This window comes from Microbulbifer variabilis, assembly GCF_020524905.1.
In the GTDB taxonomy this organism is placed as follows: domain Bacteria; phylum Pseudomonadota; class Gammaproteobacteria; order Pseudomonadales; family Cellvibrionaceae; genus Microbulbifer; species Microbulbifer variabilis_A.
In genome coordinates this window covers 173015-230685 of the sequence record NZ_JAIVKI010000001.1, presented here as the reverse complement: position 1 = coordinate 230685, position 57671 = coordinate 173015, and the positions used below count along the sequence as shown (strand labels likewise).

The 57671-nt window shown below is 50.4% G+C and carries 39 protein-coding genes (1 of these 39 cut by a window edge); 16 read left to right on the top strand and 23 right to left on the bottom strand.

What is annotated here, in order from left to right; genetic code table 11:
- Positions 1–56: 56 nt before the first annotated feature.
- Together LC073_RS00955 and LC073_RS00950 are read left to right on the top strand one after the other, a co-directional pair.
- Positions 57–1523: a protein adenylyltransferase SelO gene (locus tag LC073_RS00955; protein ID WP_226642401.1), complete on the top strand. Its 1467-nt coding sequence runs from the start codon at positions 57–59 to the stop codon at positions 1521–1523.
- A gap of 161 nt (positions 1524–1684) precedes the next feature.
- The gene (locus LC073_RS00950; protein WP_226642399.1) at positions 1685–2107 is read left to right on the top strand and encodes a DUF2147 domain-containing protein; all 423 of its coding nucleotides are present in this window, start codon (positions 1685–1687) and stop codon (positions 2105–2107) included.
- A gap of 146 nt (positions 2108–2253) precedes the next feature.
- Here LC073_RS00950 and LC073_RS00945 read toward each other — a convergent pair whose 3' ends face one another.
- From LC073_RS00945 to parC, 3 genes are all read right to left on the bottom strand, one after another.
- Complete coding sequence (locus tag LC073_RS00945; RefSeq protein WP_226642397.1) at positions 2254–3333, bottom strand: HlyD family secretion protein; 1080 nt, start codon at positions 3331–3333, stop codon at positions 2254–2256.
- Complete coding sequence (locus tag LC073_RS00940; RefSeq protein WP_226642395.1) at positions 3326–3790, bottom strand: MarR family winged helix-turn-helix transcriptional regulator; 465 nt, start codon at positions 3788–3790, stop codon at positions 3326–3328. Before LC073_RS00940 ends, LC073_RS00945 begins: the two co-directional genes overlap by 8 nt.
- A gap of 132 nt (positions 3791–3922) precedes the next feature.
- The gene (gene parC, locus LC073_RS00935) at positions 3923–6172 is read right to left on the bottom strand and encodes a DNA topoisomerase IV subunit A (RefSeq protein WP_226642393.1); all 2250 of its coding nucleotides are present in this window, start codon (positions 6170–6172) and stop codon (positions 3923–3925) included.
- A gap of 390 nt (positions 6173–6562) precedes the next feature.
- Here parC and LC073_RS00930 point away from each other — a divergent pair, with 390 nt between their 5' ends.
- The 3 genes from LC073_RS00930 (at position 6563) to LC073_RS00920 (ending at position 9112) form a co-directional block, all read left to right on the top strand.
- A complete protein-coding gene (locus LC073_RS00930) occupies positions 6563–7168 on the top strand; it encodes an ATP-binding cassette domain-containing protein (protein ID WP_226642391.1) in 606 nt (201 codons plus the stop codon).
- Complete coding sequence (locus LC073_RS00925) at positions 7165–7956, top strand: ABC transporter permease (protein WP_226642389.1); 792 nt, start codon at positions 7165–7167, stop codon at positions 7954–7956. The genes LC073_RS00930 and LC073_RS00925 overlap by 4 nt, the downstream gene beginning before the upstream one ends.
- 388 nt (positions 7957–8344) lie before the next feature.
- A complete protein-coding gene (locus LC073_RS00920) occupies positions 8345–9112 on the top strand; it encodes a hypothetical protein (protein WP_226642387.1) in 768 nt (255 codons plus the stop codon).
- A 458-nt stretch (positions 9113–9570) separates the two neighbouring features.
- Here the strand turns inward: LC073_RS00920 and LC073_RS00915 are convergent, their stop codons facing one another.
- The 7 genes from LC073_RS00915 to LC073_RS00885 all read right to left on the bottom strand — a co-directional run bounded on the left by LC073_RS00915 (position 9571) and on the right by LC073_RS00885 (position 27792).
- Positions 9571–9921: a hypothetical protein gene (locus LC073_RS00915; RefSeq protein WP_226642385.1), complete on the bottom strand. Its 351-nt coding sequence runs from the start codon at positions 9919–9921 to the stop codon at positions 9571–9573.
- Positions 9915–15881, bottom strand: coding sequence for a toxin TcdB middle/N-terminal domain-containing protein (locus LC073_RS00910; RefSeq protein WP_226642383.1), 5967 nt, complete (start codon positions 15879–15881; stop codon positions 9915–9917). Before LC073_RS00910 ends, LC073_RS00915 begins: the two co-directional genes overlap by 7 nt.
- A 246-nt stretch (positions 15882–16127) precedes the next feature.
- Positions 16128–20213 (bottom strand): fibronectin type III domain-containing protein, encoded by a 4086-nt coding sequence (locus tag LC073_RS00905; RefSeq protein ID WP_226642381.1) that lies wholly within the window; start codon positions 20211–20213, stop codon positions 16128–16130.
- Between the two features lie 592 nt (positions 20214–20805).
- On the bottom strand, positions 20806–21111 hold the full coding sequence (locus LC073_RS00900; protein WP_226642379.1) for a hypothetical protein: 306 nt from the start codon (positions 21109–21111) through the stop codon (positions 20806–20808).
- Between the two features lie 260 nt (positions 21112–21371).
- Complete coding sequence (locus tag LC073_RS00895; RefSeq protein WP_226642377.1) at positions 21372–21794, bottom strand: GFA family protein; 423 nt, start codon at positions 21792–21794, stop codon at positions 21372–21374.
- Positions 21795–21858: 64 nt separating this feature from the next.
- Positions 21859–22221 (bottom strand): hypothetical protein, encoded by a 363-nt coding sequence (locus LC073_RS00890; RefSeq protein WP_226642375.1) that lies wholly within the window; start codon positions 22219–22221, stop codon positions 21859–21861.
- A gap of 393 nt (positions 22222–22614) precedes the next feature.
- Positions 22615–27792, bottom strand: coding sequence for a DUF748 domain-containing protein (locus LC073_RS00885; RefSeq protein ID WP_226642374.1), 5178 nt, complete (start codon positions 27790–27792; stop codon positions 22615–22617).
- Between the two features lie 259 nt (positions 27793–28051).
- Between LC073_RS00885 and selD the strand changes: the two genes are divergently transcribed.
- The 3 genes from selD (at position 28052) to cobB (ending at position 32859) form a co-directional block, all read left to right on the top strand.
- Positions 28052–30337, top strand: coding sequence for a selenide, water dikinase SelD (gene selD, locus LC073_RS00880; protein ID WP_226642372.1), 2286 nt, complete (start codon positions 28052–28054; stop codon positions 30335–30337).
- Between the two features lie 308 nt (positions 30338–30645).
- Complete coding sequence (locus tag LC073_RS00875; protein WP_226642370.1) at positions 30646–31953, top strand: NAD(P)/FAD-dependent oxidoreductase; 1308 nt, start codon at positions 30646–30648, stop codon at positions 31951–31953.
- A gap of 201 nt (positions 31954–32154) precedes the next feature.
- A complete protein-coding gene (gene cobB / locus LC073_RS00870; RefSeq protein ID WP_226642368.1) occupies positions 32155–32859 on the top strand; it encodes a Sir2 family NAD+-dependent deacetylase in 705 nt (234 codons plus the stop codon).
- A 19-nt stretch (positions 32860–32878) separates the two neighbouring features.
- On the opposite strand, the gene LC073_RS00865 is transcribed toward cobB, so the two are convergent.
- On the bottom strand, positions 32879–33448 hold the full coding sequence (locus tag LC073_RS00865) for a SixA phosphatase family protein (protein WP_226642366.1): 570 nt from the start codon (positions 33446–33448) through the stop codon (positions 32879–32881).
- A gap of 181 nt (positions 33449–33629) precedes the next feature.
- Positions 33630–34109, bottom strand: coding sequence for a DNA binding protein (locus LC073_RS00860; protein ID WP_226642364.1), 480 nt, complete (start codon positions 34107–34109; stop codon positions 33630–33632).
- A 546-nt stretch (positions 34110–34655) separates the two neighbouring features.
- Between LC073_RS00860 and LC073_RS00855 the strand changes: the two genes are divergently transcribed.
- Positions 34656–35102, top strand: coding sequence for a CBS domain-containing protein (locus tag LC073_RS00855; protein ID WP_226642362.1), 447 nt, complete (start codon positions 34656–34658; stop codon positions 35100–35102).
- A gap of 2 nt (positions 35103–35104) precedes the next feature.
- Here the strand turns inward: LC073_RS00855 and LC073_RS00850 are convergent, their stop codons facing one another.
- Positions 35105–36961, bottom strand: a complete 1857-nt coding sequence (locus LC073_RS00850) for an SLC13 family permease (protein ID WP_226642360.1) — start codon at positions 36959–36961, stop codon at positions 35105–35107.
- A gap of 243 nt (positions 36962–37204) precedes the next feature.
- The gene (locus LC073_RS00845; protein WP_226642358.1) at positions 37205–37801 is read right to left on the bottom strand and encodes a hypothetical protein; all 597 of its coding nucleotides are present in this window, start codon (positions 37799–37801) and stop codon (positions 37205–37207) included.
- Positions 37802–38593: 792 nt separating this feature from the next.
- On the opposite strand from LC073_RS00845, the gene mnmH reads away from it, so the two are divergent.
- Complete coding sequence (gene mnmH, locus LC073_RS00840) at positions 38594–39691, top strand: tRNA 2-selenouridine(34) synthase MnmH (RefSeq protein WP_226642356.1); 1098 nt, start codon at positions 38594–38596, stop codon at positions 39689–39691.
- Between the two features lie 91 nt (positions 39692–39782).
- Here mnmH and LC073_RS00835 read toward each other — a convergent pair whose 3' ends face one another.
- From LC073_RS00835 to LC073_RS00795, 9 genes are all read right to left on the bottom strand, one after another.
- A complete protein-coding gene (locus LC073_RS00835; RefSeq protein ID WP_226642355.1) occupies positions 39783–40712 on the bottom strand; it encodes an SDR family oxidoreductase in 930 nt (309 codons plus the stop codon).
- Positions 40713–40726: 14 nt separating this feature from the next.
- Positions 40727–41110 (bottom strand): VOC family protein, encoded by a 384-nt coding sequence (locus tag LC073_RS00830; RefSeq protein WP_226642353.1) that lies wholly within the window; start codon positions 41108–41110, stop codon positions 40727–40729.
- A 54-nt stretch (positions 41111–41164) separates the two neighbouring features.
- Positions 41165–41620 carry a DUF2750 domain-containing protein gene (locus tag LC073_RS00825; protein ID WP_413231419.1) on the bottom strand — a complete coding sequence of 152 codons (456 nt, stop codon included), beginning with the start codon at positions 41618–41620 and terminating at the stop codon, positions 41165–41167.
- Positions 41621–41692: 72 nt separating this feature from the next.
- Positions 41693–43057, bottom strand: a complete 1365-nt coding sequence (gene rlmD, locus LC073_RS00820) for a 23S rRNA (uracil(1939)-C(5))-methyltransferase RlmD (RefSeq protein ID WP_226642351.1) — start codon at positions 43055–43057, stop codon at positions 41693–41695.
- A 55-nt stretch (positions 43058–43112) separates the two neighbouring features.
- Positions 43113–43820, bottom strand: coding sequence for a M48 family metallopeptidase (locus LC073_RS00815; protein ID WP_226642349.1), 708 nt, complete (start codon positions 43818–43820; stop codon positions 43113–43115).
- 30 nt (positions 43821–43850) lie between these two features.
- Positions 43851–44282, bottom strand: a complete 432-nt coding sequence (locus tag LC073_RS00810; protein WP_226642347.1) for a hotdog fold thioesterase — start codon at positions 44280–44282, stop codon at positions 43851–43853.
- 77 nt (positions 44283–44359) lie between these two features.
- On the bottom strand, positions 44360–44971 hold the full coding sequence (locus LC073_RS00805; protein WP_226642345.1) for a DUF2799 domain-containing protein: 612 nt from the start codon (positions 44969–44971) through the stop codon (positions 44360–44362).
- Between the two features lie 44 nt (positions 44972–45015).
- Positions 45016–45666 (bottom strand): MBL fold metallo-hydrolase, encoded by a 651-nt coding sequence (locus tag LC073_RS00800; RefSeq protein ID WP_319004695.1) that lies wholly within the window; start codon positions 45664–45666, stop codon positions 45016–45018.
- A gap of 43 nt (positions 45667–45709) precedes the next feature.
- Complete coding sequence (locus tag LC073_RS00795; protein WP_226642343.1) at positions 45710–46603, bottom strand: hypothetical protein; 894 nt, start codon at positions 46601–46603, stop codon at positions 45710–45712.
- 511 nt (positions 46604–47114) lie between these two features.
- On the opposite strand from LC073_RS00795, the gene malT reads away from it, so the two are divergent.
- The 6 genes from malT to LC073_RS00760 form a co-directional block, all read left to right on the top strand.
- Positions 47115–49829, top strand: coding sequence for an HTH-type transcriptional regulator MalT (gene malT / locus LC073_RS00790; RefSeq protein ID WP_226642341.1), 2715 nt, complete (start codon positions 47115–47117; stop codon positions 49827–49829).
- Positions 49830–49990: 161 nt separating this feature from the next.
- On the top strand, positions 49991–51628 hold the full coding sequence (locus LC073_RS00785; protein ID WP_226642339.1) for an alpha-glucosidase: 1638 nt from the start codon (positions 49991–49993) through the stop codon (positions 51626–51628).
- A gap of 280 nt (positions 51629–51908) precedes the next feature.
- Positions 51909–52157, top strand: a complete 249-nt coding sequence (locus tag LC073_RS00780) for a cation-transporting P-type ATPase (RefSeq protein ID WP_226642337.1) — start codon at positions 51909–51911, stop codon at positions 52155–52157.
- Positions 52158–52608: 451 nt separating this feature from the next.
- Positions 52609–53169, top strand: a complete 561-nt coding sequence (locus tag LC073_RS00775; RefSeq protein WP_226642334.1) for an MmgE/PrpD family protein — start codon at positions 52609–52611, stop codon at positions 53167–53169.
- Between the two features lie 74 nt (positions 53170–53243).
- Positions 53244–53978, top strand: coding sequence for an MmgE/PrpD family protein (locus tag LC073_RS00770; protein ID WP_226642332.1), 735 nt, complete (start codon positions 53244–53246; stop codon positions 53976–53978).
- Positions 53979–55880: 1902 nt separating this feature from the next.
- On the top strand, positions 55881–57671 hold the 5' portion of the coding sequence (locus tag LC073_RS00760) for a plasma-membrane proton-efflux P-type ATPase (protein ID WP_226642330.1). It continues 747 nt past the right edge of the window; 1791 of the gene's 2538 nt are visible here — the first part of the coding sequence; the start codon lies at positions 55881–55883; the stop codon falls past the right edge of the window.

The following is a 57671-nucleotide window of genomic DNA, read 5'->3' as shown; positions in this document are numbered from 1 at the left end:
TTCACGGGTCCATCTAGAACGGGCCCGCAGCCATTAGCAACCTACACTCAGTACCTATGAAGCTCAGCGAAGTTACCCTCAGCCACCGCTACGCCGATCTGGGCGATGCCTTTGGCCGCCGTATCGACCCCACGCCCTTCAAGCACCCACAGCTCATCGATATCAATCCCACGGTGCTGGAGCTGCTCGGCATTGATGCTTCTGAGGCGACCAATCCCGACTGGGCTAAGCTGGGATGTGGCGCCAAGCTGTTTCACGGCAGCCGCCCCTTCGCCATGAAGTACACCGGCCACCAGTTTGGCGTCTACAACCCGGATCTGGGCGACGGTCGCGCCCTGCTACTGGGAGAGATAGAACACCAGGGCAAAGATTGGGAATTACACCTGAAAGGCGCTGGCCAGACCCCCTACTCCCGCTTTGGCGACGGCCGTGCGGTGTTGCGTTCCACCATTCGAGAATATCTTGCCGGCGAGGCCTTGAGTGGCCTGGGCATTCGCTCCACCCGCGCTCTGTGTATCGTCGGCAGCGACGAGCCAGTGACCCGCGAGCAAATTGAAAGTGGTGCCATGCTGATCCGCGTGGCCGAAAGCCATGTGCGCTTCGGCCACTTCGAATACCTGTTTTACACCAAGCAACTGCAAGCCCAGCAAAAGCTGATCGGAGAAATCTGCCGGCGTTTCGTTCCCAATACCCAAGGGCTCAGCGTTGGCGAGCAGGCCGAAGCCATGCTGCGCTTTACTACCCAGCGCAGTGCCGAACTAGTGGCCAGCTGGCAGGCGGTAGGCTTCGCCCACGGAGTGCTAAATACCGACAATATGTCGATCATTGGTGACACCTTCGACTATGGCCCCTATGCCTTTCTCGATGACTACGATCCCACCTTTATCTGCAACCATTCGGACCATACCGGTCGCTACGCCTTCGAGCAGCAGCCCGGTGTGGTGCTATGGAACCTGAATGCCCTGGCCCATGCTCTATCCGGTTTTGTCAGTGTGGAGGCGCTGCGCGACTGTCTGGAGCAGTTCCAACCCCTGGTGACCCAAGCCTATGCTGAGAGGATGCGCGCCAAGCTGGGACTTACCGCCGAGGAAGATGGCGATCAGGCGCTGTGCGCCGATCTATTGCAGCTTTTACAACAGGGTGAGGCGGACTACACTCGCTTCTTCCGCGCCCTGTCCCACTACCGTGGCGAGCGCCCCGCACGGGGATTACAGGAGTGTCTCGCCAAGGCTCAGCACAGTGCTCTCGAGCAGTGGCTGGAGCACTACGACCGACGTCTGGCGCGCGAGCAGAGTGAATCCTGCGCCCGCAACCGAGCCATGCTCGCGGCAAACCCCAAATACCTATTGCGCAACTATTTGGCGCAGAAGGTTATCGAGGCTGCCGAAGGCGGGGATTACCAGCCCTTGCGCACCCTGCGCCAGCTGCTGCAAAGCCCATTTGACGAGCATCCCCAACACGAAGTCTGGGCCAGTGCCCCACCGGAATCCGGCAAGCGTATCCCGCTGAGCTGTAGCTCTTAATAAAGCTAAAATGGTACAAGTTGCGAACAATTTGCCGGGATTTGCGGTCAAATGTCGTCTGTATGCGGTTATTTTTTTACCCGATGGTGACTTATGCGGTGTCGCTGCAAGTGACTTCCTGTAAGATCTGGGTCACCCACTGAATAGAGGAAAACCTACAAATGATAAGAAACCTGCTTCTGGCCACATTCGGCCTGTTGTTCGCCCTGCAGGCCAATGCCGCAGATGTTGTAGGCAAGTGGCGCACTATTGATGACGAATCCGGCAAGCCCAGATCCATCGTGGAAATCTATGAAAAGGACGGCAAATATTTTGGCAAGATCGTCCAACTGTTGCTGAAACCCAACGATACCATTTGTGAGAACTGCCCCGGTGATCTGAAAGGCAAACCCATCGTGGGAATGAACGTAATTACCAATATGGTGAAAAAAGGTAATAAATACGAAGGCGGGGAAATTATGGACCCGGTGAAAGGCAAGATTTACGACTGCAAGTTCTGGCTTGAAAACGACAACACCCTGAAAGTGCGCGGTTACCTCGGATTTCTCTACCGCACCCAGACCTGGTATAGAGTCGAAGAGTAAAATACAGGGCCCGCAGTGCGGGCCCTTCTTTTTTCTAGTGAATTGTCGCTGGTTAGTACACTTTTAAAAGCTAACCCCGCTTACTTCCGCGTCCGCATACTCCCTCGCTCGGCAACAATCCCAATCTTTGCAGCTTTTCTCTTTAGCTATAGAACCACTCTGCCACTCTCGCCGGTAGAGGCACGCGCGGAAACCACCTTGGCATCTTCACTAGTATCGATACGCACCTTGGCACTCATCCCTGCGCGTAGCGGCGGCGCATCCTTGAGGGGATAAAGGCGCAACCGCACCGGCACCCGCTGCACTACCTTTTGCCATTCGCCACTGGCATTCTGCGGCGGGGTTGGCGAGAACTCACTGCCGCTAGCCGGGCTCATGCTGTCCACCTGGGCCTGCCATTCAAAGTCCGGGTAGGCATCGAGGGTCACCTCCGCCTGCTGACCGGTGCGCACCCTGGCCAGTTCGGTCTCCTTAAGGTTGGCTTCCACCCATAGGCCGCTGGTGCCCACCATATACAGGAGGCTCTCACCGACTGTCGCCATCTCTCCGACTTGTGGCAGGGTATTGGCGATGACACCGTCCATCGGCGCGATAATTCGGGTGCGCGACAGTTGATATTTGGCTTTATCCAACTGCGCCTGAGCCACTTTGAGATCGGCCTGCTCTTCCAGAGCCACACTGGGGTCGCCACCCAACTCGGCACGCAGACTGGAAAGCTTCTCCGCATTGATAGTGATTTGCGCGCGGGCCCGCTCCAACTGCTGGCGGGCGCTGTCCAGCTCCGCCTCAGAGAAGGCTACCTTGCCCAGCTTTTCATTGCGCTCGAGTTGGCGCCGGTAGAAATCCGCGTCTTTGCGCGCCTGCTGCAGGGCGGCATCCGCCTCGGCGTACTCGGCGCGGCGCGCCAGCAAGTCATTGCGCACCTGGGCCAGGCGCGCCTCGGCTTCGGTCACCGCCAGTTCATAGGCGGTGCGATCAATTTGAATCAGTAGCTGGCCTTTAAGAACCGGCTCATTGGCACTCACCAGCACCTTGGTCACCACACCATGGACTTCCGGCGCCAGGGAGACCTTATCCGCCTTTACATAGGCGTTTTGCGTCTCGACGATATCGCCGCCGCCATAGAGGCTCCAGCCGGCAGCCAGGGCGACAAGCGCCAGCCCCAGGGCGCCCCCCAGCTTGCGCATTGCACTCGGCTTTAGCTTCAGGTGCAGCCTTTCAGTCACATTCAATCTCTTCGCCTATTAAATTCTTACGCAGTCGCCCAAGCAGCGCCTGCAGCTGTCCTATTTCCGCCGCCGTAAAGCCATCCAGGGCGTGATTGCGGGTCTCTTCTGCCAGGTCCCCCAGTAGCGCCATCGCCGGCTGTACCTGATCGGTCGGATAAATCTTGAAACAGCGCCGATCCTGCGGATCGGGCCGACGCTCTACCAGCCCTTCGCCCTGCAGCTTGTCGAGCAGGCGCGCCAGGCTGATCGGTGCCATCTCCAGGCGCCCCGCCAGTGCAGTTTGCTTCAGCCCCTGCTCTCGTGTCAGATGCCAGAGCACCTGCCATCGGGCATCGCTGAGGCCATGATCCCGTGCGCGGCGGTCAAAGTTACGCCGCAACAGGCGTGCCGCACTGTGCAGCGCAAAGCTCATCTCGGTTGCGCTGTCTTTTCCAGACTCGCCCATCCCTGACATAGTCTCTCCCTTTTTTGAGGGCGCTCATTATAAGCCTGCTTATTATTTCATCAATGCGCGACTTAACAATAAAAGCTGGCAATAAAAAAGCGGTCGCAAGGACCGCTTTGGTTCTGCCGTATCACTGAGGGCTTATTTTTCCAGCACCTCGATGCTATCGACCTTCTGGAAGCCCCGCGGCAGCTTGTTGCCCCGTCGGCCGCGCTCACCGCGGTAGTGCTCCATTTCCGAGATCTTGATCTTTGTATGGCGCTTGCCGGCATGGACGACCAGCTGGTTCTTACCCTCCAACACAGCGATTCCCACCACCACTTCCTCGCGGCTTGCAGCCCGCGCGGCAGTGATATTGATAATCTTGTTGCCCTTGCCTTTCGACAATTCCGGCAATTCCGTGACAGGGAATACCAGCATACGCCCCTCTGAGGTCACCGCCGCCAGCAGCGCCTCTTCTGGGTTGTCCAGCACCTGTGGCGACAATACCTGCGCGCCTTTGGGCAGGGTCAGCAGGGCCTTGCCCGCCTTGTTGCGCGACTGCAGATCGGCGAGCCTGGCGATAAAGCCATAGCCCGCGTCAGAAGCCAGCAGCACCCGCTGGTCGTCCCCCCCCATCAACAACCCCTCAAAGGTCGCCCCAGAAGGCGGGTTGATACGGCCACTCAGTGGCTCACCCTGCCCCCGTGCCGAAGGTAAAGTATGAGCAGCAATGGAATAACTCCGCCCAGTACTGTCGAGCAGCAGCGCCGGTTGGTTACTCTTGCCGTGCGCAGCGAAGCCGAGGCTGTCACCGGCTTTGTAGCTGAGCGCCGAAGCATCGATATCGTGGCCCTTGGCCGCGCGAATCCAACCTTTCTTGGAAACAACAACCGTGATGGGGTCGGAAGACAGCAACTCCGCTTCACTAAACGCCCTGGCTTCTTCGCGGGCCACAATGGGTGAACGGCGCTCGTCACCGAACTCCTTGGCTGCAGCCAGCAGTTCTTTCTTGATCAGGGTCTTGAGGCGGCGCTCGCTGTCCAGAGTCTTGCTCAGAGTGTCGCGCTCTTTCTCCAGCTCGGCCTGCTCACCACGGATTTTCATTTCTTCCAGGCGCGCCAACTGACGCAGCTTGGTATCCAGAATGTAATCCGCCTGAATATCCGTCAGCTCGAATCGATCCATCAGCTCCTGCTTGGGTTCGTCGCAGGTACGGATAATCTCAATCACTTCATCGATATTGAGGAAGGCAACCAACAAACCTGCCAACAGGTGCAAACGCTTCTCGACCTTGTCCAGGCGGAACTGCAAACGACGGCGGGTGGTGGTGGCACGGAAAGTTAGCCACTCGCGCAGGATCTTATCGAGGGACTTTACCTGTGGGCGGCCGTCGATACCGATCATATTCATATTGACACGGTAATTGCGCTCCAGATCGGTGGTAGCGAACAGGTGATTCATCACCGATTCCATCTCCACTCGGTTGGACTTGGGCACAATCACCAGGCGCGTGGGATTTTCGTGATCCGATTCATCGCGCAGGTCGCTCACCATCGGCAATTTCTTGGCCTGCATCTGCTGCGCGATCTGCTCCAGCACCTTGGCGCCGCTCACCTGATGAGGCAGCGCAGTAATCACGATATCGCCGTCTTCCTTACTCCACAGGGCGCGCATCTTGATAGAGCCGCGACCGCTGGTGTAAATCTTACGAATATCTTCCCGCGGGGTAATAATCTCAGCCTCGGTGGGCATATCCGGACCGAGAATATGCTCGCACAGCTCTTCCACCGTGGCTTTGGGGTTTTCCAGCAGTGCCACCGTCGCGTTGACCACTTCGCGCAAATTGTGCGGCGGAATATCGGTGGCCATACCCACGGCAATACCGGTGGTACCGTTTAACAGGATATTCGGCACCCGCGCCGGCAACACACAGGGTTCGTCCATAGTGCCATCGAAGTTCGGCTGCCAATCCACCGTGCCCTGACCCAATTCCGACAGCAGCACTTCCGAATATTTGCCCATGCGCGACTCGGTGTAACGCATGGCGGCGAAAGACTTGGGATCATCCGGCGAGCCCCAGTTGCCCTGACCGTCAATCAGCGGGTAGCGATAGCTGAACGGCTGTGCCATCAATACCATCGCCTCATACACGGCGCTATCGCCGTGGGGGTGGTACTTACCGATCACATCGCCGACGGTGCGCGCGGACTTCTTATACTTGGCGGTATTCTTCAGGCCCAGCTCGCTCATGGCGTAGACAATACGCCGCTGCACCGGCTTCAGGCCGTCACCGATATTCGGCAGGGCGCGATCCAGGATCACATACATGGAGTAATCCAGGTACGCCTTTTCGGTGTACTCCTTTAACGGCAGGCGCTCTGTGGCCTCATAGACAGAGGTGTCGGTCATACAGCACTCGTTATTCGATTCGGAAGGAGCGGATTATGGCGGACTGGAGCGGGAGGTTCAAAGGGAAGCGGCAGGTTCAAAAAGATGGACTGCATCAATGAAGGTGAACTATGACTATGGTTATCAACTGAATGTCTCCGAGAGCTTCAAATACATCCTTCTATAGTTAGGATGTAGTTAAGCCATCATGAGTCGCAGACTAAGTTATGTTGCGGGATAGTTGAGAACAAAAAAGAAACCCTCACAGGTTCTTAATTTTCATTACCTAACTAATCGAACCAACCTGTCACAGTCATAGTACTTAATTCATACGATAGAGATATCAGTACTTTAGAATACCAGCCAAAACAAAACTATTAACTGCAAGGTTGTTTGCAAGTAACCCATAAAATGCCGCAGCTAAAACTAGAAAAACTAAATATCGGCCCACTTAAAAAAGTACGGTTGGAAATACAACCAGGAGAAATCATTTGTCTTTCAGGTTCTTCTGGTTCAGGTAAGAGCCGACTGCTCAGGGCCATTGCCGATATTGAACCCCATAGTGGTGATATCTCTCTTGACGACATAGATCAGAAGGAAATGCCCGGGCACCAGTGGCGCCGCCAGGTTATGTTGGTACCAGCACAGAGTGCCTGGTGGTACGAGACAGTGGGCGAACACTTTAATCAACCGATGGAGAAAGCATTAAAGACATTGGGGTTTCCCGAGGAGGCAACAGAATGGCAGGTAAGCCGGCTCTCCTCCGGGGAAAAACAGCGCTTAGCGCTTATTCGCGCGCTCTCCTACGCACCGCAGGCACTTTTACTGGATGAACCCACAGCCAATCTGGATCCGGATACTACGAGTAAAGTAGAAGCATGGCTTATGGATGAAATCAGCAAGCACCAGTACCCCGTCATCTGGGTGGCGCATAATAGAGAGCAGATCCAGCGCGTAGCCACCAGGCATTTTGAAATTAAAGGGAGCAGACTAATAGAGAGGGAAATATCACAATGAGTGTGATCGATCTTTCCTGGTGGCAGTTATCACTGGCTGCAGCACTGGTAGTTGCCCTGGCAATTTGCACCCATATCGCCCGATTACAGCTCGGTAAATCGCTGATTATTGCGGCGGTGCGAACGGCGATTCAGCTAACACTTGTCGGTTTGATACTGGAAGCGCTATTCGCCGTTGGGACCCTGTTATGGGTGAGTCTGTTGGGACTAGCGATGTTATTGTTTGCCGGACAACAAGTCGTCTCACGGCAAAAATATCGCCTGCGCGGTGGCTGGAGTTTTGCTATAGGCACCGTCTCCATGCTGGTCTCCGCGTTTAGCGTCACCATATTAAGTTTAGTGGTACTGATTGGCCCCCAGCCCTGGTATCAGCCGCAATACTCCATTCCTCTATTAGGCATGCTACTGGGAAACACCATGACCGGTGTTGCCCTGGGCCTGGACCGGCTAACGGAAAGTTTGCGGCGCTCAAGAGATATTATTGACAATCGCTTAATGCTAGGCGAAACCTGGCGGCAAGCAAGTATCGAATTTCGCAGGGATGCGATGCGCGCAGGCTTAATGCCAACGATCAATTCGATGGCCGCAGCAGGGATTGTATTTTTACCCGGTATGATGACCGGGCAGATACTTGCCGGCACCTCCCCTACCATCGCGGTGAAATATCAGATTTTGATTATGTTTACGATTGCTGCGGGTACGGGGTTTGGTACTTTTGTGGCAGTTGCATTGTGCACGAGACGAATGTTTGATGAGCGCGAGAGGTTATGTGTGGATAGGCTTATTTAGATACGATAATTAGATAAATTTAAAAGCTAAGGAACGTCTGAATAATTCCCAGTCGATCGATATTTCTGGACACCCATCAAACATAAAGTATAAACCGCCAATACCATTGACAAAAGAGCGCGAACCGACAAAATACTGGATATTCATCCATATCAATGCGTGTGTAATTGATGACTCTACCGCGAAGCACCCAGATATCTCTTGACGTAACGTCTTATTACCACTGCGCATCCCGCTGTGTACGGCGAGCATTCCTTTGCGGTCGGGATACTGTATCTGGGAAAGATTACCAGCATCGGCGCGAATGGATTGAAAATCGTATGCATAATTTGACTGAGGTTTTGCCCTGGATCTCGCCGCCTATGCAGTAATTAGCAATCACTACCATGTGGTACTCTACATTGACAAAAAATCTGCTGATAAGTGGTCTCTTTTAGAGGTGATTGATCGCTGGCAAAAAATATTCAAAGCCTCTAGTTTGGCCCAGCGCTATCTAAACGGCGATACTCTTGATCGCTGCGAGCTAAAGGCACTAAAAGAGGTCGCTTCGGTATGGCGAGAGCGCTTAACGGATATCAGCTGGTTTATGCGCTGTTTAAATGAGTCTATCGCTCGCCAAGCTAACGCTGAAGACCAGTGCACAGGTCGCTTCTGGGAAGGCCGTTTTAAATCCCAGGCTTTATTGGATGAAAGGGCCCTTGCCGCCTGTATGGCCTATGTCGACCTAAACCCCATCTGCGCCAATATGGCAAAAACCCCAGAAGATTCTGGTCACACCTCCATTCAACAGCGTATTCGTGCAGCAATCTCAGGTGAGCAACCCAAAAGTTTAATGTCGTTTGTGGGTGACGAGCGTCTAAATATGCCAAAGGGTTTACCCTTTCAGTTAGATCACTATCTAGAGCTAGTCGACTGGAGCGGAAGGCACCTAGCCCCTAGAAAGCGCGGAGCCATTGCCGAAAATACTCCTCCCATACTCGAGCGGCTAGGCATTTCACCTAAACACTGGCTCTATCTCAACCGAAATTTTGAAAGCCGCTTTAAAGGCTTGGTAGGATCTACTGAGGCCGTACGAAATGCTTGCAGGCAATGCAATAAACGCTGGGTACATGGCATAAGCGACTGTCAGCGCTACCTTTCTGCAACACCCTGCTAATTCCCTTCTACTCTCTTGATACTGTTTTCCACGCTCACCCATAACCGAAATTTTTCTAAGGCCAGCGTAGATCTTCAGCGCTTCACCTCAACTTAACTATAAAGCAGAAAGAAATAGTCATTGGAACTAGCGCCAGCAATACCGCTAGCGCTTTTCTCTATTCTATGGGTGTCCAGGATTTGCTCCCTATAAACGCTGGGTACATGGCATAAGCGACTGTCAGCGCTACCTTTCTGCAACACCCTGCTAATTCCCTTCTACTCTCTCGATACTGTTTTCCACCCTCACCCATAACCGCAATTTTTCTAAGGCCAGCGTAGATCTTCAGCGCTTCACCTCAACTTAACTATAAAGCAGAAAGAAATAGCCATTGGAACCAGCGCCAGCAATACTGCTAGCGCCTTTCTCTATTCTATGGGTGTCCAGGATTTGCCACTATTTAACAATACATTAGCTTTTTACTTTTCATATTGCTTTATTAACCTTTCATGCAGCTCCAACCAAGTCTTATCTTGAGATTTTTTCGTAACACTTACAAGAAAATCTAAATTAGAGTACAAATCACAGGAAATCTTTAAATTTGACTGACCTAGTACCTCCACATCCTTCCCATAATATTTAAGGATCATCATAAGATTATCTCGAGTCTCTGTACTTAAATCTTCAGATCCCAGCTCATAAGGGTTCTCCCCAGGTTTTACATTCATAAAAACCGGACGAAACACACACTCAAGATCTTTTGCACACACCCCGACACCAGCCACCAAGAGTGCAAAAGCTATAGTGCTCTTAATAATTGAATTTACCATTCTACATTCTCCGTCCACTCAGAGTGCATATCAAACTCCTTAGCTCTTCCACTTTCTACTAATTTATTTCCGGAGTCATCGCCGACTCTACCAAAAATTGGAACCGTTACACTCAAACCATCATGCCAATCATAACGATCATACCAAACATGTCGTATAGCACCAGTAATGGTTACTGTCCCATCATCTGCAGCTTCAAGATCAAAATACCCATATGATGTGAGGGTCGAAGTTCCACTAGCATAATAAAACTCTGAAAATAATTCAGCCTTGACTTGTTTATCCCAATAATCAACATGCCAAGCTGACTCTCCGGATTTTAATAAATCGGCTTTTTTCATTACATCATCGTAAAATAATTGTTTATTTATTTCTATCCCTTCTTGTATTGATGGCTGCTGAAGAAGCCACCCTGAAGATACTACAAAGGGGTCCTTTTCCTGACTCATAAAATTTTTCAGTGCGCCAGCAGCAACATCCCAACCTTTCCTCTCAGCTCCTAAAATCATAGCCTTGTATCGAGCTTCGATTGCTAGTAACTCTGCCTTATTAGCTACCAACCCATTTCCATCATTTTGTTTAATAGCCGTTTCACCATTTGGGTCAACATAATTAACCGGATTATTGCGCGCATAGCGATAGGGAGCCCAACGCTGCGGATCTACAAAACGTCCCGGGTGGTTTAGCACCGGGTCCGGACTGATAAAGGTACCAAAGTCAGACTGCAGGTAACGCCGTTCGAAGTAGCCTAAACCTGTGGACTTATCCAGCTCTTTACCCGCATAGCGGTAAGGTGCTGCGGTACTATCACCGAAGACATTTTCCAGCTTGCCGTAAGACTTATAGGTAAAGGCATTAACGATCTTGCCAGACTTGTCCAGAGTCAGGTCGGTAGAACCTACGTGCGTGTGCAGGTAGTACTCGGTCGGCGAGAAAAATTTTCCACTCTGGTCACTGCGGGCAATACGGTTCTGGCCAATACGAATATACTTCAGTAACTTGCCATCGCGTACTTCACTATCTCCGTCGATATAGAGGGTGACACTACGGGCTCCACCTGCACGTTCGGTGATTTTAAAGCGACGCTGGTGTTTAAAATCATAACCGTACTGGTCAGCGGCTTGCTTATTACCGGCGTATGTCAAACGCTGGTGGTAGTCCCAGTGGTAGGTTTGGTCGGCAGCTTGTGTACGATTGCCATTTTCGTCGTACTCAATCTTGCCTTCGGCCCAGCTCAGTGCCTGGGGGCCCGGCAAGCTACCCCGGCTAACACGGTTAGACGCTCCAGTGTTGCTATTATCCTTGCTGCCTCCATAGCGCAGGTCTGTGATATGGATATCAGCGCTGGTGATATCTGGCAGCCTGGTATTAGCACGTCCAAATTGCAGGAGATTGCCAATTTTGTCGTAATTGTAATAGACCTGCTCGTTATCGTCGGCAACACCGGTGAGGCGGTAGACATCGTCGTAGTCGTAGGCAATATTTTTTGCCAGCGAGGCTGTCTGTTTACTGGTTGCACCGAGCTCGGCAGCCATCGCAGAGAGCGTGTTGGTGGAGCGTTTTTCATCAATGCCGAGCACGTTGGATACGGCATCAAAGCGGTAATCCCACTCTTGCAGAGTCAGTGCATCGCCGCTGCGCTGCGTGCGTAGGCCTGCCAGTCTCTGGCGCTCATCAAAGCCCCAGTCGGTTTCAACCCCATTGGCCAATCCACGATGTTGTAAAACACCATTGGCGGTATAGTCTAGGCGTTCCACCACACCCGGGATACGTTCGAGCAGACCGCGGGCATTGTATTCGAAGTTCACCTGGCTATTGTCGGGGTAGAACTGCTGTGTCATGCGTCCGGCACTGTCATAGGCGAAGCGCGAGGTATAGAGGGGACTGTCAATTTGTGGGCCGGTGATCTTGCGCTGGCGCTGCACCACTTGGCCGCGCGCATCGTAATTCCACTGCTCGAAACCAGCTTGGTCGGTCACTTTGGCCAGTCGTCCAAGCAAGAAAGCACCGCTCTCATCTCCGCGCTGGTCGTACTGGTAACTAACCACGGGGGAGGTGGAGCCCAGCTGTAAACCCGGCTGCCAGTTTGCCCCGCTGGGAGATTTTCCCCTTGGCGATAATTGATACTCGGCAAAGAGGCGGTTGGCGCCGTCGTAGCGATAGTGTCTTTCCTGCCCTAGGGCATCGCGGGTGGCCAGCAGGTTGCCGGCATCGTCAAAGTACTGCCAGCGCTGTCCGCGGTTGGGGTCATCCAAGAATCGCATGCGTCCCAGGTCGTCGTAGTGCATGGTGCGCACATTGTTCTGTGCATCCTGAAGGCGAGTGAAATTACCATTGAGGTCGTAGTCATAGTGTGTAGACCAGGTACTGCCATTGGCGCTAGTGGCTCCATGGATTTCATCCACCCGGCGCAACCGGTATTGCCCTTCGGCATTCTGCAGGCCATCAAATACCAAGCGCTTTGCGGCACCGGCATGGGTGCCAGCAGTGCGGGTCTGCTCTTCATCTTGCAACAACTGCATCAACGGCTGATAGGTGATGCGATTAAACACTGCCTCTCCGCTTTGCGCGGTATAGGGCTGCTGAACCTCCTCGATGCGCCCCAGTGCATCGTAGCGGAATTGGCGTGAGTGGGCGCTGCTGGCTTGATTACTATAAGCCAGCCCAGTGGCAAAATACGGTAGATAACTCTTGTTAAGCTGCCCCCGAGATCCATAGTGATTGTGTTCGCTGACTACAACTTGCCCAGGTTGTTCACCTTCACTACGCACCATCAAAGTGCGGCCCAGGCCGTCATAAAAGTGTCGACTATCAATGGTGCCGCCACCCTGGGTTTCACGCTGGCGAGTTTCCACCCAATTAATCAATCCATTGCCATGGGGTTGCGCCAACTGATATTCATACTGCAGTGTTGGTGCCGATAGAGTGTCACCAGGTTTTATGATGGCCGTCAGTCGCCCCAAGGTGTCATGTTGGTATTGGGTTTTCTGACCATTGAAATCCGTGAAAGTCTTTATGGCCCCGAGCCCGTAGTCATAAGTCGCTTTAGCAACCAAAACACCACTGCCGGTGTGAATATGTTCTTCAACGGGAAAAAGTGAATAGGCTTGGTCAAATTTACTTTCAACCAGATGACCCGGCTGTTTTGACCACAATGGGTCCATCTGGGCAATCACATTGCCATAACGATCATATCGGTAACGCTTGTGATCAATATAAGCACTGGGGTCACTCGCGTCCTCCCAGGCTCTGTGTAGGGTGAGGTTACCTTTACTGATAGAACCCAAGCTGGTGCCGCTAAAAGATTCATCGTCATAAAACCATTGTTCTTTAGCTACCAACTGCCCATTTAAATCGGTAACTTTCTTTTCCAGGGGCTTGTTTAAAATCCACCGATCCTGCCCCTGCGAAGATTCAGCGCTGTAACGCAAATTGGTAATACGTTCGTCATTCCAGTTACCGTCCTGGCGACCTAACTCTTCTACGCGGGTTGTATTGCCGTAGTTGTCATAGGAATAGCTGGTTAATAACTTAACTGGTTCCCCCGCGCCTCGCTCTTCAATAACGCGCTCTTTGCTAACCAGTTGCGCCTGGGTAACGGTCCTTTGTTCTGCGGCAATGGGTTCAGCAATTGCAACAGCTTCCCAGGTAAAAGTTTCCTGCGCAAACAGTTTGCCCTGAGCATCTTCCCGGCGAGAATCCTTTATCTGGCCTCGTAAGGCTTCTGCAGTTTTACCCAGATGGTACTCATTGATTTGGTGTAGGCTCGGTGTATCCCCGGCGCCGTGTTCAATCGCTTCAACGCCCTCAAACCCCCAAAAACTTTTCTCAACAGGGTTGTACCAACCATTGTGGTAGCTAAAGCTGCTGCGCTGTACCGTGCCGGAGAGGCCATCTTCCACTTCAATACTTTTTAGAACCTGCATGCCTATGGGCATTTTCGTGGTCCAAGGCTGGCCTGCTGCCTTATCACGCAACCGCTCACTTTGCAGTGAGATATAGTTAAGGGTGGTTTTTTTGCCCAAACCGTTATCAATAGTTTTCAGCTGATAGGGTTGCTCATGGGGCGAAAGCTCAGCTACCGAGAAAGCCTTGTCTGAGGAGGTGCGCTGATACCAAATAATATCCTGTGAGCCATTGCCATTGATATCCAAAAGCCGAGTCGAATCAATCGATCCCATATGCTCGGGGGCGGTAATGATGGTCTGATGACCAAATCGAGCAGTAGTGGGATTACTCCGATTTAACCCTTGATTCAGCCAGAATTCCGCTCGTGGTCCATTCAAGTTGACTAAATCCGCGCGGCCATCGCCATTGATATCGGTAAAACGTATTTTCTCTTCGTGTAACGGAACATTCTCAATTAAATCGAAATCAATCCGCTCCCCGAAACCAGCCAGGCCGCGGTGGGGAAAATAAACCACTCGAATAGCCTGTCCTTCTTGAGAAGCCAGAACTATATCCGGCAGGCGATCTCCGTTCATATCCGCCAGAAAACTATTTGGATTGGCAAAATCTACCGCAAACAGATCCTGGTGCGTAGCTAGCGATATAGGGTTACTCCAACCCTGCTTCAGGTTAAGTAATACCTGAAACTGCAAGGATGACTTCAGTTTCGTTACGGACAATATATCAGTCCGTTTATCATTATTAATATCCAGAAGGCGAGTATAATTAGCACCTAAAGGTAACCCGGCACGGTTCAGGGAGCCTTTGTGTTGCCATTCATAGCTATCACTGATCCCAAACATATGGGTATTGGATGCGGAGCCAGTTAAAATTTCTGTGCGCCCGTCACCATCAAAATCCGCCACTAAGTTGTTTGGTATCGATAGATCTAGGTTGCTTCTGCCCTGCATTTTTTTATAGGGCGCCCACTCTACAACGCCCTCTGCATTAGCACCGCGATTGAGCCAATAAGTATGGTTTGACATGCCCGTGCCGATGACATCCATCAGACCATCGCCATCCAGATCAAAAAAGCCGGTGTTTTCCATATAAATTGGAGCACTTAGTCCCGGCATCTTGTGCTTATCAACCCCCTTGGGGTCAAACCTGGTCCAAGAAAATTCTAATGGTGGTCGGTGCTTGGTGAGATCGGCACCATATTCAGTGATGCGTTTTAATTGAGAAAGGGGCTGTGATTCTGTATGGGGGAAATATTCCAGTTTGTATTCACGTACTGGTTTGCCCTTAGATAACATTTTAACACTAGCAAGCCGATATTGGCTTTTTATTTCATAACCAGCACGGTAACTAGTGAGAATATCAGGTCTTTCTGCGTAACGGAACTGTATGCGGGTAGGCTCTGCATCGCCATGATTATATGTAATTTCTTTTAAATAGGATTGCGCAGTTTTATCGATTTTATGCCAGTGGTATTCAATAAAATTGCCATTAGTATCTACAAATTTCGTGGGATACCATTTAAACACACGATTATCTGAAAGGACTCGACTATTCTCCTTAGTCCCCAGATATAATTTAACTCCATTAGGATAATGCAGTAACCACCCTTGCGCTAGCCGTTCATAACGGATAAAGCCCCCTTCTATTTTACTGCGATAATATCCCTCTTTGGTTAGTACAAGTTCTCGTCCCTGAGCATCAATAAATTGATCATATTCGTCAAATTCATCAATTGTTCCATTGTTATTATTGTCAATACCATCGCCATTAGGCCACTCTGAATAGTTTGGCAACCCCAAGCTGGTTTGACGTTGTAAATAAGGGATAGAGAGGCGTACGCCGACTCCCGCCAATCCATTACCCGAGCCGCTGTTGTAATCGAGTGAAAGGTTGGGAGTAAGTCCATTTCTACCCGGTGGCGCCAGAAGAGGAATCTGATACTGTCCCGTACCTGAATTTAATTGTGGTATAAAGCCTTCACCCAGCCCCTCAATAGACCCTGGACCTCTAGGTAATGAGAGGACCGTTGGTGTTAAGTGCTCTGCACTCATTACTGTATAAGAAAACAAAGTAAGTGAAGCAAAACCAAAAAGACGGAGGCTTGAGAGAGTTTGTCGGCGCTTAGCGGACAAAAACCTCTTTAGAGGTAAAAATTTGTACTTAGAAATAGGCATGCTTGTGATAGCTCCAGAGTGCCCGTCGCTTGTATTCAAGCGGCATCAGAGAAACACCAGAATTAATTTGTGAGCATGCCCCTGAAAATCAGGAGCATGCATAATGGAGAATAAATAACTACTTTATTCCGCTAAGCGAGAATCCCGCTCTAGCTGCTCTTCAAACAACAGAGGTGGCTGGAGTTGGTTGCGTTGGGAGCTGGGACTGAGATTGAAATCGAAATTGGCAGAGCGCATACCTGTATTACAGTTTTGAAAATTACGATCCAAATACTTGTGCCTAACCACAATCTCAATATCTTCGACACTATTGATATCGAACAGATCACCAAACTGATCTGCAGACAATATCGTTAGCATCCATTCAGAGGCAGCGACACTGCGCTCTTTAAAGGCACCGGTGGAGTAAACTAATCCCGCAGGAGCACCCCTGATTGCGCCATCAAAAGAGGTAGTAAAGCTGGATGTATAGTTTAAGGTATTTGCACCAGAAACATTCCAAAAACGTGACTCCAATATATTAAAACGATCGATTGCATTGAGCATATCGAATGCAGTTTCATCTAGTTGAGCTCGAAAATAGCTATTACCACCGTAGGTTAATTCCACAATAGTACTATCAGCAAAGGCTCCGAATGAACTTAATATATTGATACCAACATCTAATATTTTGTCATTGTAATTTCCGCCATTGAAAACACATGACGAGCTGTCAGTCTCCAAAATGCGCGGACCCTTAAAGAAATTACTTCTAGCTACGGGCTTCAAGGTGGAGAAGCTAAAGTTAACCCACTGTTCATCACCAAAGTCCAGCAGATTATGTTTCAGGTAAGCCGTAAATGCCGCTTGGCCTGACAACATTTGCTGGGCGCCGATTGCGGGATCTGGATGTGGATACTCCTGCTGCTCGCCACGAATGGTATCGTAATAACCGAGAATGTCCTCTTTTAACGATAGACTATCGGTTTTAATGGTGAAGTTATGCAGCCGTCTGTACTCATTGAAATTTTCCATTTCCGCATAAAATTCTTTTAAGGAATTGGCATTACGTAAAGCAAAAAGGGAATCCTTTTTTAAGCCCGAGGTAGTCACAAATGGCTCCTGCCATTTATATTCCAACGCCTGCACCGCATAGAACATCCATTCCTGAGCACGATCAAAGGTAGATTCGGCCGCTTCAAGATCTTTATTGGCCCTGGTTAAATGAATAGGGTCAGCAAAGTAGTTATCTATCAAACCAGATTGCAATTCCGCAGCATCTGTCAGCAGGCGATGTACCTGATTCATCATGCCTGCCAATCGATCAATCTCTATCTCAACATTGGCTTCTGCCAAGGCGATATCCAGATTAATGATATTGGCTTCCAGCCACATGGAACGAATACGAGCCTGGAAGTTCACCTCATTCATTTCGGTGCGCAGTGCTTGTATCTTGGCGCGTTCCTCATAGGCCAATTGCTGGCTCAATGCCTGGAGTTTTCCCTCTTTTTTGATCTGCTTGATATTGGCATTGTGCGTTAGGACACTTTGTATACCAGACCCAGTTTCCGACATTGCCGCTTGAACTTGAAAGGCAAGCTCTGACGCACCATAAGTCACAAAGGCAGCAGCGACACGTACAATCGAACCAAATATAGAACCTTTCTTTCTTGCCTTTTCAGCACGCGCACGGATCTTTGCAATTTGCGTGGTAATTTTAACTTGTTCCTGTCCATAGGAAACAATCACCTCCTCAATTGCATTCTCTATGCCCTGAGTTTTACCGAAACGGTCAATTTCAGATTCGATATCATCCAGTAATTTACTGAGTCTTTGCTCCTGCTTTTCAAGGTTCTTATCTGCCGCCTCAATATTCTTCGTCTGCAAGGCAATAGCACTGCCTCGCACAGCTATCTCAGTTGCAGCGACACAAGCTCCGCCATTGTTACAAGCTTCTCGATATTCCCAACCAATCAAATCCTTGAGCGCATTATTTTTAGCGTCCATGCGATTCTTAAAGTCGGTTGTGAAGCTCTGCTTGGTCCTCTTAAAGCCATCATAACTAGCAGTTGCCGCATCCAAGCTTTGCAGAGCGTAGAGCAGAGAACCACTGGTGGGACTGTGGTTGGCAGCAATGACATCAAAGCTATCGCTAGCAGTACTCTGACCAGACATAATCAATACGGCATCATTGGGCAGACCAAGCATGTTGGTTTCCCCCGCCAGCCAGGTGTCAATATTGGCTAGTTGATTGAGGCTACCAGTAAACTTCGCTATAGCTTCAGGCAAACCGCTAAATCCGCTTACGTTTTTCAGTTCTATACCATCAAACGCCTGGCGGATACTGGTATCATTCGCCTTGATCTTTGCCTGCAGCTGTGAGGTAGAGGCCCTGAGCTGCTCTAGCTTGGCTGCGTCTGTTTCTCCGCTACTAACACGCAGGCGAACTGATTGATATTGAGCGTCAGCAAGATCGCTCATCAGCTCATACAGCACTCGGATATCTTTATAGCCTGTAAATAAGCTATTGCTGGAAACATTAACGAGATCACCAGCTGCATTTTTATAACGAGGGCTAAGCTGTCCTCTGCCTGGGCTTTTGGTGGCCAGAAGCTCGGGGTAGCCGGACAGGATTTGAGCAGCGTCTGTTAGACCCATGTTCAGAATATCCACGGCCTGCTCGTAAGCATCAATCTCTGAATGGATATCCCCCTCATTGAGACGAATTTGTCGCGCAAGATCCAGCTTTTGGTTAGCGGAAATAATCTCTGCAACGGTACGGTCGTGATAAATATTCAGTAGAAGATCTTCAGCTCTACTGCGCATTTGTGTGCTGATATTCTGCTTCAGCAGATCTTCGATCACACTTAATGCGACACCGGCCCTTGACTTCTCTTTGGAGCCATATAGAACTGTGAAATTTTGATCTGAATTAGTATTACCGACACGGTAAATTACCTGACCTGTGCTTGGGTCTCGCACATAGGAAAGGTCCAGATAACGGAAAGCAGCTAAGTTTCTGGAGTAAATACCCTTAGCCGGATTTTCCTGATTTTCTGCTACGGGATCAGCCTGGTTATAGTAGAGCTGCTTGCCAATCGCGATTGTGGGATCCACAAGCACTGGTCCACCTACGCGGAAAGAGGAACAGGTAGTATTACAGGCGCGAACACGGAATTGATAGCTAGCGCCGTACTCCAAACCAGTAATCTTAATACGGGTAGCAGAACCGGAATAAGCAGCTGACCAACTTCCACTATTTTTACGCTGCTGCAGTTCATAGCGAGTGGCCCCGCTACTAGAGGACCAGCTCAGATCCACACTATTTGAAGAGATAGAGCTGGGTACGGTAATAGAAGCTGGCGTAGAAGGTGTTTTCTCTACCTTCAAGGTGCCACCCGTCTTATAACCACTGCATGCACTGTCTATACAAGCACGTACGCGATATTGGTAATTACCATTAGACCGACCGCTTTCATTAAAGCTGGTTCCGGTGGAATTATAAACCCTACTCCAGGAGCCACTATTTAGTTTACGCTCGAGTTCATATCGGCCTGCACCTGTACTAGAAGACCAGCTAACTTTGTAGGCACCATCGCTATCAAAAGTACCATAACTGATACTGGAGGGTGTAGGAGGGGCAGGTTGAAGATAAGTGACTGTTTTAGATGCCAATACCTCAGTTTTTGTTATAACCTCTGCATAACAGGTCCCCCCTCGCATTCTCTGCGGAGAAAGGCTCTCTTTATTATTTGTAGAGTCTATCTTCTTTTCAACCTTATCTACGCTAGGTCGCCCAATAATAGGGATTTCTCCATCACATGGATACGGCTCAATGCCTACTCTACGTATTTTAGTCGCAGAAAATAAATAATCTCCAGGGCTACCAGCCTTAAAAGTACCAGATCTTGAAAGAGAAACCGTAGAACCTCCACCCGATACCGATAAGCTTATGTATTCAGACACACAGGAACCAGAACAACTAGTAGCCGGAAGACTATTAAATTGATAGCTAAAAGAACCTGTTGTGCTTTTACCTGGAGTGACTGTAACGCTTGCAGCCATCGCAGACTGTGCGCTCCCTACTGCACCCATCAGTAAAAAAATACTGAACATTCTATACAAGTAAATCTGAAACTTATCCATAAATTTATATTTATCCATTAATACGTGAACAACACAAAAATCATAACCATCAGATAATGGCTTTTTTTGCGACCAAGGTACCAAAAACCCCACACAGCCTTATGAAGGCCAGCAGCATAAATTAAACAAATAAAAAAGCAAATTATGCCACTGCAACCAGCAGATAAACCTCGCTCTACAGTTTCAAAATACAAGTTAACCACCACTTAAATAATTGATTTATCAAGGTTTTACCAATCACCTTAAAAATCACTTATTTACTTGGTACAAGCTTGAGAATTTATGGGTAGGAGCACAGCACTGAACAGGTAGATGGTATGTGATTTCTCAAACTAGAGAGTGAGAACTTAGCTTCAACGATAAACGCATTCGTTAAGGAAGGAATCAACTTTTAGAGTGACCATCTTTTCAAGGCGATAGAAAGATACTGATGAAAAAATACCAACTGACCAGAGTGAACGATGTTAGATTTACACTCTGAGAAAACGGATATTTTCAAGATATAATCATAGAGATAATGTATAGCTCACACACTCTATTACTCTCTTACTAAGAGTGTCGGTTATTGTGAGAATCTAGGAGCATCTTAGCCCAGCGAAATGGTTTTTTCAAAACGGAGGGTGACTAAAAAGAAAAGAGTGCGCGAAGCTTATTAGCTTAGCAACGCGCAATAAACCTAACGACCTAAAAGTAAAACCAAAACAGCAATAACAAAACCAACTAATAACACCCAAACTCCTCGAAGCATCAAAGAGCGAGCATACTCAGCCTCTTTATAACGCAGCGCATAGGGAATCCCGGTAATGGGGCCAAGAAATATGGTTACAATCCCCCAAACCCAATGCTTATTACCTAGGGCAGTGAGTGCGGCCATAAGGCCTCCAAACCAGCACAAGGTGACGCCTATGACACATATCACTAAGGCGATTATGGACCACCACTGATTGGCCAGGAAAATTTCTACTATTTGTGTTTCTGTCATGGCGGTTTGCCACTCCCTATTACTACTAGGTCATTCCACATTTTCAGGCCCTTTCTGCAGCTTAATATGACTGCTTGTGGGAACCTCGCGTCACCCACAAACTCTGCTGCGGGCACAGTTGCTCATAAATCCAAATCCAAATCCAAATCCAAATCCAAATCCAAATCCAAATCCAAATCCAAAAGCACTGTTAGCGACTAATAGTAACCTTAAAGGGGGACAAATGGTCCCCCTTTAAGTAATCAGGAGTGTGTAATCACTTACTCCCCAGAAAATTCAGTGACCAACTCTAGGCCGGTTATATTTCTAGTTTCGTTGGCGAAGCTATAGTAAGCGGGCTTTTCATCAATAAATATCTGATGGGTCATTGTTACTTCTGGGGGAAGCTCGAAGATACCTGCAGGTACTGAATACTGCTGAGTTTCCTTTAATCGGTAGAAGAGATGGGAGCCGCATTTTGAACAGAAACCACGCTCAGCCCAGTCTGAAGAGCCAAATACCGATACATGTTCTTCACCGGAGATTTCCACACTGGTCTGGCAGTCTACTGCCAACAGTGGACCGCCACTCCACTTCTTGCACATGCCACAATGACAGACCCCAAGGTCAGAAGAAGGCAACTCAGCCTTAATGGTCACAGAACCGCACAGACAGCTTCCCTGGACTTGATTAGAATCGTTCATATTTTTCTCTCTCTTCTGTAAAGCTATAGAAGCGTACGCTTACTAACTGTTGCCATAGGGCAATCTAAGATTCATAAGACTTACAACGTCGCTTGAACCAGTTGATCCTTTTGGTGTGATTTGGTGGACAATTCTTCTTGCACAAACGCCCCAAGTCTTCCAGAGTGGTTGCTTCTGGGTAATTTGCTACTTCCTCACCAGCAATGATGTGGCGAAAACCCGGTTCATCCGCTGTGATAAGGAAGTGATTTCCCTTATCACCAATTAAGATTTTCTCCCTGGCCATTGCGTAAACTTGGAATTCCCACATACCCCAGGAACTCCATTTATTCATCACCAGACATGTAGACATGGTTTTCAGAGGCTGCTGCTCAACAGCTAATACAGTAGTTGAAAACAACAGTATGAAAAACAGCATTACTCTCATATTCATTCCTTGAATATTTATTCTTTTAAATATATAAGCGAATAGTCGCAATACCAGTGGTAAATAGCACTACCCAAAGAGAGGTATTCACGCATCAACTATGTCACAAAAATTAAAGCCACATCAAGCTATAATAGAGACGCCTTACATTTAAGCTCTATAAGACAGATACTCTCCGCATTCAATCTAGCCTTCATATCGCCAATATTACTTGATAGATCAACTTAAAGAATCGTAAGAATTTTATAACTCTGGAAATTTCATCCACATGGGACACCACTTAAACTGGACTAAAAGAAAATTTCTGAAGATATAAATCAAAAAAATCCTCTCTTTAGAAAAACAAAGTCCACCACTGTAAATATTTTTTATTTATACAAATTGTTGTTAGCATCAATTAGAAAACTCGACTCTTGGCTCACCAAAATCTCTCCCCATATAATCCGGCGCACAAGGGATCAACTCCGCTGCAGGAATACCTGCGTCAATTAAATAACGCTCAACCTTGCGACTGCGCTCCAAAGCGAGCTTCTCAAATTCTTCACGTAAGATAATGGGTGGCCTACGGTAAAAATTAGATAGGAAACGACGACTACCGCGTAGACCAATCGTGGCGTTAGGATACATTGCATTCCAGTCCCTGGCATTGGCTATTCCACAAACCCCAGGACGAGCATCCGGATACTTGTTCAGCACTGCCACCATTTGTTGAAGCTGTGCCAGGGATAAACCGGTTAATTCCGAACTACCTGGAGCAAAGTCTATAGAATCAAATGACTTGGTCATAAACCGCCCCCAAGCCAATTTACCCAAAAGGTAAATACCATAAGGGGTGAAGTAACTAAATAGTGCATCCATAATGGCTTTTTGCAAAAGCTCACTAAATACATATTCCATGGAAAACTTGGGATCACGAATATTGCCGGTCACCGGCATGCCAAACTTCACATTCCCTTTTCCATCTTTCAGCAACCAAAGAGCCAGATTTAGGGGAATGAACCTCTTTTTAACCGACAGTTCGTCGTCTTTTCGAACTCGTCGAACTTTGATTTTTTCCAGCACGACATCGGCAAAGGCATTCAGTTGATTTTCATGGACATGAATATTAACCACCGCATCCATCTGCCCTTGTAATATCTTGAAGCCAAGTAGTTTAGCCATATAAGGAGTGGCTGGTATCAAATTCACATTTGCCAAATAACCAGTCAGATCGGCATTCCACTTTTGCTGCCCCAGATAATCAATCGTCCCCGCCAACTGAATATCCCCAAATCCACCTGGACGCCCATTCGCTACTACAACAGCAGGAGGATGTTCTCCTAAGTTGCTGATATCAGTCAGATTAAGGTTGATGTCACGTACCGGCAGGCGTGCGCGAAATTCATGCTTTCGGTCTACCCAGGTAAAAGTGCCGTGACGCAAATAGATATCGCCGATGTGGTAAGAAAGAGGAGGCCGCAGTTTTTTCTTTCGGTGGATATATTGATTAATCGGTATGCCACGCAACTCAGCAATTTCCCAGCTTACGGGAAACTGACCCTGCTCATCTCGTAACAAAATAAAACGTGGCCTCAAGAAATCAATAAAATCAATCGTGAGCAGATCCTTGCGTCGATCAAAACTTAAGGCTTTGATATGTAACAACCTGAAGTCCCCAACAGTGCTGTGACGTTCAAATTCTGGGGCACCAGGATCCCGATTAAAGAAGTGGAAATGTACGGCTTCTCCCCAGGCAAAATACCACTCGTCTGAATTCATGGAGAAGTGTGAAACTTCAATACTCTCCCCCTCCACCAGTAATTCGCCTTTTGGCGAAAGGAGATCAATATTCTCAACTTTAAACAGGGACAGCGTTAGTCCATGTACGTCACTAAAATTACCATCTAGCTCGACAGCTCCGAATTTAAGGCAGTGACTGCCTTGGTCAAAGTAACCGACGGGAATACAACTGGCAATATTCATAAGGCGCAGCTGTTGTACCCCTAAGAATCTATCTCCAAAACTCAGCTGCTCAACCTGTAATCTCTGGGTTTTTAACAAGGGAAGAGGTAGAGCTTGAGGGAACCCCGCTTCGTGCATTTGTATTTCTGCCACACTGATGTCTCTGAGCAGAAATGTTCGCCCTGTTGGTGCCTGCAGGCTTTCCATTCCCCCCAGACGCAACTGATCCAATTGATAGCAGGGGGCAAACTTTTTGTCTTTTAACAGTCCGGCAGGTAAACAGCCACTGGCATTCTGAATCCTTGCCAGCGCTTCACCTTCAAAGGAGATATTGTCCAGCTTGAAGCTGGGAATATTAATGGGTGCGGTATTTTTTCGAGGAATTGAGAGGCCGCCCAGGTGTAACGAACCCTTAAGCGCATAAGGTTTACTCAAGGATATGCGCTGTAAACCGGGCATATATAATTCATCTATGCCATAACACCGCTGTGTATCCCCGGCTCTAGATCGCTCAAGCCGTTCGATTGTCACAGTCTTGCCAGAATCCGGCAGGCAGATCCGCGTATTGATAACCTTTAAATCGGTAACGGAAAAATCCTTTCCGCCATTCCAGTTAAGTCCCCGCCAGCTCAACTTTTGCAGGCCAGCCTGAAGGAAGTCTTGACCTTTTTGCCAAAAGGCGATTGGACCAGCTTTTACAGTGCCAAAACTAAGGCGATCAATTCCCTGATCGAAACCAATACGAATTGGATTCCCGGTAAATTTTATCTGTGGAGTTTCAATACAATCGGCTAAATTGGCTCTGTCGGCCCCACTAGGCATTAAGCGCTGTAAACCACAAATTAAGATATTATCGATAGATAAATCATAGAGATCGATAGAGCCTGGGGAAAAGTATATCTTTGGAATTTCTAGTCTTGAAAACTGCCAAAGGGGCTCAGCAGATACTGCACGGGTAAATTCAGTCTCTCCCAAAGCCACGCCACTGTTATTGATTGAGTGTAAATCTCGACTGAAAATGCAGTGCGGTAATTTTTCCTGCATTCCCTGTTCTTGTGGCAGACAAGCCTTTAGGGATTCTGCAGAGAGTTTTTCAAACTTAATTTCTGAAGAAGTGCTGCCATTACGGGACCACAGAAATTCCAGAACCGGTAGGGAGAGTTTCTGTACATCCAGAGCGGCTACCCCGTCCCGCTCCAACAATTGAATCTGGGTAATACTGGAGTCATTTAAGTTAGCCGATGCCTGTTGGCGACCAAATTCAAAATGAAACGTTTCGCCAAGTTGAAGTTCCTGAAAATCTATACAGCGGATATGAATATCAGAGAACACCGCTATATCTGGCAGGCAGGTGTATAACGTCTTTAAATCACTCCCCGGCAGGGCTATGTAAGTGCTAAGTATGGCGGTTTCTGAGTGGCGGATTCTTACCAGTGGCAAATTCAGGTTTTTTATATTTAGCAGGGAACGATTGTGTGCTGTGTGCGCTAGGGCCTGCTCAAGAGAAACTTCAGAAGTGGCCATATCAATGCCCCCACGCCAGGCTATGCGAAGCGGCTGCATTTGTCGTAGGTCACGCAGGTCAAAGCAAATAGGCATTTCTTCAAGGGGAACCGAATCGCGGTAGATTAAGCGGGCCCAAGAATCCGGTAGGCAGCCATCTAGACGCAGTAAGCTGGCACTCTCCAGCTTGAAATTTGGCGCGTTCACGCTGGCTATTTGGGTACTGGCCAATGGGCCTTGTTCTTCGAGATACCCCTTCTCAGTGCCGTAATCCTCTTCAGTTGGGCCAATATCCGATGCCTTGGCGTTGGCGGCCCAGGGGTCTTCAACCGCTTCACGGCGATAATAACCGGCACCACTGGTCATTTTTTGCAGTAAAAGGCCCTTATTGCCACTGGGACTGTCTCCCAGCATCAGCCGCTGCACCCCCAGTTTGCCAAAAATGGCATAGCCGTCCTTACCGGGCTGCAGGGCAAAATTCCCCTGCCCCCGCAGACTATTCAGCTGGGTACACAGAGGCTCCAAGCCCTCCGGCAGCAGGCCACGCGATAGACAACCGGATAGGGATTCCAGGGAAAAGTCCTGAATGGAATAGGGCGTATCAGATGCCAAAGTGTCAATGCCACCCCATTGTAATTGGCGAAGTTTCAGTTTTTCCTCAGCCAATCCCTTCAACTGCATCTGCCCAAGATACAGTGGCCCACTGGCAAATCCCCAGGGAATCGACTTTGGCTGCGAACCAAAGCGCAGCGCCACTTTTTCCTCTCCACGCAGGCCCGCCAAACGCACACAGTGGTCGGGCTTACCCCACAACTCACCGGGTACACAGCCACTGGCATTATCGACCGATAAACTGTCCACCGAGAGAACTCGGCTGGACATATCGAATTTCAGCGAACCCAACTGAGCCTGCTGTGCCGTGAGGGGCTGCCTATGCGGCTGCGCCACATCCAGGTAGCGAACCTGCTGGGCGTGGCTGGGCCCTGTAATTATTTTGAGGTGCTGATTCCAGTCAAACTCGGTGGGCCCGGGGAGGTTTAGCGTGGTAGCACGCACACAAAAATGATGCTTAGCATCGCGCAGGTGCTGTGGACACCAGTCAAAGGCGGTAGCGCCTGCACCTCGCCACCGCAACCGTTTGATTGGGCGGATATAATCAAAATCGCGAATGGCAATGGTTTCCGCACGCCAATCCTGCCAGCGATGATCATTGCGCCGCAACAAAACCCCTTCGCCGCGGGCGCGACGCCACTGCGCCATGGCAACACGACCAAAATCAAACTTTAAATCCCCAGCAACCCGCAGACTACGCGCTGCTGCACAGTGACCGATCAAGCGTTGCAAGCCATGAATCGCATCGGCCCACTGCTGCGGCGGACAGCTCGAGAAATATTCGGCGTGAAAGGCGTCGGCTTCGGTGAGTAGACTGGGCCAACGAAAATCTCCGGCCTTTAAATGCAAGTGTGCCAGGGTGGTGTTATATCGTGCAGAGTTTCTCTCTCTGGCTAACAATTCGTGCAATTTAATTTCTACAGCGGCAATATCCACTTTGAGGGGAACATCCCCCTTACGCCACAGCCCCAGGCTAAAATCCCGCGCTCGCACATCGCCAAAATAAACGCAGGAAGCCGTCGACCAGATGGGCCTGTGCAAATAGCAAAGCTCGCTATTACGTATGCGCGCCGAGCCGATTATCAGTTGAAAATCCCTGTCCTGCCGTTCGCCCTGAGCCAAGCTCCAGCCACCCAGCTCCCAATCCCTTTGTCGATCTCCGGGAGCGGATTGCAGATCTATATAAGCGCCGCTGATCGAAGCTCGCGGCAGATTGGCGCGACCACGCAGCAACTGCCACCAGCTGTAGTCCAGCAGGACTTCCTGGGCAGAAAACCCTCGCCCCTCGCGATTGATTGCACGCGCATCGACAACCAAGACACTTAAATCCAGCAGAGACACACGGAAGTGTTGCGCCTGAAAATCCAGTCCCCGCTCAGCCATCCATGCGCTGGCCTTATCGCGCACCAGACCGGAAAGCACTAGAGATAGCCCTTCGAGCAACAATAATCCGCCAACCAGCCACCACAACAGGTGACGAAAGCGGGCATTATGACGGGCAGGCTCTGTTGGCATTAGAAAAATAGCGCCGCGAAATGAATTGAACGCAAGCTGCAACGACAGCTGAGCCCATAAAGTAAAGACCAGCCCCGTTGTTTTTTTTACCCTGACGCTGCGATTCGCGATAATGAAAGTTGACGTCGTGCTATAAATCTCGCCTCGACTCACGCTGTCTAATATTTATCCAGAGATAAATTTGTGCGGCGAGAGAAGTTGGCTGGCGGGCAATGGCTTTACCCCAGCAACCGTTCCAGAAAATCAGTAGTGAGCAAAAATGCAGGAGTACCCTAACTACCAGGATATCGTTCTGGTCGGCGGCGGCCACGCCCATGCCATAGTGTTGCAAATGTGGGCTATGAATCCGTTGCCGGGCGCGCGCCTGACGCTGGTTTCTCCGCAAATCCAAACCGCCTATTCAGGTATGCTGCCGGGGATGGTGGCAGGCCACTACTCACTGGATGACACTCATATTGACCTGGCGCGCCTATGTCGCGCTGCCGGTGCCCGGTTTATTCAAGCCTGTGCCCACCATGTCGACGTGAAAGCCCGCACGGTCTCTCTGCTCGGGCGCCCCCCACTGGAGTACGACCTGCTATCCCTGGATGTCGGCGCCACCCCTGTGCGGGAGCTGCCGGGTTCTGAGCTGGCCATCCCCATTAAACCCATCGGGCATTTTTACAACTTCTGGCAAAAGCTGCAGAGGCACGTACAAAAAAACCGTACACCCCTGCGCCTCGGAATTGTTGGGGGCGGTGCTGGCGGCTGCGAGCTAGCCATGGCCATGGCTCACAGCCTAGAGGAACAGCTCTATTCTGGGCGTGTGCAAATTCACCTGATCCACGCCGCCGACGAAATCCCCCAAGGCTACCCATTCCTCGCACGAAAACTAGTAGCGCGTGAACTCCACAGGCTCGGGGTAGAGATACATCACAACTGGCCAGTGGCGGAAATTAACGAACAGGGCGTGCGTAACAATAGCGGCGATTTACTGGGCCTGGATCAGGTGTTACTCACCACCAATGCTTGTGCCCCTCCCTGGCTGGCGGATTCCCAGCTTGCGCTCGACGACAAAGGCTTCGTTTTAGTAGACAGCAAATTGCGCGCCCAGGGTTACCAGGAAATCTTTGCCGCCGGCGATGTAGCCAGTTTTTCAGCAGGGCCGCTGCCCAAGGCCGGTGTCTACGCAGTGCGTCAGGGGCCCGTGCTATTCCATAACCTGCGCGCCACACTCACCGGGCGCCCACTGAAAAGTTATCACCCACAGAAGCGCTTTCTCAGCCTGCTGTCCTGTGGAGGCAGGCGCGCTGTAGCAGTGCGTAATGGAGTTGCTGCAGTGGGCGCACCACTGTGGCGCTGGAAGGACCATATCGACCGCAGTTTTATGCACCGCTTTAGCGATCTGCCCATCACCATGGAAGAGATGCCAGCCACGCAACCCAGTGAAATACTAAACCAACGCAAGGGGATCTCTTTGGCGAGCATGCGCTGTAATGGCTGCGGCGCCAAGGTGGGCCCGGAGGTATTGCGCCGCGCTCTGGCCAAACTGCCCGTGCAGCAATCCGATTATCTATTGCGCGGTCTCGGGGACGATGCTGCCGTAATGGATTTACCCACCTCACAGTTATTGGTACAGAGCTCCGATCAACTACGAGCCCCGGTAGCCGACCCCTGGCTGTTCGGACGACTCGCTGCTCTGCACGCACTCTCCGATCTATTTGCCATGCATGCGCGCCCTGTGAGTGCGCAAGTATTGGCGACCCTGCCCACCGCAGCAGAGGAAATCACCCAGCGGGATTTACAGCAACTGCTCGCTGGTGCGATTTACGAACTCAATCGCCATCACTGCGTTCTATCTGGCGGCCACACCGCCGAGGGCGCAGAACTGCAATTGGGCCTCACCGTAAATGGCTTGGCCGAACGAGAGCAATTACTGGAAAAACGTGGAGCCCGAACTGGGGACTGCCTGATCTTGAGTAAACCTCTGGGTATAGGCACCATTCTCGCCGCCGAGGGGATGGGAGAAGCCAAGGGGCGCTGGCTGCAGAAGGCACTGGAAACCATGCTGCACAGTAATGCAGCCGCCGCCGAAATATTTGCCCAGCACGGGGCTCACGCCCTCACCGATGTCACCGGCTTCGGCCTGCTCGGTCACTTACTGGAAATGCTGAAACTAGATGGACTCGGCGCCACTTTGATCGCAGAGCCACTACCGCTGATTCCGGGTGCCCGCCAATGTATTGAGCGCGGCTGGCTATCCAGCCTGCAGCCGCAAAATGCCAGCGCCTATGCTTTTGTAGAAAATCCGCGAGAATGGCAATCACTGCCACACTGGGCATTGCTCACAGACCCACAGACCTGCGGAGGCCTGCTCGCCGCAGTGCCTGCGGACAAAGCAGAGCCCTGTGTGCGCGCACTATTGCAGAGTGGTTGCAGCCAGGCCGCCATCATCGGAGTGATCAGCAGTGGCGGCAATCCACAACCAAAGGTAATCCTGCGTAGAGATGGTCCTTGGCGGCAGCTGCTCACCCACAATAACGAAGCGGAACACAGTCAGGTGTGATGATTCCACTTTCCTCCATTTTTCACCGCCACGTGTTACAACCTGTTGATATTAATTGGATGAATACTGACGGAGGCTTTTTTTTCCACTATGACAGCATGGCCACACTACGCCTCTCGCGCGCAGATTAGCGCCTATACAGCCACCATAGTGGGAATCCAATTAGTATCTTCAGGCCCTAGTTGCTATCACTGCCAATGCGGGAGATACTGACGCCAAAACAAGCGCCAGCAGCCAAGTATTGCGGCGATAGGTCTTCACAGATCGGGGAGTCGGCTTATTAGCAATCGACAGGAAGACCACCCACCATGAAAAAAATTGTGATCGTCGGCGGCGGCGCCAGTGGACTAATTCTGGCCACGCGGCTCGGGCACTATTTCAGCTTTACTCCGTTCCTTCGGAAAAGGCGCGATTCCCCCGCAGCACAAGTCACTCTGGTAGACAAAAATCGTACCCATATTTGGAAACCCTTGCTCCACCAGGTCGCAGCCGGTGCCTTGGACGCCAATATGGACGCCCTCAATTACCAGGTTCACGCTCGTGCCAATGGCTATGAGTTTCAACTTGGCGCCCTACAGTCCCTCGACAGAAAACGCCGTGTTGTCACTCTGGGAGCAGTCCTGGATGACGAGGGTAATGAGCTGGTGCCTCCCCGCGAGCTTGAATACGATTATTTAGTGCTCTGTATTGGTAGCAAGAGCAACGATTTCCACACCCACGGTGTGCGCAAAAACTGCGTTTTTCTCGACAGCAGTGAACAGGCACAGAAATTCCACCAACAACTTCTCAATTACTTTCTGCGTCTGGAAACCCACACCAGTAAAAATTTGCAGATTGCCATAGTCGGTGGCGGTGCTACCGGGGTAGAGCTATCGGCGGAATTAGTCGACGCGAGCAAGCAAATGGGCAACTATGGGCGAATTAGCCCAGATTCTATTGATATCACTGTCATTGAAGCCGGGCCGCACCTGCTGCCGGCCCTGCCGACACGCTTGGGCAATAATGCCGAATCCGAACTGAGTAAAATGGGAGTGCGCGTACTCACCAATTGCAGTATCACCAGTGCCAGCGCCTCAGGTTTTACCACTGGCGACGGCAGGGAAATTCCCGCAGCAATTCGCCTCTGGGCCGCCGGGGTCAAAGCGCCGGAATTCCTTAACCATCTCGACGGGCTCGCTACCAATCGTCTTAACCAGATAGAAGTGAAAACCACTCTACTGAGCCAAAGTGATCCACATATTTTTGCCATGGGAGACTGTGCCAGCTGCATTGACGGAAACGAACAGCGGGTACCACCACGCGCCCAGGCGGCACAGCAGATGGCCAAACTCACCGCCAACAATCTAATCGCTTTAATTGAGGACAAACCTCTGGAGCATTTTTACTATCGGGATCGCGGTTCACTAGTTTCCCTGAGTAAATACACTGCAGTGGGAAATTTAATGGGCACACTGGTAAAAGGCAGCCTCACCATAGAAGGTCGTATTGCCGGCTTTGCCTACCGCTCCCTATATCGAATGCACCTGGCGGCAATCCACGGTTGGCCCAAAGCCATGCTGCTCTATCTAATCGGTCAGGCCAATCGTGCAGTCAGTCCACGCCTTAAATTGCACTGATAAAAAAATAAATTCATAGATAAGGCGACCCTACCGGGTCGCCTATAGTTTGTTGATCTGCAAGCATTCATTAACTGCTTCAGATATTTAACCTACCCCAGATAATTCGAGCTTGCATACTTCAGATAAAATATTTTTCTTCGTACACTAAGCTAAATATTTTTATCCCTTAATCGCCGCAGGCTAACATAATTTTATCTTATGCAATATAAACGTATCGTTGTACTAACCGGGGCCGGCATCTCGGCGGAATCTGGTATTCGCACTTTTCGCGGGGCTGATGGCTTGTGGGAAAACCAGCGTATTGAAGATGTCGCCACCCCCGAAGCCTTTGAACGTAACCCACAACTGGTACAGTGCTTTTACAACGAACGCCGCCAACACCTACTGTCAGGTGATATTGCTCCCAACCCTGCCCATCGAGCCTTAGCCGAACTGGAAAGAGAATTTGACGGAGAATTTTTATTAGTCACCCAAAATATCGATGACCTGCACGAACGCGCCGGTAGTCGCAACCTGATTCATATGCATGGCGAACTGCTCAAAGCGCGCTGCAGCGTTAGCGGCCAGTTGTTTTCCTTATTTGGAAAATTACAGGTTACGAATCGCTGTGACTGCTGTGGGCTATCCGGCACCCTGCGCCCACATGTCGTTTGGTTTGGGGAAATGCCATTGCAAATGGAGACTATTTACGAGGCCTTGAGCCAGTGCGACCTATTTATCAGCATCGGTACCTCCGGCAATGTCTACCCGGCGGCCGGTTTTGTGGAGTGCGCTAACCTGGCAGGTGCGCACAGCGTGGAATTAAATTTGGAACCCAGCAGTGTAGGCGATGCCTTCGCCGAGCACCGCTATGGACCAGCCTCGACAATTGTCGGTGGTTTTGTAAGGGAACTGCTCGGCTAGGAAGAATATCAGTTAAGGACTACTGCACTTCCGAGTGCTCAGCGATTTTATGTTCTCTACTGTCCTCACCATAACGCTGTAGCAAGGTAGTCACCTGGCTGCGATCACGGATAACAATATAGAGCCGATCGTATTCATCCGACTCCCTGATCGGAGTACCTTGCTCCCCTCCGAGCAGCGCCACAATCTCTGGAGTAGTGTTGCTATGCCCCACCACTAAGATGCGATCGCCAGCCTGCTCCAGTTCCGTAGCAAACTCTTTTAATTTGCGGTAGTCATAGCTTTGAATCGGCAGGCCTCGCTGCTCGGCCAGTGGACGGGCAGTTTCCTTGGTACGAATAAAGTCGGTGCTGAACACCGCATCAATTTCCACACCCTCGAGTATCCGCGCCAATTGTTCGGCACGCGCCTTTCCGGCCTCCGCGAGTTGCGGATCTCTACCAGCATCCGGCCCCTGCTGTTTTTCCCCATGGCGCACCAGATAAATAACCTGGCTACTAGCATTTGATGGCGCGGTATCTGCCCAGACATTGAGCCCAATCAGGGGCATAAAGCAAAAGATCAACAAGCCAACAATTCGGGTAAACACAACAGTACTCTCTTAATCCAATAATTGGCTGGAAGTTATGCAAAAGATATTAGAGAAAGTAAACCCGTATTCGATGAAATACAGGAAAATGCGATTAATTTTTTAAGAAGTGTAAAGAATACTGGAGCGAGAATTATCCAGCACCGGTATTACCGGTACTGGATAGGAAGCCTGAGAGGAGTTAGATCTTCCACTCTTTAATGGTGTCCAGACCGTATTCATCGATCCACTGGCTCAGCGCTTTAGGGTTGCGCTTTTTCTTTTCTACAGTGGCACCGGTATAAGGATTGCGGTAGTGCCCAGTTTCCAGTTTAGGCTCGGCGGACTTGCTCGCAGTAGCAGCAGCGCGGCGACCGCGACGGGGGGTATCACCCTCTTTTTTCAGGTGACGGGCCACACGAGACTTAAGAGTCTGTATGTAGTCTGGAGCGTCTTCATCATTCAGCTGGTCTACCAGCCACTCAACGACCTGACGGCCACGTGCAACGAAGAATTCCTCTTCTTCCATGTGGTATTCGGCGGCCAGGTTGACCAGTGCCTTATCAAAAGCAATAACGCCATCTTTTTTGCGTTCTGCCTGAGCCATTTGCTCCTGCAGTTCTTCTATTCTTGCCTGATGTTCGGCAATTTGTTGTTCGAGTTGTTCGTATTCCTGGAACATTCAATAAACCTCAACGACGGTTATTAAAAATACAGAGAAAACACTGTGACGGAAACCGACACAGAGTCGAGCCCGGTTATTCGAAATATCAAAATTGTTAACAGCACCACTAGCCGATTACAGGCGGTTAAGTGATGTTATATTCGGCATATTACGAATTAGCCGAATGTAAAAACGAGATATCGTCGCACCGGTAGACCCCAGTGCTTGATATGTTCGGCAAATACATTATTAAAAGCTAGCCGACTTCAGCCATCTCCGGTATTGAACCCGAAACACTGATTATATTTCTCGGCTGAGGTCGCGAATAATAATCTTTCGCCAACAAATATCAACTGTTTACGCTCTATCATTTGAATATAATAGGATTCTTCGCTCTTATCGCTAACAAAGTGTAACAAAGGCGGGGATATCTGCCTCAACAAAAGGATATTCAAACACTCCTGTTTTGGCTATATTGTATCCGCAGTCGCCAATTGCAAATTATTGCACAGACTTTTGCTATAGCACCCATTGCAAAAAACCATTGGATAACCATTGTTAACTATGTCCAATACCCACAATATCCATCATATGCCCACTTTAGCGGCACTGATGACACCGTTTCCCTACCATATTGATATCAATGCCACGGTCGAGGAAGCCCTTGCGTTGATGGAAGAGCACAAGGTGCGCCATCTGCCGGTGACCCGCGCCGGTGACCTGGAGACGGTTATCTCTAAAGGGGATATCGAAAGGGCCAACGCACCCGGACACCGTTTGGAAGAGCAACAACTCTATGTCCACGACCTGTGCGCGCGCCGGCCTTTTATTGCCGATATCCACGACCCATTGGATAAGATTCTAATGGCCATGGCGGATACCGGTATTGGTTCTGTGCTGGTCATGCGCGAGGGGGAACTTGTGGGTATCATCACAGTGACCGATATCCTGCGCTTTTGCGGCAACTACCTTGCGGAGCTCGCACAACCGGTGGACGACTCCATCGCCTGAATTCAGAGGGGCCATACCCACAGCAGCATGGGGATACTCACAACCACCACCAGTATCTCCAGGGGCAGGCCCATGCGCCAATAGTCGCCAAAATCAAAACCGCCCGGCCCCAGGATCAGGGTATTGTTCTGGTGGCCCACTGGCGTGAGAAAAGCACAGGATGCACCGATCGCCACCGCCATTAAAAAGCTATCTGGATTCACCGCCAATTGCTCGGCAGTACTGATGGCAATTGAGCACATCACCGCTGCGGTGGCCACATTGTTCATAAAGTCCGACAGCGTCATGGTGATGATTAATATCAAGGCCAGAGCCACTACCGAGCTGCCCTGAGCCAGATTATCCAGCAACATTTGTGCCACCAGATCCGCCGCGCCTGTACTTTCTATGACCTCAGCTACAGCGATCAGAGTACCCAACAAGACAATCACCGAGCCATCCAGAGCCTCGTAAATATTGCGTATCGGCACAACCTTCAGCGCCATAAAAGCCAGCACACAGGTGGCGAATGAGACTGCCGCCGGTACCAAGCCAAAGGCCGCGCCAGCAACCCCCAACGCCATGGCAATCAGGGCGATCGCGGCCTTCTCCTTATTGGGCATGCCGATATCCCGCTGTGCCAGAGGCACACAGCCCTGATCCCGTGCAAAATTGCTGAGGTTGTCATCAGGGCCCATCATCAACAGGGCATCCCCCGCTTGCAGCGGTGTTGAGCGCAGGCGCCGCACGGAACGACGCCCACGTCGGGACAGGGCCAGCAGGTTGATCTGGTAGCGGGTAGAAAGGTGTACAAACTGAATTGAGCGCCCCACCAGGAATGAATCGGGCATCACTACCAGTTCACGAAGCTGCATTTCCTCACCGGCGGGAACACCCTTATCTTTATCCTGATCTTTTTTCCGCCCATCTGTATCCTCCAGTGGTCTTGCGCCGCCGAGCTGTACAACAACCTTTTTGTCCTTTTCGGTTTCAGTACCCCCCACCATTTTCAGCCCTAGCCTGGTCAGACTCGCCGCCAGGGATTCCGGCTCGGCCTCAATCACTAGAATGTCCCCGCTTTGCACCCGCTGCCAGGGAGCGACCGCCGCGACTCGTGCATCGCTTTGTACCAACCCAACCACCTGTGCATCCTCGGCACTCAGCACCTTGCCAATTTCTCCCAGGCTCTTACCCACGGCCGCACTCTTTTCCCCAACCAGTGCCTCAGTCAGATAAGTTCCAGTGTCAAAACTGGCCGCACCCGCCTGGCCACGACCGGGTACCAAGCGCCATCCCAGCAGGCCAATAAACAACAAGCCCACCAGAGTCACCACTAAACCCACCGGTGTGAAATCGAACATGCCGTAACTACCGGCCCCGGCGCTATCGCGGAAACCAGAGACCACCAAGTTTGGCGGCGTACCGATCAAGGTGGTCATGCCACCGAGAATCGTTGCAAAAGACAATGGCATCAACACCTTACCCGGGGCCAAGCCTTGCTTTTCCGCCATATCCGTCGCTACCGGCATCAATAGCGCCAAAGCCCCTACATTGTTCATAAAGCCTGATAAGAGAGCGCCGAGCCCGGTAAGCAGCAACATAGATATTGTGATGTTGCCGCTACGCGGTACTACCCGCTGAGCCAGGGCAGCCATAGCACCGGTATTCTGCAGGCCGCGACTTAGAATCAGAACGCTGGCCACGGTAACCACGGCGGGATGACCAAATCCGGCAAAGGCTCTTTCAGGAGGGATCAATCCGAAGAAAACACAGGCGAGCAGGGAAGACAGCGCCACCATATCGTGACGCCAGGGCCCCCAGATAAACAGTGCTATCGTAATCGCGAGAATGATTAAAATCAGCAGCTGATCGAAGGTCATATAAAGGAGCGCCTAATGCAACGCACAGGGAAATTCCCACAGGGCGACCTATTCAGGGTATACAAGGATTCAAGATAAAGAGGAAAAATGGCGCCAGAACACTGGGCCTATCGAGAGGTATTTATGTCGCAATTTACTTCTTCCGCCTTTGTAAGCGAAGAAATTCGCTTGGAAAAAGAAATAACTAGAAAGAGTTCCAATCGCACATCCCTGTGCCTTTTAAGGGCAGCGTTGCTGTCCCAATTAAGCTAGGGTGAAAGTCACCGCCCGTTCCTCAAGGGGATAAAACTGGGTGCCCACCTTGATACATACCCGCTGAGTACTGCAGGAAAACCAGCCTCGGTATCCCGTTACCTGGAGGCTACTGTGAGTTGAAGCCATGCTTTGCAACAGACGCTGCGCCCAGGGCCTCAGTTTTTCACCGTCATAGCCCGAGCCACAAGCACACACATGAAGATTCACGAAATTGGCGGGTAGTCCCTCTTTAACCAGGGTACTTGCCAATCCTGCGGGTGTGTACGTTTTCCATTCCCCCCCAGTCCATTTAGCCGTTCCATTTACATACACTTTTTTCTGTACATTTTTTCCCATGGAACGCTCAGCGCCGATCATCTGACCATCGGGCGCCCCCGTTCCGTGCGTAACAATATAAAGGATATCCTCTGGCCTCAGTTTACTGAGGCATTTATCGACCCAGCGATACATCGCTTTCCCAATACCAGAAGTTACCTTATTCGCAAGTATCTGGTTCACTGGGATATTCCAGGCTCCAGCCAAGTTCTTCGCATACTCCTGCATTTCATCGCTATTAATGGGAATATAAATATAACTTTTTGCCATTATAAAACTTCCCTGGGTCACTGAAGTTTCTAACGGAAGTAAGAACCGTAGCAATCCGTGATTTGTATAAAGATTGCTTCTGTTTAACCCGTAATTGAATCCAGCCCCAGTTTTAATCAACCTTGATAATAAATATGACTTTTGGGCTCACCCTTAAGTCTTCTTAAAGTTAGCCATATAAATACCGATAAAAGCTAATGAAATTTGCAAAATGGAGTTGTCATAACGCGACACAAATTGAGGTTGTTGACATTTTTATCTTTTATGCTTGCAAGATACGGGACTTTAGGTTTCATTAAGTGAATAATTTCTATTAATGGTAATGGCTATTCAAGAATATCTTCCGGTAATTGTTAATTTCCCAAAAGTAATTAGAAGCTCTAGTTGTCGTTTTTAAATTCGAAGTGGAGGAGAGCAAGGAAAGTGAACCATTGTTTAAAAGCAGATGAATGGAAACTTTTTCTTTTCTAGATTCAGAGCCCTAAAGCCCCCAAGAAAAAGTAAATATCCGTTTTAATTAGCCTGAAAATCGCCCCCTTACTGCCACACTGCCATTTCAATCGAAGACTCAAGCAAATCTTGGTTAGTTCTTACTAACATATCAGTAAAACTCTGCCCCCTATCTAGGATCTTTTAGGGCCTTTGTTCAAACCGAACCAACTCACTCCCAAACCGATATTCAAACTTGTGGGTAAGCAAGCATCAAGGCGCGGTACAATCTGAAGGCTATACCTGCAACGTGCAGGTCTGGGTGCTTTATTCTCAACGCTTCAGCATATGTGGAGACTCTCATTGCGGCACAATACTGCGAATTACCGGGCCCTTTTCCTCAACGATATTCCTCTGCTGGATGTGCGCGCACCGGTGGAATTCCAACGTGGAGCCTTTCCCTGTGCGGAAAATCATCCGCTATTGGATGACCAGCAGCGTGAGTTGATAGGTACCGAGTACAAGCAACAGGGTCAGCAAGCGGCTATCGATTTGGGCTGGAAGCTGGCCACTCCGGAAGTGGTTGAGCAAAGGCTGCAAAATTGGGCTGCATTTATACATCGCCACCCCCAGGGTTACCTCTACTGTTTTCGCGGAGGCCTGCGCTCGCGCACTACACAAAAATTATTGCGGGAGATGGGAAGTGATTACCCATTGATTGAAGGTGGCTACAAAGCCATGCGCACTTATTTGCTCAACGAGCTGGACAACCTAAGCCAAAAGCTGCCACTAGTCGTAATTGCCGGTCATACTGGCAGTGGCAAGACAGAACTGATCCAAGGCAGTGAACGTGCACTCGATCTGGAGGGAATTGCCCGACACCGCGGCTCCAGTTTTGGCCGCACTGGTTGTGAACAACCATCTCAAATCGATTTTGAAAACCAAGTAAGCATCGATTTACTCAAACTTTCCCAAGCAGCCGGACCCGTTTTTATCGAAGATGAAAGCCGGCTTATTGGCCGCTGTGCCCTGCCCCCGATACTGCAAAGTGCCATGAAAAAAGCTCCCAGAGTCCTGGTGGAAGAACCACTGGAACAGCGGGCTCAGCGTATTGTGTGCAGTTATGTGAGCGAGTCCCTGCCGCGCTTTAAAGCTACAGAAAAACCCGCGGTTGCCCTGGGGGAAGACCTGCGCAACAGCCTGAGTAAAATTCGTAAACGTCTCGGCGGACTGCGCTATCAAATGTTGGATACACAATTGATTGAGGCCAATCTGGAATTACAGCGCAGCGGTAACTGTGAGGCCTATATCCCGCTCGTTATGACTCTGTTGCGGGAATATTACGATGGCAGTTACAACTACCTGATGGAGAAGCGCGAGAGCAACATCCTGTTTCGAGGCAGTTTTTCCGAAGTGAAAGAATGGCTGAAGCAAGCCAGCACAACTGGTAGTAGGTATTAAAATGAAATCCGTATTTTACCGTGGCTTAGTGCACTACAAACGCATTGTTTGACCAGGAGATAAAACCGGAGCTACAGCCGATAGGACTTAATTAAACCTTATGGGCCAAACGGTGTAATTTGAAGCGACGCAATAAAATCCAGTCCCTCAATTTATGCGGTAACCAGCGCTCAAGCCAGGGCAACAGGCGGCTGCGATTGCCGATACGTACCAGTGCGCGCGGACGTTTACGTAGTAGTTCACGTACCAACTTACGCGCCAGGGAACTGGCCAGTGTGGCATTCTGTTGAGATTCCTGTGCTCGGGCGCGCACCACTTCTTCCTGGCGCTTATACATTGAATCCGGGGGCAAAAGACCACGCAGTGATACTTCCGCGTGTCGGCCGAACTCCGAGGCAATAGCCCCAGGCTGCACCGTCATAACGCGAATCCCAAAAGGTTTTAATTCCAGGCGCAAGACGTCCGAGAGAGTGTGCAGGGCCGCTTTGGAAGCACAGTAAGCTCCAGAGAAAGGGGTAGCCAAAACACCGGATACGGAACCGATATTACAAATTACAGCGCCCTTGCCCGAGCGCATCAACGGCACACTGGCGCGCGCCAGTGCCAGTGGGGCAAACACATTAGTGCGGAATTGATTTTCTAGGGAGCGGGTATCCAGCTCCATCAGCGGACCCATCTGCCCGTAACCGGCGTTGTTGATCAATATATCCAGACGACCATAGGCGGCCTTGAGAGCGTGTAGTACACGGTTAATATCCGCCTGATTGTTGACATCCAGAGCTTCGGTGGCGATACCCAGATCTGCCAATTCCTGCAGACTTTCCGGTCGCCGGGCGGTGGCTATAACAATAGTGCCCCGCCGATGCAGGGCCAGGGCCAGTTCGCGGCCAATACCGCTGGAACAGCCGGTTATCAGAGCGACTCTGTCGGGTGCCACATAACCACGACCAATTTGTGCAAGGCTTTCTGCGGCAAAGCTATCGGGAGATTTTCGAAAACTGGATACTGGCGGTTTGTTCACGGGGACTGCTCCGTTTACTGGTTCGACTCCTCCGACACGGCCTGGGGTTGCTCAATCAAGCCAATAATATTGCCGTAAGGATCGAGAAAACTCGCCATTAGTACGCCCTCGCCAACATCCACCACATCGCTGTGTTGTCGCGCACCCATGGCTCCAAGACGCTCGACCTGCGCGGCCATATCCGCAACCGCCCAGTAGGCAATCACTCCATCCGCGCGGCTGATCGCGCTGCGCGCATCCGGATTCAGGCCCAGTTCACAGTGGCCAAGATGAAACCCCACGTAACAATCGCTATCGAAATAGGGCTCCTTCTGCAGCAGCTCCGAATACCAGGCGCGGGCCTCTGCAATATCTGTTACACCGTAAATAACTGTATGCAAGCCGAGAAACTGCTCCATTGAGACACCCTGTTATTTAATTTTTATCCGCTGGGTGGAGCACTATGGCGCAGCTTATTGCAGCTCCTGCTCCAATTGCTCCAGTAGGTCGATGGGTTCCAGCTCCACACCTTCCAGCTCATCGTTCCAATTCAACCCCACCAGCAATACATCCTCGTGCATACCAGTGAGCCAGTCATCCATAAATTCTTCCAGGTCGATAGCTACCGCCTGGTAATCCGCCCAATCGCCCTCACAATGTGCCTGGGCAAATTCCCGCTGAGACCAAAAGGGCATCACTTCGGTCTGTGGGCGCTTTTCGGATTCGCACAACGCAAAGCCCTCTTCCCCCTGCAGCGCCCAGACGCAGCCCTGTTCAGCGGCCTCCGGTAAAAAGCGTGCGCAGTTTTCTTCAAAATCGTCAGTTAAGGGTTCGCTTTGCATAACATCTTCGCTTGATAAGTTTGCCAGCAGTTTACGCCAGTTTGTCCCCTGCACCAACGCAAAGACCACGGCTCTGGCATCAGGCAAAACTGCTCTACTTCCGTCCCTCAGGACTTTTTAAATGACACTCAGGGACGGAATAAACTTGAGTAAGTGGCTTTAGGAATCCAGCTCAAATACCGCCATAGATTCCACATGGGACGTTTGCGGAAACATATCCATGACACAGGCCTGCTTAAGACGGTAACCCAGCTGAACCAATTCCCCGGCATCCCGCGCCAGAGTCGCCGGATTACAGGACACGTAAACAATTTTCTGCGCCTTGAAACGGGCGATACCACGCACCGCTTGCAAGGCGCCATCGCGCGGAGGGTCCAACAAAATTTTATCGAAGCCGCCGCTGGCCCAGGCCTTTTTCACCATTTCCTCATTCAGGTCGGCAGTGTGAAAGCGCACGTTGTTCAGTCCGTTAAGTGCGGCATTTTCCTTGCCTCTTTGGGTGAGAGCGCCAAGGCCCTCAATGCCTATAACCTCCCCCGCGCGGCGTGCCAGTGGCAGGGTGAAATTTCCCAGTCCACAGAAAAGATCCAAAACCCGCTCGCCGTGTTGCGGGTCCAGTAACTGCACCGCACGGCTCACCATCTGTCGGTTGACCTCGAAATTCACCTGGAAGAAATCCATCGGCTGGAAGTGCAGGCTCAGGTCAAATTCCGGCAGGCGGTAACTTAGCCAATTCTCACCATTCTCTGGCCACAGAAGCTGCATCGAACCCGTATCGCCAGGTTGTATATACATGTGTATACCTGATGATTCAGCGAAGCCCAGCCAGCGCTGCCGATCCACTTCCGATAAGGGCTGTAGGTGGCGTAAGACCAAGGCCGCCACATCATCACCGACCGCCACTTCCAACTGGGAAAAATGCGCGCGCCCCTCGCTCTCCGCTACCAGTTGCTTTAACGCGGGAATATGTTGAGCAATAGAGGGGTGCAAAACATGGCACTCATCGATATCGGTCAACTCGTTGCTGCGCTTTTCGCGAAAACCAAAAACGAGTTTTTTGCCTTTTGCCGATTTCACCAGGCGAATGCCGATACGCGCCTTGCGCCGATAGCCGTAAGGTTCGGCCAGCAGAGGAGGCAAAATTTCCTCGGGTTCAATACCAGCAAAACGGGCCAGCTGATCCAACAAAATTTTTTGTTTTTCGACAATTTGCGCATCGTCCTGCAGGTGTTGCAGGGAGCAGCCCCCGCACAGGGACACATGGGGGCAGCGCGGTTCACAGCGCAGTGGCGAAGCCTGGATTATCTCACTGGCAACACCTTCATCGAAGCGAGCCCGATGAGCGCTATAACGAAAACGCACCTCTTCACCAGGCAGGGCATTATCGATAAATACTGTTTTTTTCCCCACATGGGCGAGACCGCGCATATCGTGGCTAAATTTTTCCACACAGGCTTCTGCCTGAGTAGGCAAAGGTTTTTTTACCGTCTTGCGCGGAGTGATAAAACGCGGTTTTCTGCTCATAGGAAATTACTGAATATTCAAAACATCTGAAATCAACAGGATCTGTCGACAAAGTTTATACCGTGAGGCGGTGGCCATTATCGCGCAGCCAGCGGCGCAGCTCTTTATAGCGAGGGCAGACACTCTGCACCAGCAGCCAAAAATCGCGGCCATGATTATGGTAACGCAGGTGGCTGACCTCATGGGCCACCAGATAATCCACCACTGGTTCGGGGGCCAGACACACCAACCAGTTGTATTGCAGTTCTCCACGAATACTACAGTGCCCCCACTTACTCTTGGTGCGACGAATCCGCAGTGAGGAAAACTGTAAGTCCAGTTGCTCAGACAAGCGCTGGGACTTTTCTGTTAACAGGGCCAACGCCTCGCGCTGATAGAGACGCTGCAGGGCCCCCTGCAATTGCTGCTCTGTGGGTGCGGAGGCTAAGGTGTAGAGACGAATGGCCTCTTCGGTTATAGCCGCATCGGCTTGATTAGCAGCCCGTTTCAAGTAGCGCATTTTACCCAGCCAGGGAAAGTATTCGCCAAACTCAAATCGATATTGCGGCACCTGCGCCGCGCGCTTATTGGCAGCGAGTAGCTGGGCGCGTACCCACTGGATATTTTCTTGCAAAAACTGATGGCCGTGACGGGCGGCGCAGCGCTGCGGAATACGCACCTCCACGCCGGATTGTGCCAACACCAGGCCCAGGCGCTTGCGCCTTGCCGAGCGCACCAGGCGGTAGGGAATATCCTCAAAAACATATTCCCACACTTCACTCATAAAAACCGTCCCAATAAAATTCGACGAAATTTACCCAGCGGCATGAGCCACAACCGCCATGGTAATCCGCGAAATACAGCTCAGCTTGCCATTGGGAGCGTAAATCAGGATTTCCCATACCTGGCTGGTGCGCCCGACATGTACCGGCTTGGCCCGGCCGGTTACTTCGCCCTCTGGCACAGGACGCAGATGATTGGCATTAATCTCCTGGCCAACGCAGTAGAACTTACTGGTATCCACCAGTAGATTGGCACCGATAGATCCCAGGGTTTCCGCCAACACCACGTTGGCACCGCCATGTAGAATACCGAACGGCTGGCGGGTGCGATGATCTACCGGCAGCTTGCCCTCCAGGTAATCCTCACCGATTGCGGTAACCTCAAGGTCCAGATAACCGGGCATACACTGCGCGATGCCCCGGTTTATATCCTCCAGGGTGGGAGTAACGTGCCAAATTGCCATGGGAATAACTCTCTTGAAAATCCGTGATGGAGCTGGGGGAAATTGCTGGACTTACCAGCCACATCAGCCCCCTAAATTCACCAGTAGAAAAAACCGGATGAAAAAAAACCGCGCGGATAAAAACCCGGCGTGAAATAGTCTGGACCGAAAAGCCCATAGCGGTGCAGTTCCAAATCCAACATGCGCAACTCCCATTCGAGTCGGCTGTGCTGGAAATAGAGCCCGCGTCGCTGGCTGTCATTATCACTGTGCCTAAGGGCGTGATGAAGAGAGTAAAGCTCCCGTTCTAAATTATCCCGGCGCCACAATAAATCGCGATACTGCTGCTCTACACGATAGTGGGTGAGGCCACGCTGGTAACTCTGCATAAAAATATCTGCGGTGGGACCGGTGCATACGCCCTCATATTTTCGCCCCTGACGACCCTGAGCATAGCCATTTTCAGCAGTGCAAAATTGCTCCACACCCTCTTCATGGCCCCGCAACCAGGCCTCACTGTCCACATAGATCTCGTAACTTTGGCATTCCTTGGCAATATCGTACACCAATGCCTGGGAGCGCCCGCGGGCGCCGTCTTGTAGACCGCGCTCGTACCAAAGCCCACTGCGACAATCCGCTTCGGAAATCACCGCACAGCCACTGATAGCAGTGGCCAGAACCAAAAGGAAAACACTCAGCTTTGCGGGCATGGGGAGGGGCTCCCAATTGATTATTGTTTTGCCAATGCCGCCAATCAGCCGAAACGTTTATCGGCGACAAACGGGTTAGTCTGGCGTTCCTGACCAAAAGTGGACATGGGGCCGTGACCAGGTACAAAGCGCACATCATCTCCCAGCGGCCACAGGCGCTCGGTAATCGAGCGGATCAAGGTGTCGTGATCCCCCTGGGGGAAATCGGTGCGGCCAATAGAACCGGCAAACAACACATCGCCCACCAGTGCCAGTTTGCTCGGGCGATGGAAAAAGATCACATGCCCAGGGGTGTGGCCGGGGCAGTGATGCACCTCCAGCTCCTGATCGCCGACAGTCACGGTATCGCCCTGCTGCAGCCAGCGATCGGGGGTGAATACCTCCACAGCGGGAAAACCGAACATCTGTGCTTGTACCGGCAACTGCTCGATCCAGAAACCATCACCCTCGTGGGGCCCCTCAACCGGCAGCTGCAATTGTTTAGATAGCGCCGCAGTGCCACCCACATGATCCAGGTGACCGTGGGTAAGCAGGATTTTCTCGAGTTTAAGCCCGCGTTCTTTCACCGCCACCAGAATTTTGTCGAGGTCACCACCCGGATCCACTACTGCGGCACGCTTGCTGTCATCGCACCAGAGCAGGGTGCAATTCTGCTGAAAAGGAGTGACCGGAACCGAGTGAAATTGCAACGACATGGTGAAACCCATCCTTATGCGGGAGTAGTGACTAGTGCCGAGATTATACCGCGACTGCCCGCCGAGATCGCCGTGCAGATGCCTCTGCCCGCGGCTTGGTGTTTTGCAGAAGAGCGCGCAGATCCTTACCGAGCTGCTCCCACACCAATTCATTGCGCCAATAATCCTCCGGCGCTAGAAGCTGCGGGCCGGCCATGGCACCGTTCGGGTCAGAGAGTGGCCGCGTCTCGTAATCCCGAAATACCGCCTGGTTGTAGCTGGGGCTGAGAGGTTTTAGGGGCCAGCCGAACAGGTCATCCGGGTGATAGAAATTCTTCCAGCGGAATTGATATCCGCGGGAGGCCGAAGCCACCGCCTGAATCTGATCCCGCGCCCTGGCCCCACACCACAGCGGATTACTGGCGCCGAGGGTATACCAGTGGCTCAGCGTTTTCAGGCGCAGAAAGCGTTCCCGCGCGGACCCCTTACGTACCTCGGCCGGCCCTCCATCGCGCCAGAGACCATGGTTTACGTTGGGTCGCTGGGCATCCCATAAATAGTTGGACAGGCTGATACAGCCGGCCGAGTGGCTGATAAGCAGCACTGGCGCGCAATCGCCGGCGACCGCCGCGGCCTTTTGCAAGGTCTGATAAATGGCTGTCTGGCTTCTATCGTAGAGACCCCCACGGCTGTGGATATCTCCAAGTAACGCCGAACTCTCGGCCAGGGTGTTAAGCAGGAATTTGCGCGCGCGCAGACCATCCATCTCGCATTTGCGCATATCCTCAAATACTCGCTGGGTATTACCTGGCAACGCTTCCACAGTGGGAAAACTATCGCAATGTAAACGCGCCCAGTCGTCACCCAGGGTTTCCCTGAGCATGGAAAACAACGGTTTTACACAATCCCCTTGTGCAGCCTCCATAGCCGGCGCTGCCAAAACCACAATGTCTGCCATAACTCCCTCTTTTTATTATTTTTGTTGTCGAAGCGGCGCCTATTCCCTTGAACGCCAGCTATTCACGAATTTTTTCCGGGAATAACTCTATTTTTCATACTCCAGTGATCCAAAACCCTCACTCTGCGTACCTATTTCCGCGTATTACGGCAACGGATGTCAGCCGGGAAAGCAGATAACGCTGTCGGGTAGCTCTACGCCGGACTCAGTGAACACAGGGATGTGTTCCTGGCGCCGAACACTGGGGCCCAAACTAAATAGCCGTAGGATCGCTTTCTGATTTATTCGTCTATTTAGTGATTAGGGCTGGCTAGTATTTAGGGCTGGATCGGTAAGACTGATTGGATCCGCCGGTCAATATACCGCCATAAGCAAAGCCACTTCTAGTATTAGCCAAAGAGAATCCAACAAGTCCTCCTACCCTCAGCGCAAATCTGTCACAAAAGCGCTCCTCTGGTGCATAATATCCCTGTATAAAAATCAGACGTTTAAAACAACCCCGCCCGCAGCGATGCTTTTAACTTCCAAATACAGCCTACCGGACTGCCCCGAGCACACCCTGGTGCGCCCGCGCTTACTGGCACTGCTCGAAAACAGTCACAGCGACCAGCTGCTGTTGGTGACGGCACCGGCGGGCTACGGTAAAACCACACTGGTCACTTCCTGGGCCTCAGTGCAGGAAAATCCGGTTGCCTGGTACACCCTCGATGCCAGCGACAATGCACCTAACCAGTTTTGCCGCTATCTGGTCGAAAGCGTGCACCGCGCTACCGGCAAAGGCGTGCCGCAAACCTGTCGATTGTTGATGGCGCCACAAAGCCCAGACCCAACAACCATCATCAGTCATCTGCTGGGCGAATTGCGCAGCCTGCCCAGCGAGCTGCGCATAGTGCTCGATGACTATCACCATATCGACAACCAGGCGGTACACAACATCACCCGCTTCCTGCTGCGTCACGCGCCTCCTGGCATCGGAGTCGTTCTCACCAGCCGCAGCCAACCGCCCCTGGGACTGGCAACCCTGCGCATACAGGGCCGCCTGTTGGAGCTGGGCAGTGAACAGCTGGCCCTGAATACCGAAGAGATCGCACGCCTGCTCAAGCAGCGCCTGCCATTTAACCTGGATGCCGACCGCGCCGCACAACTGCATCACCTAAGCGAGGGCTGGCCGCCAGCAGTGCAACTGTTCGTCTTGTCGGTGCGCGACCGCCAAGAAGTGGACCGCTACCTAAACGAACTGGAACGGGGCCACAGCCATATCCTCGATTATCTGGCCGAAGAGGTGCTGGAAAGGCTGGAACCGGAGCTGCGCGAGTTGCTCGCACGCACCTCGATCCTCACCCGTGTCAACGCACATCTGGCAGAACGCCTGAGTGGCCGCAGCGATGGCCAACAACTGCTGGAAGAGGCGGCGCGGCGCGGACTCTTTCTGCAGGCACAGGACTCCAGCCGCCAGTGGTTCCGATTCCACCCGGTATTCGCCCGCTTCCTGCAACGCCAACTCACCGATCGCGAGCAGCTGTTGAACCTGCACGCGATCGCCTGCGATTCCTGGCAGGAAATGGAACAACCAGTGGAAGCCCTGCGCCATGCCCTCGCCAGCAGCGACCGCGAGCGTCTGTGTCAGTTGCTCGATAGCCAGGGTGAAATACTGCTGCGCGGCGGACAGTCGCGTCTGTTGCGGGACTGCCTGGAATGGCTCGGCAGTGAGGCGTTGCAGAAGAGTGCGCGCTTCACCCTGCTCTCGGCAAAAATGGCGCGAGAAAATTTTGAATACGACCAATGCGAAAAAATGCTCGCCAGCGCTGAGAGCTGGCTGCAGCGGCAGAACCCACAGCAATGGCGCCAGTTCGAAGGGGCCTTCGCCACTATGCGCGCACAGGTGGCCATTGCCCGCGGCCAGACCCTGCAAGCCAAAGAGTATGCCGAAGAGGCCCTGAGACTTTTACTGTCCAACCAACCAGGCGAACGGATTTCGGCACTGCTAGTCACCGGTGAGACCTGTTTTTGCCTGGGCGCATTAGAGCTCGCCGCTACCCATATGCTGGAAGTGGAGGCCTTGGCCATTGCCGAGGGGGATATTCCCAGCGCCGCCTGGGCCATCTGCCAACAGAGCGAGATCGCATTCGCCCAAGGGCTTTTACAGAAATCTGCCGCGCTGCAGGAGAAGGTGTCCAACCTGTTACAAAAACACCACCTCTCCACCCTGCCCATCGCCGAATTTGTCTACCGCCTGCTCGGACAGCTGCAGTGGGAAAGCGGCGATTTGGAAGGCGCCGAGCACTCGGCCCGGAGGGGAATGCAGATCAACCGTAAAGTGGGTGAGCACTGGCTACTGCCGGAATATACGCTGTTGCTGAAACTCGCCCAGGCACGCGGAGAAAAAGAAGAGTCGCTGGAGTGGCTGGCTCGCATCGACCGCCTGCTCTCGGACGGGCGCTACCACCGCGACTGGATTGCCAATGCCGATGCCGCACGTATTCGCACCTGGCGCGCCCTGGACAACCAACAAGCCATTACCAGCTGGTTGGAGCAAGCGGTGCCGGTGGCGGACAGGCCCAGCAATCACTTTGAACAGTGTCATGGCCGCAATCATGTACGCGCACTGATCGAACTGCACCGCTGGTCCGACGCCAATCGCCTGCTCACCCGCCTGCAACAGGTCGCCGAAGAGTGTGCTTTAGTCACCGATCGCCTGCGCAATCGAGTGCTGGAATCCCATCTGCTGTGGTTGCGAGAACAGCACGATGACGCCATGGAAGCCATTCGCGAGGCGCTGCAGTTGGCCGCAGGAAGAGATTTTCGCGCCAGTTTCCTGCAGATTGGCAAACCCCTGATCGTGATTCTCAAGGCCGCGTTGGAACGGTGTTTGGATGGGGACTCCACCGACAAAGCCCAGGCGCTGATCAAGCTCGCCCAGCAACAGCCGGAATTGGATGGCGGCATTCGTATTGAACTGGACGACACCATTATTCGCGAGATTCTCGCCAGCGACGCGGTACCGGATTTTCTACGCCACTCACCGCTCACCCCGCGGGAGTGGCAAGTTTTAAACGCCATTCACTCAGGCCTGTCGAATGAGCGTATCGCCAGGCACTTCAAGGTGGCGCCGAGTACCATCAAAACCCACATCCGCAGCCTCTATCAAAAGCTGGACGTCAAAGACCGCCAGGAGGCTATTACCCTGGCCGAACAAATGCTGCGCTCGGTTCAGGACCGCCCGTAGGGATAAACCGCAACTCGGGGCAATACACGCAAATCCCCCCGGTCAGCCCCTCCCCCCTCTATAGGGAGGAGGAACGCAACTCCGCCCTTCCCCATACTCACCCTATCCTTTCCTGAGTGGGCCCGCCCCACGCTTCGAATAATGAGACAAGGCAGTAATCCATGAGCGACAACAGCACCGAGTGGTGGCACAACAGCGTTATTTACCAGATTTACCCTCGCAGTTTCTACGACGCCAACGGCGATGGTATCGGCGATCTACCCGGTATCACCCAGAAGCTGGATTACGTGCAGTCACTCGGTGTGGATGCCATCTGGATATCCCCGTTCTTTAAATCCCCCATGGTGGATTTTGGTTATGACGTGGCGGACTATCGCGATGTGGACCCGATTTTCGGCAATCTGCAGGACTTCGACCGCCTAATTGAGGCCGCCCATGTCCGCGGCCTGAAAGTGATTATCGATCAGATTCTGAGCCACACTTCAGATCAACACCCTTGGTTCCAGGAGAGCCGTTGCAGCCGCGATAACCCCAAAGCAGACTGGTATGTGTGGCAGGACTCTAAAGCCGACGGCAATCCGCCCAATAATTGGGTATCTGTATTCGGTGGCGGCTCCTGGCGATGGTGTACCCGCCGCCGCCAATACTACCTGGCCAACTTTCTCAAAGAGCAGCCGGATCTCAATGTGCACAACCCCGAAGTGCAGGCACAGTTGCTGGCGGATATGAAATTCTGGCTCGATCGCGGTGTGGATGGTTTCCGCCTGGATGCGGTGAATTTTATCTTCCACCAACAGACCCTCAGCGATAACCCTCCGCGCCCTCTTAAGCTGGACCAGAAAGGACTACCACCGGTTAATATCTACGACTACCAATGGCACAAGTACGACAAATCCCAGCCAGAAAACCTGGTGTTTTTACAACGTGTGCGCCAGCTGATGGATCAATACCCGGGCACCGTTACCGTCGGTGAAGTGGGTGACGATAATACCCATAAGATCATGGCGGACTACACAACGGAACAGCGCCTGCATATGGCCTATTCCTTCGATTTATTAACCGAGGATTGCAGTGCGAAATTCCTGCGCGAAACTCTGGAAAAAAACCGTGCGGTAATCGAAAAAGGCTGGCCCTGCTGGTCCATTAGCAATCACGATGTGTCGCGCTCTATCACCCGCTGGAACCGTGGCTTTAGTCCAGAGCTGGCGCAAAAGCGCGCCCCCCTGTTCCTGCTGATGCAACTAACCCTGCGCGGCAGCGTATGCCTGTACCAGGGTGAAGAGCTGGGCCTGGCGGAAGCGGATATCGCCTTTGAGGATTTGGTGGACCCTTATGGTATTAACCTTTGGCCCGAGTTCAAAGGTCGCGATGGCTGCCGTACGCCTATGCCATGGACCGATAACGCTGAGCAAGCCGGCTTCACAGATGGAAAACCCTGGTTGCCGATTTCCCAGAGTCACCGGAACTTAGCCGTAAACCTGCAGCAAGACAGCCAGCACTCCATGCTCAACCAGTTTCGCGCATTGATTAAATGGCACCGGCAACTGCCCCAGAGCCTGGCAAGCGCACATCAGGAAGTGCTCGATACCGGCAATGATTTATTGGTATTCGTGCGCCGCGCAGAAAAAGAAGTATTCCTGGTAGTCCTGAATCTAGGCACCACAACGGAAACCTACTCTCTGCCACAAGAATTTTTCGGAGCCGAGGATATTACCCCAGGCCTGTTCTCAATGGAGCACAGAGAGAACACCCTAGTCTTGCCTGCCGCTGGTGCCTGTGTATTACGAAACATCCTCTAAATACAGACTTTAAAAGCTCAGGAAAAAATTTTATCCGCTGGTGGCAGCAGCCACCGGCTGCCAATTTCAGAAAAAATACAGTTTCTCTTCCAAGGCTATAACTTATTTTTTTGTCACTCAGCAACGTCACTTATCCTTTCGAATATCTTTTCGACGTCTGCTTCCTCGCCGGCCGAAGCCGGCTTTTTTATTCAGGTTATCTTAGGGTCGCTTTTTACAACAAAATGAGCGCATTAGGCTGCTAAATTAAAAGTTTAATCATCAAGTGGAGTCGATCCCCGTGCCAATACCCGGGCCAAAAGCCAGATATGTAAACGCCAACGGGGCCAACTTAGGTAAATCTCAAGTTGACCTGCGCGAAGCAGATTTACCCTCAGTCTATAAGGCGCGCTATACCTCACCGCAAGGATTGACTCAGTCCGAGGCCGAGACACGGCTCAATCGCTGTGGGCCCAATAGCATCCAGGAAAAAGAACAAAGCGCGCTACTCAAGTTTCTGCGTTTTATGGCGGGGGGGGGCATTCCCTGAATGATCGAAGCCGCTGCCCTGCTATCAGCACTGAGCACATCTACAGTGAGGCAGACTTTAGTAAAAATTATTGAGCTTTTGCAGAAGTCTGCCTAACCAAAAAATAAATACAATTACTCAGGCCTCCAAAAATTAGAGAAGATCATGTGGATTTATTTTTCTACGTAAGTAACTACGCTTATCAGCCTAGAGAACATACAGTAAGGATAAAAACGAGAATGAAAAGGAAAATACATACATATCCTTTTTTCAATTTATTTTTAACTATGAAAATTAATTTCTAAGCAGGACAACCCAGCCTGTATTATCGTGGAATTAATAGCTCATGATATCGAGCCATTTACTAGAAGTTGTTGCAAATCATGCAACAACATTTAATCTCAACCCAAACAGCTAGATGGCTACTATCATAAATATATTTTCCACCCTTAACTTCAAAAGGAATTATGTTATGAGCCAAGATGTGCCTGACTGCCAAATTTCAAAAAGACTCGTCGATTTTTCAATCAAAAAATTTGCAAGCAGAGATTTCCCGTGCGATGTAGAATCTCACGCTTTAAAATTAATATTGAATAGTTTAGGTTTAATGCTGGCAGGCTCAACTTTCGATATATCCAAAGATGTTATATCTTTGTACGAGGAAAAGAAACTAATCAATGACTCCAACAATATCTCTATAATAGGGTTTAGTAAAAAAGCTTCTACAATAATTTCCGCAAAAATAAACTCTATCCTAGCAAATCAAACAGAGTTTGATGAGACATCAATGACTGCCCTCGTTCACCCATCATCCATTATTCTATCAACGGCCTTAGCTTTAGGTGAAGAGTATAATGCTAGTGGCGCTGATGTATTTTATAGTTACTGTATTGGAATAGAAATTTTTGTTCGTCTCGGAGCTGCATTTAGGGATGATCATTTATATGGTTTTTATAACCCTACAGTTGTCGGCCCATTGGCAAGCTCTATTACTGCCGGCTTACTTATGGGGTTAGATAAAAAAAGCTTCTAAATGCATTTTGCATTGCTGCTTCTTATAGTGGAGGAGTACAGGAATGGACTGACCATGGTGGTAGCATTAAGAGGATGTTATATTCAGTAGCCGTTGGTGCTGGTATTGAAGCTGCGTATTATGCATCCATAGGTGTAACAGCTCCTTATACAGTCATCGAAGGCAAACATGGAATATGTAATTACAGCAAGATGAAAAACTTTAATGTCATTTTAAATCATCTTGGGAAAAACTATTTACTTATGGATGCAGCAATAAAAAAATATAATTGCTGCAATGCTATACACGGGACTGTAGAGGCACTGGAATACTTAATCGCTGCACACCCCATAAATATTGATTCTATAGACAACATAAAGATTGGTGTCAGTAAGTTTACTATCGATCATTGCTCCAATAAAAATATAACGGACTCGTTAAGTGCCCAATTATCTATATACTATGTAGTAGCCCTTACCTTTATTTGCGGATCTCCCATTTCCGCAAAATATGATGAGGTTTTTTTTAACGATGAAAGGATATTATCTCTTATGAATTATATTCACTTGTATCAGAAGCCAGAGTATTCGGATAATTCTTTTGGTGCTGACGTTAAAGTTACACTGCATGATGGAAGCTTTTATGAAAAGGAAGTGATAGATTTCAAAGGCTCAGCCAAAAACCCTCTATCGCTTGCAGAGGTAAAGAATAAATTTTTCAGCATCTTTCCCACTCCTAACCTAAGAATATGCAGTAATATATTTTCTGAATGTGAAAAAATAAAATATTTTAAAAATATTAAAAACCTAACAAAATTAATGGTATTATAGATAATATATCAAACTTATAGGGACCACTTGAAAAATAAGCCTTTAGCCCTACATCACCCTTCGTCCTGATAAAGCGACTACTTTTCAATCGAAACTCAAGTTTCTATACGCGCCCCTCCATTTTCATTACTTAAAACCAGCATCTAGAGGATTTCAGGCGTAATAACTCTAGATTTGCAGATATTTCCCCCAATTAATAAATTGGTAAAGCCTGACAGCAAAAACAAGCGTTATGTGTTTTATCTAAACTTCCATAACGTACCTTTCCATACGATAAGATATTTTTATATATTGGAAGGTGTGCTCTACTTTTATCCTAATCTGCGAATTTGTTTTATCTACCTTTCGTAACTCAGCACGGCCCGGAATCTACTTCCAGCGATTTTGCATCTCTGAAATATGCCACTCCAAGCCTAGAATTTTAGGATCTTTATGCTTTTCCGCACCTGTGCAGTCAGAATCCACCCAAACTCGCTTCTCTACCATACAGCACCATACAGCAATTTACCTATTGCAGTTAGGTCATGCTGCTTTGCGGCTTTTGTGTCGAGGCTATATATGAATCCGAAGATATCATCTGTAACTGTATGCACCTTCATGCCAAAATATCATTAATTACCTTTTTTAGTTTGATGCATTTCTGGATCGCGCTCTTTCTTTTTATTCTTAGTCTAAGTTGGAATGGAGATAATAGTGGCATCTACAATGGTACCTTCACGCAGTGCCATACCTTTCTTGGCGAGATGTTTATTGATTTCCTCAATCAGAACTGTGCCAAGCTGATTTGAGTCCAATTATAGGTGTGGCGAAAGCGTAGACAGGATGAGAATTGTTGGATTTATATATGAGTAGACGGTATATACTGAGGCCTGCATTCGGAGGATAGCAAGGTCTGCGCTCTGGCTATCGTCGGCGTTAATGCACCGGTGAACAGCGTTTTCTGGCCATTAAGGATGCAAAGTGCGAATCGACGCTGAGCAGGAAAGGTTTAAATGGCAAACTAAAAGAACACGGTATGAATGCGCCTGAGCTTGCCATAGAAGACGATGCCATAGACTTCTAAACTATACTACGGCACCAGACAAAACACGCAAATGGCTGCCTGTTGAAAAAAGGGCTATTGCATATGCTATTCAAGTTGTCGATGTGTGCAAAAGAGAGATTGAGAAAACTACGAGGCTTTGACTAATTAAACAAATTTATTAATTCGGCGGGAATTTAGGCTGGATTATCCTGCTTCACAATTAATATTCAAAGGTTAAAATCAGCTCGAAATAAAGGGTGCGCATTTATCTCTTTTTTCATACTCGTACTTTATCATCACTATATGGCCGCCTGGTTAATTTTATTAGAATAAAATTCACGTATGGAGAGGAAGCAACAAACATTAACCAGGTCTCTGTTTGATCAAACCCCATGAACAACAGAATTGCCAATAACTCTAATTATACGGCGCAAAGAAAAGAATACGTTGCTGGTAGCTCTGAACCTGGGTACCGCTACAGAAATCTACTCATTGCCACATTAATTTATCGGGGCCAAGAATATCATCCTACTCATGTTTGCAGTAGAGCTAAGTGATACCGCCCTGCTTCTGCACGCTGCAGGTGCTTGTGTATTTCGAAGCATCAAGCAATGCCGGATTTAAAATTAAGGAAATAGCTTTTCCAGCAAGTAGCAACAGCCGTCGGATACCAATTTTCAAAAACGACAATATCTCTGCCTGGGCTGTAAGTTAGTTTTTATCCCTCTGTAACGTCACTTGATCTCTCTATGCCAACTTCCTCGCCGGTTCAAAGACGAATTTTTAATTCATATTTTCCTCTGCAAGTCATTTATTACAACAATCTGAACAGTTTAGGCTGCTAAATTAAAAGTTTAATCAGCAGGCGGAGTCGATCCGTGCCAATACCCGGGACAAAATCCGAAAACGGAAACGCCAATAAAGCTGACTTAAACGGCGCTCAGCTTGACCTACAAAAAGCCGATTTACCCTCAGTTTATAAGGCACTCAACACCTCACCTCAAGGGTTAACCCGGGTCGAAGCCAAAACACGTCTCGAACACTACGGGCCCAATAGCATCCAGGAAAAAGAACAAAGCGCAATACTCAAGTTTTTGCGTTTTTTTTGGGGGCCTATTCCCTGGATGATCGAAGCCGCCGCCCTGCTATCAGCATTGATCGGTCACTGGCCAGACTTCGCCATTATTATGGCGCTACTGCTTTACAACGCGGTGGCGGGATTTTGGCAGGAGCACAAGGCCTCCAATGCCCTGGCCGCCCTCAAGGCCAGTATGGCGCCGCAAGCAGAGGTATTGCGCGATGGTAGTTTTCATACCATCGACGCTGCCGATGTAGTTCCTGGGGATATTGTACGAATCAAACTCGGCCAAGTGGTACCCGCAGATGTGCGTTTTGTCGATGGCAAATCCATCAGTATCGACCAGGCTGCCCTAACGGGTGAGTCATTACCGGTCAGCAAAAAAATAGGGGATATCGGTTATTCCAGTAGTATCGCCAAGCGCGGCGAAATGACCGCCGTTACTATTGGCACCGGGCGTAATACTTTTTTTGGCCGCACCGCAAAGCTAGTAGCCGGAGCTGGTCAGGGTGCTTCCCATTCACAAAAAGCCGTTACTCATATTGGCGACTTCCTGATTGTGCTGTGCTTGGTACTGGCCATGTTATTGGTAGGCACCCAGCTCTATCGGGATATCGTGGTGGCCCCCAGCTGGCACTGGTCGGACATTATTAATATTTTACGCACAGTCCTAGTGCTATTAATTGCCTCGATTCCCGTGGCGATGCCCTCGGTGATTACTGTCACCAATGCCCTAGGTGCCCTGGCGCTTTCCAGAAAAAAGGCCATAGTATCGCGGCTGGAATCTATTGAAGAGCTTGCCGGCGTCGACATTCTCTGTTCCGATAAAACCGGAACACTCACCAAGAACCAACTGAGTCTGCACGACCCCAAATTATTTACTGCCAAGAGCCCCGAGCAATTAATTCTCGCCGCAGCTCTCGCCTCGGAAAAGGGCTCAAGTGACCCGATCGACCAAGCAATTTTTGACAGCCTGACGGATAAAAAAGCTCTAAATAATTATCAGCTCAAAGAGTTCACTCCTTTCGACCCAGTAACCAAGCGTGCTCAGGCTCAGGTAATCGATGACAGTGGAAAATCTCTGTTTTTTTGCAAAGGTGCGCCTCAAGCGGTAATGCAATTGTGCAAGCTCAGTGGCGAGAATGAAAAGAAAGCCTCTGACTGTGTGCAGGAACTTGCCGTGCGGGGTTTACGCTCTCTGGGTGTGGCGCGTTCCATCGATGGAAGAAACTGGGATTTCCTCGGTATCCTGTCTTTAGAAGATCCACCTCGGGACGATTCCAAACAAACCATCAGCCGGGCGAGGGAACACGGGCTTCAGGTGAAAATGATCACCGGTGACGATGTTGCTATCGGCAAGGAAATCGCTGCTCAAGTAGGGATTGGGCAGAATATTTATGCCGCCGCCGATGTTTTCACTGACTCGGAGAATATGGATCACCTATCTAAGCAGGTGGTTGATTGTGTCGAGCGCGCCGACGGCTTCGGCCGTGTTTTCCCCGAACACAAATACGCCATCGTAAAAGCCTTGCAAGAAAGAGGGCATCAGGTGGCAATGACTGGCGATGGCGTCAACGATGCGCCTGCCCTG

What these genes read in the sequence shown, in the direction of transcription:
- LC073_RS00895 (WP_226642377.1), bottom strand. Translation starts at nt 21,794, where the DNA reads ATGAACGATTCTAATCAAGTCCAGGGAAGCTGTCTGTGCGGTTCTGTG.
- LC073_RS00885 (WP_226642374.1), bottom strand. Translation starts at nt 27,792, where the DNA reads ATGCCAACAGAGCCTGCCCGTCATAATGCCCGCTTTCGTCACCTGTTG.
- LC073_RS00930 (WP_226642391.1), top strand. Translation starts at nt 6,563, where the DNA reads ATGCCGCAGCTAAAACTAGAAAAACTAAATATCGGCCCACTTAAAAAA.
- LC073_RS00830 (WP_226642353.1), bottom strand. Translation starts at nt 41,110, where the DNA reads ATGGAGCAGTTTCTCGGCTTGCATACAGTTATTTACGGTGTAACAGAT.
- LC073_RS00795 (WP_226642343.1), bottom strand. Translation starts at nt 46,603, where the DNA reads ATGGCAGACATTGTGGTTTTGGCAGCGCCGGCTATGGAGGCTGCACAA.
- LC073_RS00940 (WP_226642395.1), bottom strand. Translation starts at nt 3,790, where the DNA reads ATGTCAGGGATGGGCGAGTCTGGAAAAGACAGCGCAACCGAGATGAGC.
- rlmD (WP_226642351.1), bottom strand. Translation starts at nt 43,057, where the DNA reads ATGAGCAGAAAACCGCGTTTTATCACTCCGCGCAAGACGGTAAAAAAA.
- LC073_RS00815 (WP_226642349.1), bottom strand. Translation starts at nt 43,820, where the DNA reads ATGAGTGAAGTGTGGGAATATGTTTTTGAGGATATTCCCTACCGCCTG.
- LC073_RS00775 (WP_226642334.1), top strand. Translation starts at nt 52,609, where the DNA reads ATGAGCCAAGATGTGCCTGACTGCCAAATTTCAAAAAGACTCGTCGAT.
- LC073_RS00910 (WP_226642383.1), bottom strand. Translation starts at nt 15,881, where the DNA reads ATGAGTGCAGAGCACTTAACACCAACGGTCCTCTCATTACCTAGAGGT.
- cobB (WP_226642368.1), top strand. Translation starts at nt 32,155, where the DNA reads ATGCAATATAAACGTATCGTTGTACTAACCGGGGCCGGCATCTCGGCG.
- LC073_RS00845 (WP_226642358.1), bottom strand. Translation starts at nt 37,801, where the DNA reads ATGGCAAAAAGTTATATTTATATTCCCATTAATAGCGATGAAATGCAG.
- malT (WP_226642341.1), top strand. Translation starts at nt 47,115, where the DNA reads ATGCTTTTAACTTCCAAATACAGCCTACCGGACTGCCCCGAGCACACC.
- LC073_RS00800 (WP_319004695.1), bottom strand. Translation starts at nt 45,666, where the DNA reads ATGTCGTTGCAATTTCACTCGGTTCCGGTCACTCCTTTTCAGCAGAAT.
- LC073_RS00805 (WP_226642345.1), bottom strand. Translation starts at nt 44,971, where the DNA reads ATGCCCGCAAAGCTGAGTGTTTTCCTTTTGGTTCTGGCCACTGCTATC.
- LC073_RS00900 (WP_226642379.1), bottom strand. Translation starts at nt 21,111, where the DNA reads ATGACAGAAACACAAATAGTAGAAATTTTCCTGGCCAATCAGTGGTGG.
- LC073_RS00950 (WP_226642399.1), top strand. Translation starts at nt 1,685, where the DNA reads ATGATAAGAAACCTGCTTCTGGCCACATTCGGCCTGTTGTTCGCCCTG.
- parC (WP_226642393.1), bottom strand. Translation starts at nt 6,172, where the DNA reads ATGACCGACACCTCTGTCTATGAGGCCACAGAGCGCCTGCCGTTAAAG.
- LC073_RS00890 (WP_226642375.1), bottom strand. Translation starts at nt 22,221, where the DNA reads ATGAGAGTAATGCTGTTTTTCATACTGTTGTTTTCAACTACTGTATTA.
- LC073_RS00915 (WP_226642385.1), bottom strand. Translation starts at nt 9,921, where the DNA reads ATGGTAAATTCAATTATTAAGAGCACTATAGCTTTTGCACTCTTGGTG.
- LC073_RS00850 (WP_226642360.1), bottom strand. Translation starts at nt 36,961, where the DNA reads ATGACCTTCGATCAGCTGCTGATTTTAATCATTCTCGCGATTACGATA.
- LC073_RS00855 (WP_226642362.1), top strand. Translation starts at nt 34,656, where the DNA reads ATGTCCAATACCCACAATATCCATCATATGCCCACTTTAGCGGCACTG.
- LC073_RS00785 (WP_226642339.1), top strand. Translation starts at nt 49,991, where the DNA reads ATGAGCGACAACAGCACCGAGTGGTGGCACAACAGCGTTATTTACCAG.
- LC073_RS00955 (WP_226642401.1), top strand. Translation starts at nt 57, where the DNA reads ATGAAGCTCAGCGAAGTTACCCTCAGCCACCGCTACGCCGATCTGGGC.
- LC073_RS00810 (WP_226642347.1), bottom strand. Translation starts at nt 44,282, where the DNA reads ATGGCAATTTGGCACGTTACTCCCACCCTGGAGGATATAAACCGGGGC.
- LC073_RS00875 (WP_226642370.1), top strand. Translation starts at nt 30,646, where the DNA reads ATGAAAAAAATTGTGATCGTCGGCGGCGGCGCCAGTGGACTAATTCTG.
- LC073_RS00860 (WP_226642364.1), bottom strand. Translation starts at nt 34,109, where the DNA reads ATGTTCCAGGAATACGAACAACTCGAACAACAAATTGCCGAACATCAG.
- LC073_RS00925 (WP_226642389.1), top strand. Translation starts at nt 7,165, where the DNA reads ATGAGTGTGATCGATCTTTCCTGGTGGCAGTTATCACTGGCTGCAGCA.
- LC073_RS00770 (WP_226642332.1), top strand. Translation starts at nt 53,244, where the DNA reads ATGTTATATTCAGTAGCCGTTGGTGCTGGTATTGAAGCTGCGTATTAT.
- selD (WP_226642372.1), top strand. Translation starts at nt 28,052, where the DNA reads ATGCAGGAGTACCCTAACTACCAGGATATCGTTCTGGTCGGCGGCGGC.